This is a genomic window from Amycolatopsis dongchuanensis, assembly GCF_039542405.1.
Lineage (GTDB): Bacteria > Actinomycetota > Actinomycetes > Mycobacteriales > Pseudonocardiaceae > Amycolatopsis_E > Amycolatopsis_E sacchari.
The window spans coordinates 1-55,864 of record NZ_BAABIB010000063.1; the positions used below are offsets into that span (position 1 = coordinate 1).

The following is a 55,864-nucleotide window of genomic DNA, read 5'->3' on the forward strand; positions in this document are numbered from 1 at the left end:
CCACAGCGCAACCAGCGGCAAACCCCCGATCACCCGCCTGACCAACCTCCCTGGACACCACAGCTAGGCGGCATCAGCCGACGGGCGGCGGGCAGCCCGACGGCCCTACAGGCCGGACAACGCCAGTACTCCCGCGGCCAGCAGGAGCGCGACCTTCACCACCTCCGTGCCCACGTAGCCCAGGTGCGCCCGCGACCGCGGCGGGTCTTCCCCTGCGAGCACCCGGTCGGACCGCCGGTTGAGCACGGGCCGGATCGCCACCAGTTGCAGTGCCAGCACGCCGACGGCCGCCACTGCCGTCCCCAGAACCGGCCCCGGCACGTGGCCCGCGATCAGCGTCACCACGACCACCACGGCGAGTACGGTCTCAACCGCGTTGAGGGCACGGAACACGAGCCGTCCGATGCCGAGTCCTATTCGGACGGTCACGTCTGGCGCCCGGAACTTCAGCGGCGCCTCGAGGAACGAGATCGCCACCACCATCCCCAGCCAGAGACCCACCACCCCGGCCAGCGCTGCCGTCGCGGTCACGCCACCTCCTCCTGTGCCGGCTTCCCAACCAGCTCCTCCGAGCTGTCCGGCAGTCACCGTAACGCCGTCAGGCGAGCAAGGTGGCGCTGCCCCGCCCGCGGGGGTTCGTCTGTACCGGTTCTCGAACCACCCATATGAGCTGTCCGCCAGTGGGTAAGGCGGTCGTCCCCCGCGTGATCCGCCGCCCCACTGTGCAAGCCCTGCTGACGGTCTTCGCTTGCGCGCTGAGTGCAGCGGATTCTCGTCCTTGATGTTGTGGGAGTTGACGTTCTTGACCGTCGTGTACCGCGCAATCGCGCCGCCTAGAGGTGAACACCGCTTCACGATCGCCAGGGGAGCAGGGAGCCGAACGTGCTCCCTTGGGGAGCAAGGACGCAATCCGCCATGTCGAGGACGAACCGGCGGACCTCGTCGCTCGCGTCACGCACCAGCCGGGTGACCTGTCATCGCCCCCTCCCTTCCGTTGTGGCAGCCGGTTGTGCGGTATACGCCCATACCGGGCCGTCCGGAAAGCGGTGTGCCGCAAGGGATTCCGGACGCATGCGGGCGCTGTAACCCGGAGCCGTGGGCGCCAGGTAACGAGAACCGCGCATCCGCACCGGATCGACGAAGTGCTCGTGCAGGTGGTCCACGTACTCGATCATCCTGCCCTCCATCGAGCCACTGACCGCGACGAAATCGAACATCGCCAGGTGCTGCACGAGCTCACACAGGCCGACGCCACCCGCGTGCGGGCACACCGGCACGCCGTGCGCCGCCGCGAGCAGTAGGACGGCCACCGCCTCGTTGACGCCGCCGACGCGGCACGCGTCGAGCTGGCACACGCCGAGCGCCTTCGCCTGGAACAACTGCTTGAACACCACGGCGTTCTGCGTGTGCTCGCCGGTCGCGACGAGCGTCGGCGAGATCCGGGCGGCGATCGCCGCGTGCCCGAGCACGTCGTCGGGGCTCGTCGGCTCTTCGAACCAGTACACGTCGAACTCGGCCAGCTCACGGAACCACGCGACCGCCTCCTCGACCCCGAGCACCTGGTTGGCGTCGATCATCAGCCGCCGCTCCGGGCCCAGTACGGAGCGGGCGATGGCACACCGGCGCCGGTCCGCTTCGAGATCGGCGCCCACCTTCAGCTTGATCGCGTCCCAGCCCGCGTCGACCGCCTCCTGGCACAGGCGCCGCAGTTTCGCGTCGTCGTAGCCGAGCCAACCCGCACTGGTGGTGTACGCCGGGTAGCCGTGCCGCAGCAGGTGTTCGATACGGCTCGCGCGCCCGGGCTCCTGCCGGGCGAGCAACTCCAGCGCCGCTTCGGGCGTCAACGCGTCCCGGAGGTACCGCCAGTCGACCACGTCGACCAGCTGCTGCGGCGAGAACCCCGCCAGGTACCGCCACAACGGTTGCCCCGCGAGCTTCGCCGCCAGGTCCCACACCGCGTTCACCACGGCGGCCGTGCCGAGGTGGATCACGCCCTTGTCCGGACCGAGCCAGCGCAGCTGGCTGTCACCTGTGAGGTGCCGCCACAGCCCGCCGAGATCGCCGACGAGTTCCGCCACCGTCATCCCGCGTAGGCGCTCGCCCACGAGCTGGGCGGCCCGCACGGCCAGCTCGGTGCCGCGGCCGATCGTGAACGTGAACCCGTGGCCCTCGGGCAGCGCCGCGTCGTCGGTCCGCAGCACGACGTACGCGGCCGAATAGTCCGGCGCCTCGTTCATCGCGTCCGAACCGTCGAGTTCCCGCGACGTGGGAAACCGGACGTCGGTGACGTCCACCGCCACCACCTTTGCTGTCATCGCGCCCTCCAGTCCGCTCTGACGTTCTAAACCGACCGTACCGTGTTGATCGGTTCCGCGTAACTAGCCAAAAGTCGTAGCTGGATCGGGGTGTTTTCCGGGCGTAGTCCACTTAAAACGGGGTGTTTTCATCCGTTCGAGCGGATACGACGTTTGCGTTCCCGCAAGAACGCTCCCATGCTGGCGAGAAAGAACGGGAAAGCGAGGTCGCCGTGGGCATCCAGTTCCACACAAGTGCGTTCGTTCCGGTGGTGCTGGGCTTCTTCGGCCTGGGCACCGGGTATCTCATCTACGGTCCGCAGGAGCTGTTCCGCGCGCCGCCACGCGGTCCGGCGGTGGACAGGGCCACCGGCGTCTGGGGCATCTGGCTGCCCGGGTTCTGCCAGTTCGTCACCGGGGTCTACCTGTTCGCGGCGCTGACGTGGTTCGGATCGCTGCGGGAACCGGCCTTGTACATGGCCGCGCTGGCGTTTTCCGCCTACGGCATCCACTGGTTCGCATTGGGCTGGAACCGTTATCAGGGCAACGACGTCCGGCCCACCGGGCTGATGGCGATCGCGTTCACGATCATCTCGGTGCTGGGCGTGGTCGTGTTCTTCTCGGCGGGCGCCTGGCCGGTCGGGCTGTTGTTCTCCGGGCTGACCGCGGTCTACGTCAGCGAGCTCTTCGCCAGTTTCCGGATCGGCGGCCGCCGGGGCGACGAAAGCAGCAACCCCGCCGAGCGGATGCTGGGGTTCTTCCACGTGATCACCGGGCTGTGGCTGATGTACCTGACCTTCGCCACGACGCTCGACATCGCGCTCGGGTACACGCTGCCCGGAGGCTGATCCACGGTGGGCCGAGTGGTTTCGCGGGCTCATACGAGAGGGGCGGAGGAGGGTATCGGGTAGAGGGGTGAACGTTGTTCCAGGGGCCGTCAGGTCCGGTGATCCGGAGAGGCTATCCGGGCGCGCGAGGGAGGTGGTGTGACAGCGACGGCCGAGGTGGCGTTGGTGGTGTTTTAGGGAGGGTTTCGCGGAATTACAGGGATGTCATTCGCGTGCTGGATGCGGAGTAGCAAGGGTTTCACGGAGTGTGAAGAAACAGGGCTGAGCAGGGATTTCGTGCCCACAAAGGGAATTGCGCAAACGTGGTAAACGTGTGGCGATCGTCACCGTCGCGTGATATCTCGTTTTTGGTTTCGTAACCTGGCTCAGGTCCAGCGGTGATCTGCGGTTTTCCCGCCGACCGTGGACCAGCCGGCCTGGCCCCCGACGGGTCGGCGCATCATGCCCCGACCCGAGGAGACCCTTTCCCCGTGGGAAACCACTGCGCGAACGTGCGCGCGAAACGCATTGCCCTGCCCTTCTCCGCAGCACCCCGCCACCGGGCATCAGGGCGGCTCGGTGCCCGGACGGCGGTGTCCGCCGGGTTGCTCGCCCTGTCCGTCGCGGGCACGGCCAGTCCGCTGGCGCTCGCCGGACCTGGCGGTTCCCCCGCCCCGGCACCTGCCACCGGCAGCGGCTCCGGCGCCGTGTCGTTGCCGCTCGCGGCGATGGCCGACCTGGCGGAGCCGGTCACCGCGCCCGGTGAGGTCGGCGCCGTGCTTCCGCTGGGCGGTGGGCAGCCCGCGCCGCAGCCCGCCGAGGGCGCCGCGGAACTCGAGGCCGTGGCGACCCCGGTCGTGGTTCCCGCCGAAGCCGCTCCCGCGCCTGCGGGTGACCGTCTGTCCCGCTGGATCGGCGAGGCGATCGGGATCCTGCAGGCGCAGGGCGTCCCGGTGTCCATTGAGGACATTGAGGCCATCCGCACCGTCATCGACAAGGAGTCCGACGGCGATCCGGAGGCGGTGAACCGGTGGGACGCGAACGCGCGCGCCGGACATCCGTCGAAGGGTCTGATGCAGTGCACGGACTTCACGTTCGACGCGTACAAGCTGCCCGGCCACGACGACATCTTCAACCCCGTGGACAACATCATCGCGGGAGTGCGGTACACCGTCGCCCGCTACGGTGGGTTCGACAGCCACCCCGGGCTGAAGTCGCTCAGCTCCGGCGGCGGTTACCGCGGGTACTGACCGCGAGATACGTAAATCTGCTTACGCGGGATACGTAGCGCGACGGACGTCCTCCCTCCGCCCGTGCCACTAGCGTCCGGTACGGGATTCCAGGGCGAAAGGGGAGGAATGAGATGGGCGCGAAGACGGCGATGGTGGCGCTCGCGGTCGCGGGTACCGCGTTGGCCGCGGGTGGCGTAGCGGCGCTCGTGAGCGATGAGGCGCTGCCGCGCGGATCGTACGTGCTCGCTCGCGCTGACGGGCTTGCTGCGCAGGGATCGGTTTCGGTTCTGGGTGGCACCGGATGCGCGGTGAGGCTGGAACATCCGTGGCACGGTTTGGTGCCGCTGGGGCGCATCGACGGTGGCGCGGTGACGATCGGAAATCCGTGGCATGGTGTGGTGCCGTTGGGGCACGTCGATGGTGGTGCGGTGACGATCGGAAATCCGTGGCATGGTGTGGTGCCGCTGGGGCGCATCGACGGTGGTGCGGTGACGGCCGGAAATCCCTGGCATGACTCGATTCCGTTGGGGCATTTCGAAGGTAGCGCTTTGACGGTGGGAAATCCGTGGCACGGTTCGACTCCCTTGGGGCAGTTCGAAGTTGTCCCGTGACTGTCGGGCCAATACCGCTAAGTTTAGGCGAGTTTCCGCAGCTCAGAGGCGTTTGGAGGCGTCGCCCACAGAGCGGTCACACCCCGACAGAACAGTTGCCTCAATTGAAGATTCCCCTCAACCGCAACGGCGACTGTCTTAAGTGGAGAACCGCCTAACCGGCGGGAACGACTGAACAGAGCCTCCGGTAACGCCCTGACCAGGTAAAACGTACTAACTTAGCGGTATTGACTGTCGGGCTTGGCTGATTCGAAGGTGAACCGGTGCCAGCGGGGCCCCGACTTACTGCCCACGGCCGGGTGCGGGCGCGGCGGGATGGCTTGCTGCCGGCGGATGCCCTCGGCGGTGTGATCGCTGCGGGGGATCGCTAGAACGGGCTCGTGCTGGGGCAGACGTGGGTTGGCTGCTGCTCGGGGACGCTGCGGGCGGTGTGATCGCCGGGGGATATCGCGACAAACAGTGTGCCGCTGGGGCGCCACTCGCTGCCCCTCGGACACCCGTGGTCCAACTGAATTGATCCGGGGGGATCAACCGGCCCCCGCGCTCGCCTCCCGCGTCAGCGGTGGGTGGGGCGGGGGCCGGCCTTCGGTGTCGGTGTGTCTCGTGGAGCATCCCGGGACATTGACGAGCAGACCGGCCCGGCCCGGCTCGAAAACCATCCGGTCGCCGACTTCAGTTCGACGAGCGCGCCCACCGTCGCCGCCCAGGACTTGGACCCCGTGGCATCGCCGGGGACCGTCAGCCGCGGGAGGTCGTGGTCTCGTCGGGGAGGGCGAGCAGTTCGTCCAGCACCTCGTGCGCCGTGCCGTGGCAGCTCCACAGCGGCTTTTCCGGCGTCAGGATGTCGTCCTCGTCGGCGGGGACGCGCAGGGCCGTCGCGTCGTCCTCGGCGTCCAGGCGGATCACGTCGATCACCGCGTCGTGCGGCCGCACGCCCACCACGGCGACCAGCGTTCCGCCGTCGTCACGCGGGTGGATGAAGCGGTAGCCGCGGTCGATGAGGTTCAGCAGCCGGTTTTCGACCGGGGTAGCCTCCGGGGAGCACATCGTCGAATTCGCCGTCCTTCGCACCGCGAAACTGGGGAACGATCTGGCGAGGCCCACGGTCCGCGTCATTCCCGAAAGGGCTGGATCTTCAGGTGCATCTTGCAGGAGGCAAGCTACCAGCAGCACCTGCACGGGTAAATGCACGCGCCGCGTGCACGTGCAGCTCTGGTAGACAACCGCCCTCACTCTTTCCTCTTTAGAGCGATCCCGGCCTCCTTCGCTCGTCACGGGGAGTGAAGAAGTCCGTGCCGACCGGAAGAAATCCCTGGTGCGGGGGATGGTGGTGGTCCGAACGAGTGCTCTTGAACGGGGGTCACCCGCGCAGGCGAGGGCTGCCGCGACCACCGCGGGCACCCCTTGAGGGCGACCGATCCCAGGGTGCGCGTAGCGCGCATCACATTTGCGCGAAGTGCGCAATCAAGCTTAGAGTTGCGCACATAACGCAGCCCGGGCGCCGCCGTCCCGGGCTCCGCACGTTCAAGGAGGAGCGTCGTGGCGGTTCCCATCAAGCGCCGTATCGAAGCGATCCCCGGCGGGATGATGATCGTCCCGCTGCTGATCGGTGCGGTGCTCTACACCGTGGCCCCCGGCACGGGAAAGTTCTTCGGCTCGTTCACCGGAGCCCTGTTCTCCGGCTCGCTGACCATCCTCGCCGTCTTCTACGTCTGCATGGGCGCGGGCATCGAGGTCCGGTCGACCCCCTACATCCTGAAGAAGGGCGGCGCGCTGTTCGCGGCCAAGGTGGCCGTGTCCGTCGTCGTCGGCATCATCCTCGGCCGCCTGCTCGGCGAGCTGCCGATCAGCTCCGGCGCGTTCGCCGGGCTGTCCACCCTCGCCGTCGTCGCCGCGATGAACGACACCAACGGCGGCCTGTACATGGCGCTGATGGGCCAGTTCGGCAAGGGCAAGGACGTCGCCGCCTACTCGATCATGACCATCGAGTCCGGCCCGTTCCTCACCATGCTCACGCTGGGCGCGGCCGGCCTGTCCGCCTTCCCGTGGCAGACGCTGGTCGGCGCGGTGCTGCCGCTGCTCGTCGGCATGCTCCTGGGCAACCTCGACCCGCAGATGCGCGAGTGGCTCGGCCGCGCGGTGCCCGTGCTCATCCCGTTCTTCGCGTTCGCGCTCGGGTCGAGCATCGACCTGAAGTCCGTGTGGCGCGCCGGGCTGCTCGGCATCGGGCTGGGCGTGTTCGTGTTCCTCGTGACCGGAGCCGTCCTGCTGCTCGCGGACAAGTTCACCGGCGGCACGGGCGTTGCGGGGATCGCGGCCGCATCTACTGCGGGCAACGCCGCCGCCGTGCCCGCGATCGTCGCCGCGGCCAACCCGGCGTACCAGGCCGCCGCGGCACAGGCGACGATCCTGGTGGCGGCCTCGGTGGTGGTCACGTCCCTGCTGGTCCCGTTCGCCACCGCGTGGTTCGCTTCCAGGGCCAGGAAGAAGGAGGAGCAGCCGGTGCCCGAAGGGACGTCGTCGTGAGCGAGCGGCTGGTCATCGTCGCCGACGACCTCACCGGTGCCGCGGACGCGGCGGCCGCCTACGGGCCGCACGCCGCGGTCGCGCTCGACACCGCGCTGCCGGACACCGAGGTGGTCGCCATCGACACCGACAGCAGGCACCGCAGCCCCGAGTTCGCCGCCCGTGCCGTGGCCGCGGCCGTGCGCAGCGCGGCGGGAGCCCCGCTGTACAAGAAGATCGACTCGACACTGCGGGGCAACATCGCCGTCGAGATCGCCGCCGCGCTGCGGGAGCTGTCGGCTACGGCGCTGCTGGCTCCGGCCTTCCCCGACACCGGTCGCACGGTGACGGGCGGGGTGCTGCGGGCCGGGACCACCGTCCGTGGCGATCTGCGCGAGCTGTTCGCCGGGAGTGGCCTGAGCACGGCGCTGATCCCGCTGGACGTCGTCCGAAGTGGACCGTCGGCGGTGGTCGCGGCCTACCGCTCCGCCGCGGCGGACGTGGTGTGCGCCGACGCGGTGACGGAAGCGGATCTGGAGGTCCTGCACGCGGCGGGGGAGGCGCTCGGGCCGGACGTGCTGCTTGTCGGCTCGGCTGGGCTCACCCGCGTCGCCGCCCGGAAGCGGGGGCTGCACGCACCGTCCTTCCCGCCCGCCGCCCCCGGCTCCGTGCTCACGGTGCTGGGCAGCTACTCCGCGCTCGCCCGCGAGCAGCGGGCCGCGCTGATGGCGTCCGGTGAGGTCACCACAGTCGCGGTCAAGGCGCCCTTCGGGCCCGCCGAGCAGAGCATCGCCGGCGTGGAACTGTCCACTGTGGAGGGCGACGTGCTGCTGGTGCCCGATCCCGGCGCCCCGGTCGAACGCAAGCACGCCGCCGAGGTCGCCTCGGCGCTGGCGAGCGTCGCGGGCCGGTACGTCACCGAGCGGCGGCACGCACTGGCCGGGCTGGTCCTGACGGGCGGGGAGACCGCGCGGGCCGTGCTGCTCGCCGCCGGGGTGCGCGGGTTCGCCGTGCTCGGCGAGCTCGCCCCCGGGGTCGTCCGCTCGGCCGTCCCCGCGCTCGGCGGACTGCCCCTGATCACCAAGGCCGGCGCGTTCGGCGCGCCGGACACCCTGGAGCACGCCCGGCGCGCCCTGCACGCTCCGGCCACGGCTTCGCACTGAGGAGAAGGAGAAGCATTCCCATGGGACGTCCCATCGTCGCCATCACCATGGGCGACGCCGCCGGCGTCGGCCCCGAGGTCGTGGTCAAGGCACTCGCCGCGGCCGACCTCTACCGCACCTGCCGCCCGCTGGTCGTCGGCGACGCCGCGCGGCTGCGCAAGGCGATCGGCATCACCGGTGTGGCACTGGAGGTGCGGACCGTCGAGGCGCCCGAGGACGGCGGCTACACGCCGGGCGTCATCGACTGCCTCGACCTCGGCGTGATCCCCGAGGACCTGCCCTTCGGCGAGCTGTCGCCGGTCGCCGGCGACGGTGCGTACCAGTTCGTCAAGACCGCCACCGAGCTGGCCGTCGCGGGCCGCGTGCACGCCATCTGCACCGCGCCGCTCAACAAGGAGGCGCTGCACGCCGCCGGGCACCGCTATCCCGGGCACACCGAGCTGCTCGCCGCGCTCACCGGCACGCCCGAGGTGTCGATGATGCTGTCCGCGCCGAAGCTGCGCGTGGTGCACGTGACCACGCACATCGGGCTCGTGGACGCCGTCGCGAAGATCGAGCCGGGCCTGGTCGCCCGCACGATCCGCCGCGGGCACGAGACGCTGCGCAAGTCCGGGATCGAGCGCCCGCACATCGCCGTGTGCGGCATCAACCCGCACGCGGGGGAGAACGGGCTGTTCGGGCACGGCGAGGAAGAGGACAAGATCGTGCCCGCCGTCGCCGAGTGCCGCGCCGAGGGCATCGACGTGGACGGGCCGCTGCCCGCCGACACCGTGTTCTTCCGCGCCGTGCGCGGTGACTTCGACCTGGTCGTCGCGATGTACCACGACCAGGGCCACGGCCCGGTCAAGGTGCTGGGGCTCGACGCGGGCGTCAACATTACGATCGGGCTGCCGGTGATCAGGACCAGCGTCGACCACGGCACGGCGTTCGACATCGCGGGCACCGGCGCCGCGGACGAGGCGAGCATGCTCGAAGCGCTGCGGCAGGCGGTCGAGCTGGCACCCGAGGTGGAGGAGGACAAGGCGTCGTGAACGCGCGCACGCGGCGGGAGGCGATCCGCGACCTGCTGCGGACCCGGCCGGTCGGGGTCGACGAGCTCGCCGTGCGCTTCGACGTCACCGCGTCCACCATCCGCCGCGATCTCGCCGTGCTGACCGAGGCCGGCGAGATCGTGCGCACCTACGGCGGTGCGCTCGCGCCCGGCGGCGAGGAACAACCGCTGCACGAGCGCGAAACCCTCGGCGGGGTGGAGAAGGCCGCCATCGCCCGCGAGGCCGAGCGGCACATCAAGCCGGGGCAGCTGCTGTTCTTCGACGCGGGCACCACGGTCGGCGCGCTCGCCGCAAGGCTCACGTCGTGGCAGGGGATCACCGTCGCCTCGACGGGGCTGACGACGCTCAACGCACTCGCCGACGCCGAGGGCGTCGAGCTGATCGCTCTCGGCGGCGTGGTGCGCCACATCAGCCAGAGCACCGTCGGCCCGCTGACCGAGCTGGTGCTCGACGTGCTGACCGCGGACGCGGTGTTCCTCAGCGGCGACGGCGTCACGGCCGACCGCGGTGTGTGCGAGGCGAGCGCCGAGCAGGTCGCGGTGAAGCGGCGGTTGATCGAGCAGGCCGGGGCCGTCTACGTGCTGGCCGACGCGAGCAAGCTCGGCCGCGCCAGCTCGCACTGGTGGACGCCGCTGCCGCCGGAGTGGACGTTGATCACCGACTCGTCGGCCACCGAGGAGCAGCTGGCCCCGTTCCGCGCCCTGCCCGGCGTCACGGTGCTGGTGGCGTGACGTCCGTTTCGCGCGCCAGCGCCGAATGCCGGCGCGAGTAGGCGAAGTACACCACCAGCCCGATCGCGAACCAGATCACGAACCGCAGCCACGTCTCCGGCTTGAGGAACGTGATGAGCCAGAGCGAGAACACCACGCCGATCGCCGGGACGACGGGCATGCCCGGCGTCCGGAACGTGCGCGGCAGGTCCGGCCGCCGGTACCGCAGCACGATCACCGCGACGCACACCACCACGAACGCCAGCAGGATGCCGATGTTGGTCAGCTCGGCGGCCTCGGCGATCGGCAGCAGCCCGGCGATGACCGCGGCGGCGACGCCGAGCACCCACGTCATGCGCGTCGGCACGTGGCGCGTGGGGTGGGTGCCGGAGAACCACTTCGGCAGCAGGCCGTCGCGGCTCATCGAGTAGCCGACGCGGGTGGCGCCGAGCAGGAACGTGAACAACACGGTGAGGATGCCGAGTATCGCGCCGACCGCGATCACCGCGCCCAGCGCGTTGAGCCCGACCGACGCGAACGCGCTGGAGAAAGCGCTTTCAGCGTCGATGTCGCGGTAGTTGACCATGCCGGTGAGCACCAGGCACGCCAGCACGTAGAGCACCATCGAGATGCCCAGCGAGTACAGGATCGCCTTGGGCATGTGCTTCTGCGAGTCGCGTGACTCCTCGGCGGCGGTGGACATCGCGTCGTAGCCGAACACGGCGAAGAACACCGTCGCCGCACCGGTGAAGGCGCCGCCGATGCCGAACGGGAAGAAGTCCGCCCAGTTCCCCGTCTTGACGTGGAACGCGCCGACGACGATGACGAGCAGCACCAGCGCGATCTTCAGGTACACCAGCAGCGTCTCGAACCGCGCCGCCGAGCGCATGCCGAGGTTGAGCACGAACGCGATCAGCAGGCACAGCACCACCGCGAACAGGTCCACCTTGTACGACCCCGACGGCACGCCCTCCGGTTCGGTACCCGGTGCGCCGGACATCCACAGCGGCAGCTCGACGTGCAGGAAACCCAGCAGGTCGTTGAAGTAACCCGAGATGCCGATCGCCACCACGGCGACGATCGCCGTGTACTCCAGCAGCAGGTCCCAGCCGATGAACCAGCCGACCAGCTCGCCCAGCACCGCGTAGCCGTAGGTGTAGGCGGAACCGGCGCGGGGGATGAGCCCGGCGAACTCGGCGTAGGAGAACGCCGCCGCCGCGCTGGCGATCCCGGCGACGAGGAACGAGATCAGCACCGCGGGTCCCGCGGTCTCGTGCGCGACCGCGCCCGCCAGCGAGAAGATCCCGGCGCCGATGATCCCGCCGATCCCGATCGCCGTCAGCTGCCACAGCCCGAGCGTCCGCTGCAGGCCGCCGGTCTCGACGGCCTCGATCTGTTCGATGGGCTTGCGGCGGAACACCCCGCGGTCGGCCACGGCCACCACCCCGATCCTGTTCGTCCTGCTTGTCCGGGGGGAAGTTACCCACCGGAACGCGAACTGGTCCAGTCCTCAGCGGTAGTCGGGCTTGAGCCGCAGGCCCTGGGCCCGGCCCGCCTCCGCGGCGGGACGCCGGGTGGCGGGGTCGAGCGGGTTCGTGCCCACCGCTTCGCGCGACGCTTCGTCCGGCTCGACGACCGCGACCTCCGCGCCGGCCGCGCGCAGCTCCCCGACCGCAGTGGCCAGCGGCTTTTCGCTCGGCAGCAGCTCCGTCTCGCCCATCGGCGCGAGCACCAGCACCCGGGACGCCCCGGCCGCGTAGTCCGCGTTGGCGTTGGACCGCACCCCGCCGTCGACGTACCGGCGCCCGCCGATCGTCACCGGCGGCCACACCCCGGGCACGGCGCAGCTGGCGGCCACGGCGTCGACGAGGCTCACGCCCGAGGTGCCGTCGAACACGGTGGGCTCGCCGGTCTCCGCGTCGATCGCGACGATCTTGAGCGTCCGGGAGGGCCACTCGTGCGAGGGCAGCCGCGACTCGATGACCGCGCGGCGCTCGGCCTCGGACACGGTGTCCGCGGTCAGGGCGAAACCCCCGATGGCGCGCCGGATTTCGGCGGGATCGGTGGCGCCGCCGAGCAGTTCCGCCATCTGCTGCCCGAAGCGCTCGAAGTCCACCTCGGCCATGATCTCGGCCGACTGCAGCTCCGGTTCGGTCTGCCGCGCGTACAGCCGCGGCAGGGGCAGCCCGCTGCCGAGCTGTGCCGCCACGGTGGAACCCGCGGACGTGCCCACGAGCACGTCGGCCCCGGTGACGTCGTGCCCCGCCTCGGCCAGCCCCGTCAGCAGCCCGGTGAGCCAGGCGATCCCGCCGACCCCACCACCACCCAGCACCAGCGCCTCGGTCATCTCCCGTCCTCCCTCGCCGCGTCCCGGTCTCAGAAGTGAGACTCCGGCGGGGGCGCGGCGTCCGTAGCGTAACCGGCAGGCCGATGGAGGGAGCCGGATGACCGGGACGCTGGAGGGCACCGAAAACCACGTCGTCGAGTCGGTCCGGGTACCGATGCGCGACGGGGCGCGTCTGGCGGGACGGCTGCACCGCGCTCCGGGCGGGGCGCGGCCGGTGCTGCTCATCCGGACGCCCTACGCCGAACCGATGTCCCGCACGCTGCCCGTGCTGCCCGCGTTGGACGCCGGGTTTTCCGTGCTGGTCCAGGAATGCCGCGGCACCGGCCGGTCGGACGGGGAGCTGCGCACCTTCGAGAACGAGACGTCAGACGGCCTCGACACGCTCGCGTGGCTGGTGGCGCAGCCGTGGTGTGATGGCCGGATCGCGATGTTCGGCATGTCCTACCTGGGCATGGCGCAGCTCGCGGTGAGCGGGCACCGGCCGCCCGGGCTCGTCGCGCTCGCGCCCACCGTCACACCCGACGACTACCGCGACGGGCTGGTCTACCGGCAGGGCGCCTTCCAGCTCGGGCAGGCAGTCGGCTGGCACCTGCTCACCGCGGCCCAGCTCGCCGGCGGTCCCACGCCCGCGCTCGGCCGGCTGCTGGCCGATCCCGTCGCCGCCTACCGCACGCTCCCGCTCGCCGACCGGCCCGGGATCAGCGAGTTCCTGCCGAGCTGGCGCACGTGGCTCGACCGCGAGGACGACCCGGCGTACTGGCACGGCATCAGCTACGCGTCCCGCCGGGCGACCTGCCGACGCTGCACGTCGGCGGCTGGTTCGACCTGTTCCTGCGCGGCACGCTGGCCAACTTCACCGCGATGGGCGGGCACCTGGTCGTCGGCCCGTGGTCCCACGCCGACCAGTCCGGTGTCGCGGGCGAGGTCCTCCACCCCGGCGGCAGTGCGCAGGCGATCGGGCTCGAACAGCAGCAACTGCGGTTCCTGCGGGAACAGGCCGACGAGGTGCCGTCGTCACTGCCACCGGTGCGGCTCTACGTGATGGGCGCGGGCTGGCGCACCGAACAGGAGTGGCCGCCGGCCCGCACCGACTGGCAGACCTGGTACTTCGGCCCGGGAGGCACGCTTTCCCGGGAGCTGCCCGAGGCGGGCTCGGCTGAGTACGTCCACGACCCGCACGACCCGGTGCCGACGATCGGCGGCGCGATCCTGATGGCGGGCGGCCCGGACGGCGGGTTGTCGTGGCAGCCGGGTCAACGCGACCAGAGGCCGCTCGACGGGCGCACGGACATCCTCCGCTTCACCAGCCCGGCGCTGACCGAGGACGTCGAGGTGACCGGGCCACTCACGGTCGTGCTGCACGCTTCGACCTCCGCCGCGGACACCGACTTCACCGCCAAGCTCGTCGACGTGCACCCTGACGGCCGGGCGCTCAACGTCGCCGATGGCGTCGTGCGCGCCCGCTATCGGTCCGGAATGGACAGTCCGGGGCCCGTCGTGCCGGGCGAGGTCCACGAGTACGTGATCGACGTCGGCGCCACCAGCCTGGTTTTCCGCGCGGGGCACCGGATCCGCGTCGACATCGCCAGTTCGAACTTCCCGTGCTTCGACCGCAACTCCGGCAGCGGCAAGCCCGCCGGTGCGGTCACCGAGGCCGACTTCGTGCGCGCGACCCAGCGTGTCTTCTTCGGCCCACCCCACCCCAGCGCCATCCGGCTGCCTGTGATCCCGTCTCCGGCAGGGAGGAACCAGTAGTGCTCGGCATCGGTATCAACCTCGGTTTCGGCAAGCTCCACCCCGACCTCACCGACCAGCAGATGTACGACGGCGAACTCGACGTCGCCGTGGCGGCCGACCGGCTCGGCTACGACGCGGTGTGGGTCGTCGAACACCACTTCTCCGACTACTCCGCCTGCCCGGACAACTTCGTCGTGCTGGCGAACCTCGCCGGGCGGACGACGCGGATCAAACTCGGCACCGCCGCGGTGATCCTGCCGTGGAACGACCCGCTGCGCGTCGCGGAGAAGGCGCTGATGGTCGACACGATCTCCGGCGGGCGGTTGCTGCTGGGCTTCGGCCGCGGCCTGTCACGCACCGAGTACGTGCCCTTCCGCATCCCGCTCGACGAGACCCGCGAACGCTTCGACGAGGCCGCGCCGATGATCTTCGAGGCGCTGGAGACCGGGTTCATCGAGGGGGACGGGCCGTTCTACCCGCAGCCGAGGGCCGAGCTGCGGCCCCGGCCGCGCGGGTCGTTCCTCGACCGGCGGTACTGCGTCGCGGGTTCGCCGGATTCCGTTGTGATGGCGGCGAAACTGCGGGCGCACCTGATGTCGTTCATCGTGCGGCCGGTGCCCGACCTGATGCCGACGTTCACGCGTTACCGCGAGCTGTACGAGGCCGAGCACGGTGAGACCGCGCCGCCCATCTCCTTGAACGTCAACATGTACTGCCACGCCGACGACGAACTGGCGCGCGAGCGGCACTTCGAGTACGTCAACCGGTTCTTCATGTCCAATGTGGAGCACTACGAGATGGCGGGCGAGCACTTCGCGGGCATCAAGGGCCACGAACGGTATGCGGCCAACGCGGCGTACTTCCGGGAGATCGGGCTGGAGAAGGCGGCGAACGACTACGCCGCGACCGCTTTGTGGGGCAACCCGGAGCGCATCCTCGGCCAGATCGAAGCGATCCGCGACGTGATCGGTGACTTCGAGCTGACGCTGGCCCCGGCGTTCGGCGGCATGCCCTACGACCAGGCGCACGCCAGCCTGGAGCTGTTCGCGCGCGAGGTGCTGCCCAAGGCACGTGGCCTGCGGGGCAAACCGGTCGCGGCCTGAGCCTTTTGCCAGGCGGAAACCGGCGTTCCGGCGTCGCCGCGGCCGGTAACGTCGGGTAGATGGCAGCGCCGTCGGTGCCGCGCACGTCGGCCGAGTGGGCACGGGTCCGCGAGGCGAAGCTGGACGTGCTGTCGCGCGACCCGTTCGCGGTCGATCCCGCGGACTACCCCGAGGTGCGGCCCGAGGTGGTCGCGTCGTGGCGCCGCTCGATGCTTGCCGGGGTGGACCCGGCGGCGCGCGAGTACGTCTTCGACGCCGACTTCCGCCCTCGCACCCGGCTCGCCGCCGTCGCCCAGCCCATCATGGACCGGCTTTCCGACGAGATCGCCGACCTCGGCTCGTGGGGCTTCCTCGCCGACCGGGCGTGCCGGCTGCTCACCGTCGTGGTCGGCGACTTCCCCGAGGCCGGGCGCGTGCACCGGCAGAACCTGCGGCCGGGGCTGAGTTTCGCGGAGGAGCTGATGGGCACCAACGGGCTCGGCTGCGCCCACGAAACCCAGCAGGCGTTCATCATCTCCGGCACCGAGCACTTCCGCACCGACACCGAGATCATCACGACGACGGGTGTGATCCTCCGTGACCCGTTCACGAGGCGGTACGTGGGCACGCTGGGCGCGCACTGCCTGCGTGAGTACTCCACCACCGCACTGCTGCCGCTCGTCGCGGAGATCGGGCGGTCCATCGAGGCGCAGTTGCTGGCCAGCCGGACGGACGGGGAGCGCGAGTTCTTCGACGCGTTCTCCGCCGCACAGCGACGGCACCGCGGGCCGGTGGTCGGCGTGAGCAGCCGGTTGTGCGTGGTGAGCACGCGGGCGCGTGCACTCGTGCACGAGGCGGACGAGGAACTGCTGCGGCGCCTCGCCGAGGAGTCTCGTGGCGGCCGCGTCCGGCTCAGCTCCGGGGTGACGGTGACGATCGACGTCGAACCCGTGCCCCAGCCACGCGGGGAGTTCGCGGCGGTGCTCGCGTTGCGGCCGGACACTTCCGGTGAGCCTGCCTGGGTTTCGGGTGATCCGATGGGCGATTTCCGGCGGCAGCTGTCGCGGGCGCTGGCGGGCGGCCACCCGGTCCTGCTCACCGGTGAGCGGGGCAGCGGCAAGCGGTACCAGGCCAGGATGGCGTTGCGGGAGTACACGGAGTTCGACGGCGCACTCGCGTACCTGGACCCGGTGCGGTGGCTGCGTTCGCTCGACGCGGTGCTGCGCGGGCGGAAACCCGTGCTGTTGGGGCACATCGGCGATGTGCCGTCCGAGTTGCGGGTCGCGGTCGCCGAGCTGATCGGTGGTGCTTCTTGCCGTGTCGTCGGCACGGTCCGGGAGGGCGGCGCTGGGCCGATGAGGGTTTCCCCGTGGTGCTGGCGGTGCCGCCACTGCGGGAGCGGCGGAGCGAGTTTTCCGCGCTGTGTACCAGTTTGCTGGGAAACGGCGTGGCCCTCACGCCCGGTGCCGCTGCCGCACTCGCGGCGAGCGACTGGCCGGGGAACGTGCGCGAGCTGCGGCAGGTCCTGGCCGCCGCCCGTATCCGGGCGGCGGGGCCCCTGATCGACGTCCACGACCTGCCGGTCCGCGAAGCGCTGGACGAGGTACGGGCCGCCGAACGCCGCGTGCTGCTGGCCGCGTTGCGCGAGACCGGTGGCGACCGGGCGGCTACCGCGGCGCGGCTCGGCATCTCGCGAGCCACCCTGTACCGCAGGCTCAAGCGCTACCAGCTGCGCTGACCGCCGAACTTCGCCGGATCGCCTCAGGGTTTCGGTAGCGGGGCGCGGGTTTCGCCGATGTCTGCGAACAGGTCACCAAGTTCCGCGACCCGTTCCAGCACGTCGTCGGCGGTGAAGACGAGGTCCTGGGCGCGGCGGCAGGCGCGGACCTCGTCCCACGAAACCGGCGTGGAGGCCGTGGGGTGTTCCCGGCCGCGCAGCGAATACGGCGCCACCGTGGTCTTCGCCGGGTTGTTCTGGCTCCAGTCGATGAACACCTTGCCCGGGCGCAACGACTTCGCCATCTTCGCGGTCACCAGCTCGGGCGTCTCGCGCGCGAACCGCTCGGCGACCGCCTTCGCGTAGGCGGACGGCGCGTCGGCGGACCGGGTGCGGATCCCGGCGTACACCTGCATCCCCTTCGAGCCGGACGTCTTCGCGTACGGGGTCAGCCCGTCCTCGCGCAGCACCTCGTACAACCGCTCCGCCACCCGGCAGCACTCGACGATCGTCGTGCCCTCACCGGGGTCGAGGTCGAACACGAGCCGGTCCGGCGGACGGCGCTTCGGCCCCGGCCCGACGGTCCACTGTGGAATGTGCAGCTCCAGTGCGGCCATGTTGGCCGCCCACACCAGCGCGGGCAGGTCGTCGATCAGCGGGTAGGAGATCGTGCCACCCGAGCCGCGGGAACCGGTGCTGGGCAGGAGCGCGGTGCGCAGCCAGTCCGGCGCCCCCTGCGGCGCGTTCTTCTCGAAGAACTGCTGGCCGCCCACGCCGTCGGGGTACCGGATGAACGTGACCGGCCGGCCGGCGAGGTGGGGGAGCAGCACGGGGGCGATGTGCGAGTAGTAGTTGACGACCTCACCCTTGGTGAACCCGTCGGGGAACATCGGCTTGTCCAGGTTGGACAGTGTCAGCCTGCGCTTTCCCGCCTGCACGGTGATCTTCTTCGGCGCGGGCTCCGGAGCCGGCCCGGGAGCCGGTGTGTTGCGGGGCGCGATCACCTCGGTGGTCTCCTTGTCCTGTCGCAGGCCTCGCCACGAAGTGTGCCGCAACCGCCCCGCGCCGCGCGTGAACTGGCGGTACCGCACTTCGCCGACGAGCACCGGCTCCACCCAGCGGGCCTTCGCGACGTCCTCGCGGGGCGGGGTGGTCGCGAACGGGTGGGTCCTGCGTGCCAGCCCTTCCAGTCGTTCCTGCAGGTCGGCCCGCTCCTGCTGGCTGAACCCGGTGCCGACGTCGCCGATGTAGACGAGGTCGCCGGTGTCCGGGTCGTGCGCGCCGAGCAGGAGGCTGCCCAGGGTACCGGTGAACCCGCGCTGCCCCGGCCGCCAGCCGCACACGACCACCTCCTGCGTCCGGATGAACGGGTGCTTGAGCCACGAGTCGGGGCGGCGGCCTGGCACGTAGACGGAACTGCGCAGCTTCGCGATGAGGCCCTCGTAGCCTTCGCCGGCGGCCTGGTGCAGGACGTCCTGCGGGGTGTGCCCTCGCGCGGTCAGGTCGTCGAAGGTGATGGCGGGCACGAGCGTCACCAGGTCCGGCTCGGGCATCGGCAGCTCCTCGAGCAGCGCGCGCCGGCGGTCGTAGGGCTCGTCGAGCAGGCTCTTGCCGTCGAGTCGCAGCAGGTCGAAGGCCAGGAAGCGCACGCGCACGTCCTCGAACGGCCCTTCCCGGCGGGCGGTGCGGGACTTCTGGTAGCGCCCGCGCCGTTCCTGCAGCAGCCCGAAGTCGACCTTGCCGTCCTCGCCGCACGCGACGATCTCCCCGTCGAGCACCAGCGCCCGCCCGGGGTCGAGCACGCCGGTGAGGGTGGGGAACTCGCCGGTGAAGTCGATGCCGTTGCGGCTGGTGAGCACGGTCGTGCCGTCGGCCGCGACGCGCATGCAGCAGCGGTAGCCGTCGAGCTTGTACTCGTAGGCCCAGCCGGAGCCCGCGCGCAGCCGCCCGCCGTCCGGCTTGGCCAGCATGGGCTCGACCCAGTCCGGGACGCGAGACCGGTCACCCCGAACCACCGTGCGGCCCTCCCTTCCCCTGACCTGCTCCGACCGTAACTCGATCGGCCTAGCAGTGCGCGGCGGCGGACTCGCCTGGGTGTCCTGGGGGTTCCCGCGGGGTAACTGCGGCCATGGCGAAGAAAGCGCTGCCCGCCACCGCGGGCTCAAGCTCGTGGACCGACGAGGACGGTGTGCGGCAGCCCCGTGGTGACGTGCACGCGTGGCTGCCGGGGACGAACCAGACGCTGTGCGGTGTGCCGTTGCACAAGGCACGGCTGGCCCGGTTCCCGCACGTGCTCTGGGGGGACGCGCTGTGGCTGGCCGACACGCGGGACGAGGGGATCGTGCCGTGCCGCCGCTGCACGGCGGCCGCCGGTGGGCGTGGCGGGACGCGGCGCTGGACGCGTGTGAACCCGAGGCCCTGACAGTTCGTCTGGATCTCGGACGAGTTGTATAGGCTGAGCGGGTGACGACCCCGTTCCTGGCACTGGACCTGCCGAAAGTCGAAGCGAACATCGCCCGGCTGCGCACCCGTCTCGCGGCTCTGGGCGGCACCTTGCGGCCGCACCTGAAGACCGCGAAGTCCGTGGAGGTGGCCCGGCTGCTGTTCGACGGCGGCTCGGGGCCGATCACCGTGTCGACGCTCGCCGAGGCCGAGGCGTTCGCGGACGCCGGGTTCACCGACATCGTGTACGCCGTCGGCATCGCGCCGGGGAAGCTGGAGCGTGTCACCGCGCTGCGGCGGCGTGGCGTGGACCTCGTGGTGCTGCTGGACAGCGTCGAGCAGGCGGCGGCCGTCGCCGAGGCGGGGGTGCCCGCCCTGATCGAAGTCGACTGCGACGGGCACCGCGGCGGCATCCTCCCCGGCGATCCCGCCGCGGCCCGGATCGCCGGGGTGCTCGGCGGAAACCTGCGCGGGGTGCTGACGCACGCGGGGGAGTCGTACTTCTCGTACGGGCCGGCCGCACTGACGGCCGACGCCGAAGCCGAGCGGCAGGCGGCCGTGCGCGTGGCGGAGGACCTGCGCGCGGCGGGGCACGAGGTGCCGGTGGTCAGCATCGGATCGACACCGACTGCGCACTTCGCGGCGGACCTCAGCGGCGTCACCGAGGTCCGCGCGGGCAACTTCGTGTTCTTCGATCTCGTCATGGCGGGAATCGGGGTGTGCGGGCTCGACGACATCGCGCTGTCCGTCGAGGTGACGGTGATCGGCCACCGCCCGGGCAAGGGCTGGATCCTCACGGACGGCGGCTGGATGGCGCTGTCCCGTGACCGCGGCACGGCGGCGCAGCCGGTCGACCAGGGCTACGGCGTCGTGACGGACCTCGACGGCAGGCCGTACCCGGACCTGCTGATGACCGGCGCGAGCCAGGAGCACGGCGTCCTGTCCGTCCGGCCCGGCAGCGGCGCCGCGCTGCCGGACCTGCCCGTCGGCACGCGGGTCCGCATCCTGCCCAACCACGCCTGCGCGACGGCCGCCCAGTTCGACGAGTACCACCTCACCGGCAGTGGGGCGGTTTGGCCACGGATCCGGGGCTGGTGAGCGGGTGGTTCAGTCCATCGACAACACGAAGCGGTAGCGCACGTCGTTGCGGGCCAGGCGGTCCAGTGCGGTGTTGACCTCGGCCGCGGGCAGCACCTCGACGTCCGCGGTGATGCCGTGCGCCGCGCAGAACTCCAGCATTTCCCGCGTCCTCCGGGCGCCGCCACTGCCCGACGCCGCCAGGTTCTTCGCGCCGATGAGCAGCGCCAGCGCGTCCGGCTCGTACCGGTCCGGGATGCCGAGCATGCACAACGTCCCGCCGCCCCGCAGCGCACGCAGGTACGGTGACGGGTCGTGCTTGGCCGAGACCGTGTTCAGGAGGAAGTCGAAGCGCTCCAGGCGATCCGCCATCGCCGCGGGATCCGTGGACACCACCACGTCGTCCGCGCCGAGCGCGCGGGCCGGGGCTTCCTTGCCCGGTGACGTCGTGAACACGGTGACCTCCGCGCCGAGCGCCTTCGCGAACTTCACCGCCAGGTGCCCCAGCCCGCCGAGGCCCACCACGCCGACCTTCATCCCGGGGCCGACCTGCCACCGGCGCAGCGGTTCCCACGTCGTCACCCCGGCGCACATCAACGGCGCGGCGCCGGCGGGATCGAGCCCTTCCGGGAGGGCGTACACGAACTTCTCGGTCACCACGTACTCACTCGAGTAGCCGCCGCGCTGGGGCAGCCCGTCGCGCCGGTCGACGCCTAGGTAGGTCGTGGTCGGGTACTCGGCGCAGTAGTTCTCTTGCGCGTCCAGGCAGTAGTCGCACTTGCCGCAGGAATCCACGATGTTGCCCACCGCCACCGCGTCGCCGACCGCGAAACGCGTCACCTCCGCACCCACGGCACTCACCTCGCCGACGAACTCGTGCCCCGGCACCAGCGGGAACTCGGCGGCGGGCGAGTCCTCGACCGCGTGCAGGTCGGTGTGGCACACGCCGACGTAGCGCACCCGGACCGCGACGTCATCGGGCCGCAGGTCGCGGCGCTCGAACTGCCACGGGGCCAGCGGGGCGCCCGCCGCGGGAGCGGCGTAGCCGGTCACAGAACGCATGGACTCTCCTAAGAAACAAACTGGTTGGTTTCTTCGAAGGTAGGCCTCGGTGTGGCCGCTGTCAAACAAACCGGTTGGTTACTATGGGCGGGTGCGAGACGGAGAAGCGACCCGGCGGCGGCTGCTCGACGCGGCCGTCGCGGAGTTCGCCGCACACGGCGTCGCCGGGGCCAGGGTGGACCGGATCGCCGCGGCGGCGCGGGCCAACAAGGCGCAGCTGTACGCGTATTTCGGCAGCAAGGAGAAGCTGTTCGACACCGTGCTGTGGGACAGGGTGGAGCGCAACGTGGACTCCGTCCCGCTCACCGGCGACGACCTGCCGGGCTACGCGACGCGGCTCTACGACGCCTACCTGGAGGACCCGGAGCTGATCCGGCTGGCAACCTGGGCGCGGCTGGAGCGGGTGCCGGAGGGGGACCTGTTCGCCCACGTCGAGGGGCACTACGCCGACAAGCTCGCGGTGATCGCGCAGGCGCAGCGCGACGGCCGGATCGCGGCGGACCTGACCCCGCTGGACCTGCACTCGATGGTGATCGCGCTGGCGATGACGTGGTCCCCGGCGAGCATCACGATCGCGGCGGGGCGCCAGGAGGACGAGTCCGTCCACACGCGACGGAAGCAGGCACTCGCCGCGACGGTGCGGCGGGCCTTCGCACCCTGAGGCGGCTTGGCGGCCGAGGTGGGGCGGCGGAAGTCGGGTTGCCGAGACGAGGTGGCGGGATGTCGCGCCCTGAGGCGTGCGGCGGCCGAGCGCGGTCGGCCGCGGAAGCCACCGTGCCGCGGCGGACCCGCGCCAGAAAGCCGCCGTCGAGGCGCCACCGTCCACAGGCGACAGAATTCGCGATCCTCAGGACGCCTGGAACAGCTCCGGGCTCGGCGGTACCAGCCGGACGCTGCGGCCCTCGCCGTCGAGCAACCGTCCCATCTGCTTGACCGTGCGCAGGCACACCGCCCGGTCCACCACCGTCAGCTCCCCGATGCGGCCCTGCACCGCCGCCTCCAGCGCCGGCAGTTCGTCGAGCGAGCGCAGCCACGCCATCAGCAGCAGGTTCCGCGACCCGGTGAGCGCGCAACACAACCGCACCTGGGGGAGCGCGGCGAGCGCCCGCCCGGCGGCGTCGAGGCCCGACGGAGGCACGCTCGCCCACAGGAACGCCGTCACGGGCGTGCCCGAGATCGACTGCGCGACCTCGCACCGCAGCCGCAACTGCCGTCCGGCGAGCAGCCGGTTCACCCGGCGCCGCGCGGTCGGCTCGCTGATCTCCGCCCGCTCGGCCAGCTCGGTGTAGGGCATCCGCCCGTCCTCGTGCAGCAGCCGGTACAGCCGCTGGTCGGTCCCGTCGACCTTGCCGCCGCGTGGCGCACGGACCGCGTCCTGCTCCGCTTCGAGCGCCGTCCGCTGTGCCGCGTCGAGGCTGCGCAACCGCCACCGGCTCGCCTCGCTGTAGCCGACCGTGCGCACCTCGCACCGGTACCCCCGCGCGGGCAGCGGCTCGATCGCCTCCCGCACGTAGTCCGCGACCGCGGCGGGAGTGGGCCGGGCCAGCACCGCGAGCAGGTTGTACGCGCCGGTCAGGTGGTGGACGTAGACGATCCGGTCGCGTTCGGCGAGTGCTGCGGTGACCTCGTCGAGGCGCCCCGGTAGGCAGTCGATCTCCACGTAGGCCATGCAGAACTCGCTGTGCCGCGCCGGCCCGAGCACGCACGTCACCCACGCCAGGCCCGCCTCGTGCAACCGTTGCCAGCGCCGGGCCGCCGTCGCCGCGTCGATGCCCAGCGCCCTGCCCAATCTTGACCACGAACCGCGGGGCGTCACCTGGACGGCGTTGATCAGCGCGAGATCGAGCTCGTCGACGGAATCCCGCATAAACCACTCCTCTTCCAACGAAAAATGACGGTATCAAGCAATCACCGCTCGTTCAGGCAAGATTCACCGACTCTTGTCGCCATGGAAAGCGCAGGGAGGTTCGACCGGGTCGTGCGGGCCGCGGTCGAGCAGGACGTCCTCGGGCCGGGACAGCCCGTCGCCGGGTTCCTCGACGTGCCGGGGCTGCTGGGTTCCGTCCGCGACCTGTTCGCGGCCTTCGAGCAGGTGCCCGTGCTGCACACCTTCGCCGCGAAGGCCGCGGCGCTCGTGCCGGTGCTGCGGCTGCTCGCGGACGCCGGGATGGGCTGCGAGGTGGCCAGCCCCGGGGAGTACGCGCAGGCCGCGGCCGCCGGTTTCGACCCCGGGCGCGTCGTGTTCGACTCGCCCGCCAAGACCCGCGCGGAACTCGCCCACGCGCTGTCGCTCGGCTCGGCCGTCAACGCCGACAACTTCGCCGAGCTGGACCGGATCGACGCGCTGCTCGCCACCACACCGAGCGCGTCCGCGCTGGGACTGCGCATCAACCCGCAGGTCGGCGCGGGCTCGATCGGCGCGATGAGCACGGCGTCGCGCGACTCGAAGTTCGGTGTCCCGCTTCGGGATCCCGGCGTCCGCGAGCGGGTGCTGGCCGCGTTCACCGCGCGGCCGTGGCTCACCCGGCTCCACGTGCACGTCGGCTCGCAGGGCTGCCCGCTGGAGCTGATGGCCGAGGGCGTGCGCGTGGTGTACGAGCTCGCCGAGGAGGTCAACCGGGCCGCCGGACGGCAGCAGGTGACCGGGATCGACATCGGCGGCGGGCTGCCGGTCAACTTCTCGAGCGACGAGACCACCCCCACCTTCGCCGAGTACGCCGCGTTGCTGCGTGAGCGCGTGCCCGGGTTGTTCGACGGCCACTACACGCTGGTCACCGAGTTCGGCCGGGCGCTGATCGCCAAGCACGGGTTCACCGCCGCGCTCGTGGAGTACGTCAAGGACGCCGGCGGGCGGCGGATCGCCGTGACGCACGCCGGGGCGCAGGTCGCGACGCGCACGGTGTTCATGCCCGAGTCGTGGCCGCTGCGGATCCAGGCGTTCGGGCCGGACGGGGTGCGCAAGCAGGGGCCAATGGTCGTCCAGGACGTCGCCGGGCCGTGCTGCTTCGCGGGCGACATGCTCGCACGCGGGCGCGAACTGCCCGAGCTCGTGCCCGGCGATTTCGTCGTGCTGCCCGACACCGGCGCGTACTACTTCTCCACACCCTGGTCCTACAACAGCCTGCCGCGCCCGGCGGTCCACGGGTTCACCGCCACGACCGGGACGCCGCGGTTCACCCTCATCCGGAAGGAGCAGTCGATGGCCGAGATCGTCGCCGAAAGCGGCGGGGAGCACCGGGACGCCCTGGTCTCGCTCGCCGCGCCGGACCTCGCACGGCTGGAGCGGGCATGACCGCCACGGCCGAGGCAAGCGCACCACCCGCCCCGCCGCGACGGTTCGCCCCGGCGAACGTCGCGCGCTACGCGATCGCCGTCGCCGGGCTCGCCGCCAGCCTGGTGCTCGGGATCTTCGTGCACGCGCCGACCGTCTGGGGCCTGCTGCCCGTGGTGCTGTATGCGGTGCTGTCGCTGTCGGGGATGCACCTCCTGCTGGCGACGGCGTGCGCGCTGTTGTCCGGGATCCTGCTGGACCACCGCGCGCCCGCCGCGGTCGGCGACCTGCTCGGCAAGTCGCTCGGCGACACCGTGACCCTCATCGGCGTGATCGTCGTGCTGGGCGGCGCGCTCGGCGAGGTGCTGCGCGTGACCGGCGCGGCGGACGTGCTCGTGCGGGGCGTGCTGCGGCTGGTGCGGGGCAACAGCCGGATCGGGCTGCAGCTGGGCGTGATGGCGGCGAGCCTGGTGCTCGTGTTCGCGCTCGGCACGCTCGCCGGTGCGCTCGCGATCGCCGCCCCCATCGTCATCCCCGTCGTGGCACGGGCCGGGTTCACGCGTTCGGCCACCGCGAGCATGCTGTTCCTCGGCGGCTGTTCGGGGCTGGCGCTCGCACCGTTCGCCGGGTCCAACATCGCCATCCTCGACGCCGCGAAGGTCGGCTACGGCACGTACCTGCTCGTGGCCGCGGGCCCGCTCGCGGTGTTGTCGATCCTGTTGTCGCTGTTCGTCGTCCCGCGGGTGCAGCGCAGGTCGGCGGCGCGTGGCGACGACTTCTACCCGCCCGAGCTGGTGGACCAGACCACCGACGCGCCCCACGGCCGCCGCGCGACCGTCGTGTTCGCCGTCGCGCTCGTGGCCGCCGTGGCGTACGCGACGATCAGCGGGTCCGGCACCAGTTTCCCGCTCGTCGCGCTGCCCGTGCTCGCCGTGGTGACCGCCGCCGCGGGTGGCCTGAGCGTCCGCGACACCGTGGCCGCGCTCGTGCGGGGCGGGGGCAGGCTGTTCGAGACGTTCCTGATGTTCTGGCTGCTGGCGGCGTTCTTCGCGATGGTCAACGAGCTCAAGCCCTACGACGTGCTGCTGGAGAAGTTCGGGCCGATGCTGCACGACATGCCCGCGCTGCCGTTCGCCGCGGGTGTGGCGATGCTGGGCTGGCTCGGCGTGCCCGGCGCGACCGCGGCCCACGTCGTGTTGCTGAACAAGGTGTTCGGCCCGCTCGGCGCGAGCATCGGGCTCACGCCGGCCGCCTGGGCCGTGACGTACCTGTGGGGGTCCAAAGCGGACACCTACGGGCCGTTCCCCAACGCCAACATGATGTCGGTGCTCGGGTTCGCCGAAAGCACGCGGCTGAAGACCCTCCTGGGCGTCGGCTGGCTCGTGCTGGTCCCGGCGGCCCTGCTGTACCTGGCCATCCTCACCGTGCTGCTGTAGAAGGGACCGCAATGCTGGACGTACTGCTGCGTGGCGCCACCGTCGCCGACGGGACCGGTGCCCCGCCGCGCCGCGCCGACGTCGGGGTCCTCGGCGACCGGATCGCGCTGGTCGGGGAAACCACCGAGGGCGCAAGGGAAACCGTCGACTGCGCGGGGCTGGTGCTCGCGCCCGGGTTCGTGGACCTGCACTCGCACGCGGACTTCTCGATCCGGCAGGCGCCGGTCGCGGAGGCGTGCCTGCGCCAGGGCGTCACGACGATCGTCACCGGGAACTGCGGCAGTTCCCCGTTCCCCGGAGTGCCGGGCGGGGACGCGAGCCTGACGACGATCTCCGAGCGAGACGCCACGGTGTGGCCGGACTTCGCCCGTTTCGCCGCCGCTGTCGAGGAAAGTGAGCCGGCGATCAACGTCGCCGCGCTCGCCGGGCACGCCGCGTTGCGCAGCGCTGTCGCCGGGAACGAGCTGCGCGAACTGACCGCCGACGAGCTGGCACGCGTGTGCGAGCTGCTCGCCGAACAGGCCCGGCAAGGCGTGTTCGGGTTCTCCAGCGGGCTGATTTACGCGCCCGGCTCGTTCGCCCCGCCGCAGGAGCTCGTCGCACTCGCCGAGACCGCGGCGCAGGCCGGACTGCTGTACAGCACGCACATGCGCGACGAAGGTGACCACCTGCTCGACGCTGTGGAAGAAGCGCTCGACACCGCCCGCCGTACGGGTGTGCGCCTGCAGATCTCCCACCTCAAGGCGATGGGGCCGGCCAACCACGGCAAGGTGCGCGAGGCGCTGAACCGGATCCGGCAGGCCCGCGCCGCAGGCCTCGACGTGGCCTGCGACGTGTACCCGTACGCCGCCTCCTCGACCCGGCTCAGCTCCCGGCTGCCGGACTGGGCGCTCGACGGGGGCCTGCCCGCGCTCGTGTCCCGGCTGCGTGACGACGAAACCCGTGCCCGCATCCGGGAGGAACTGGACGCGCGCATCGGCCGCACCGTGCTGCCCGAGGGGACGGTGCTCGCGGCGCTGCCGCCGGGGCCCTACCGGAAGTGGGTCGGTTCCTCGCTCGCCGAGATCGCCGCCGCCGAGGGCCGTCCGGCCGCCGACACCGCGCTGGACGTCCTGCGGGAGCACGCGGGGGACGTGTGGATCGTCAACCACGCGATGGCGGAGTCCGATGTGGACACCGTGCTCGCCGACGAGCTGAGCGCGATCGCCAGCGACGGCTGGGTGCTCGACACCGGGCAGGGCGGGCACCCGCACCCTCGGCACTTCGGCACGTTCGCCCGCGCGCTCGGCTCGTACTCGCGGGAACGCAGCGTGGTAGGTCTCGGCGAGGCGGTGCGCAAGTGCAGCGCGCTGCCCGCGAGCCGGATCGGCCTGACCGACCGCGGCACGATCGCGGAAGGCATGGTCGCCGACCTCACGGTCTTCGACCCCGCGACCGTGATCGACACGGCCACGTACGAGACGCCGCTGTCGTACGCCACAGGCACCAGCCACGTGCTCGTCGGGGGCCGCTTCGCCTTGCGGGACGGCGAAGTCACCGGAGAGCGCCCCGGCCGCGTGCTACGGCGCTCGTGACGCGCAGCCCCGCTACCGGCTCGCCACGCGCCGGTAGCGGGCGGTGGCCAGCGGGGCGAACACGACGATGATCCCGACGCAGCACAGCACCGTGTACAACGCCGCGTGCTCGGCGGGCCAGCCCGCCGGGGGAGTGCCGAAGCGGTTGCCGAACAACTCGCGCGTCGCGTTGACGACCGCCGTGAACGGGTTCCACTCGGCGAACACGCCCAGCGCCCCCGGCAGCTTGTCGAGCGGCACGAACGCCGAGGAGATGAAGCTCAGCGGGAACATCCAGATCAGCCCCGCGCTCTGCGCCACCTCGACGCTGCGCGCCGCCAGCCCGATCAGCGCGCCGATCCACGACAGCGCCCACGCGAACAACAGCATCAGCAGGTAGGCGAACACCGCGTCGAGCACGCTGCCGCGGATCCGCCAGCCGACGATCAGCCCGCACAACGACATCACCAGCAGCGCCACGACACTCACCACGAGATCCGAGGTGGTGCGGCCGAAAACCACCGCGAGCCGGGACATCGGCAGTGAGCGGAACCGGTCGATGATGCCCTTCTGCAGGTCGTTGGCGAACCCGATCACGGTGAACGCCGAGTTGAACGCCACGGTCTGCGCGAAGATCCCCGCGATGAGGAACTCGCGGTACGCGCCGCCACCCGCGTCGCCGCCGATGGCGTCGCCGAAGACGTAGGCGAACAGCAGCACGAACATGATCGGCTGCAGTGTCGCCGCCATCAGCCAGTCCGGGTTGCGGCGCACGTTCAGCAGGTTCCGCCACGTGATCACGCCACCATCGGAAAGCCCCTTCACCAGCGCGTTCACCGGGCCTCCTCCGCTTCGCCGGACACCGCGTGCCCGGTCAGGGACAGGAACACGTCGTCGAGCGTGGGCCGGTGCAGCGCGACGTCCTGCACCACGACCTGTTCGGCGTCGAGCCGCCGCAGGGCCTCGACGAGCGCCTTCGGCCCGGTGTCGACGAGGATCTCGGCCCGGCGCGCCCGCTCGTCCCCGATCGGCTCGCCCGCGCCGACCTCACGCAGCACCCGCAGCGCGACCGCGAGGTCGGCGGCCGACGAAAGCACCAGCTCCAGCCGCTCCCCGCCGGTCTGCGCCTTGAGCTCGTCCGCGGTGCCACGGGCGATCACCCGGCCCCGCTCGAGCACGACGATGGTGTCCGCGAGCTGGTCGGCCTCCTCCAGGTACTGCGTGGTGAGCAGCACGGTCGTGCCGTCGGCGACCAGTTCCCTGACCAGCTGCCAGGTGTCGAGGCGGCCGCCGGGGTCCAGTCCCGTGGTCGGCTCGTCGAGCACGACCACCGACGGCTCGCCGACGAGCGCGCCCGCGAGGTCGAGCCGCCGCCGCATCCCGCCGGAATAGCCCTTCGCGGGCCGGTCGGCGGCCTCTTCGAGCCCGAACCGCGAGAGCAGCTCACGCGCTCGCGCGCGGGCCGCCGGCCGTCGCCTGCCGTACAGACGCCCCACCATGTACAGGTTTTCGAAGCCGGTGAGGTTCTCGTCCACCGCCGCGTACTGCCCGGACAACCCGATCGCCCGGCGGACCGCGTCGGGGTCGGCGAGCACGTCGTGCCCGGCGACCTCCGCCTCGCCCGAATCCGGGCGCAGCAGGGTCGTCAGTATCCGCACGGCGGTGGTCTTGCCCGCGCCGTTGGGGCCGAGCAGGCCCAGCACCTGCCCGGCGGGGACGTCGAGGTCGATGCCGTCGAGGGCCCGCGTGCTCCCGAAGGTCTTCACCAGTGCTCTCGCCCGCACGGCCGGTTCGGTGTGGGTCACGGTGTCCTCCCCTGTCCGGATCGCCCTACCGTAGGCGCACCGGCGGCCGGGCACGTCAGGGTTTTTCCCTGGGCCGGGATCCGGGAAGGTGGAGTGGTCACCACCTGCCGGAAAGGGGAACCGCATGGTCACCGTCGACCGCGTCACCGGGGTGCGCGTCTCGTCCGTCACGCTCCCGCTGCCCGTGCCGATCAGCGACGCGAAAGTGCTGACCGGGCGGCAACGGCCGATGACCGAGGTCGCGATGTTGTTCGCGGAGATCACCACCGAGGCCGGGCTGGAGGGCGTGGGCTTCAGCTACTCCAAGCGGGCCGGGGGACCGGGGCAGTTCGCGCACGCGCGGGAGCTCGCGCCGGTGCTGGTCGGCGAGGACCCCAACGACATCGCGAAGCTCTGGGACAAGCTGGTGTGGGCGGGCGCCTCGGTCGGCCGCAGCGGCCTGTCGGTGCAGGCGATCGCGGCGTTCGACATCGCGCTGTGGGACCTCAAGGCGAAGCGCGCGCGGCTGCCGCTGGGGAAACTGCTCGGTGCGCACCGGGAATCCGTGCGCTGCTACAACACCTCGGGCGGGTTCCTGCACGCGCCGGTCGAGGAGGTGCTGGAGCGGGCCGCGGAGTCGGTCGCGAACGGCATCGGCGGCATCAAGATCAAGGTGGGGCACCCGGACCCGGCGGTGGACCTGGCGCGGGTGGCGGCGGTGCGCGAGAAGATCGGCGACGACGTGACGCTGATGGTCGACGCGAACCAGCAGTGGGACCGGCCCGCCGCGCGGCGCATGTGCCGGGCGCTGGAGCGCTTCGGGCTCGGCTGGATCGAGGAACCGCTCGACGCCTACGACTTCGAGGGCCATGCCGCGCTCACGGCCGCGTTCGACACGCCCATCGCGACAGGAGAGATGCTCGCGGGAGTGGGCGAACACGCCGAACTGATCAGGGCAGGGGGAGCGGACATCGTGCAGCCCGACGCCCCGCGCGTCGGCGGGATCACGCAGTTCCTCAAGGTGATGGCGCTGGCCGACGCCCGGCACCTGCAGCTGGCGCCGCACTTCGCGATGGAGATCCACGTGCACCTCGCGGCCGCCTACCCGCGGGAGCCGTGGGTGGAGCACTTCGAGTGGCTCGACCCGCTGTTCGACGAGCACCTGGAGATCTCGGGCGGCCGCATGCACCTGTCGGACCGGCCGGGGCTCGGGGTGACGATCAGCGAGCAGGCCCGGGCGTGGACGGTCGCGGAGTTCCGGGTCTGACCCGGCTTCAGCCGAGGGGGGCCTCGCCGGTCTCAGTGACCGAGCGGGCCAGCTCGCGCAGCTTGACGTTGCGGTCCTGGGAGGCCTTCTTCAGCAGCTCGAACGCCTGGTCGCGGGTGATCTTGTACCGCTCCATCAGGATGCCGATCGCCTCGCCGATGTCCTGGCGGGTGGTGATCGCCTCGTGCAGCTGCCCCTGGCGGCGCGCACCGGCGAACGCCACGGCGGCGTGCGAGGCGAGCAGCCAGCCCGTGTGCTCGGAGCGCGGGGTGAACGCGTCCGGCCCGCTGGAGTACAGGTCGAGCGCCCCGAGGTTCTCCCGCGTGTCGTCGGTGTAGAGCAGGAAGCTCATCATCCCGCCGATGCCCAGCTCCAGCGCCCGCGGCACGTAGCGCGGCCAGCGGTCGCGTGCGGCGGCGAGGTCGGGCAGGCGGTAGATCTCGCTCACCCGCCGCGCCGCGTCGAAGCACGGGCCCTCGCGCAGCTCGCCCTGGATCCGGTCCGAGGTGACGACCCCGTCGTCAGTCGCGGCGAGCGACTCGACCTCGCCACCGCGGATCGCGAGGATGCCCGCGAACTCGCACCCGTCGACGACCCGGATCGCGTGGTGCACGATGCGGTCGAGCGTGTCCTGCAGCGTCGGCTGGGCGAGCAGGTCCCTGGCCACACCCGCGATGGTCTTGCCCAGTTCGTCCGGTTCCCAGGGCTGCCCCATGTGTCGGCTCCCGTCGTCGCTTCCGAAGTGCCCAACCTAACGGAGATCACCTCCGTGGTGGGGCCGGACTGACCGCACCAGGTGACGCAGCGCGCGTGCCGAGGGCGTGCCGGGGTCGGCGGTGACGAAGGCGATCTGCTGGTCGTCCTCGGGGACGGCGAGCACGTCGCAGTTCACGCGCACGCGGCCGAGGTCAGGATGCGCGAGCGTCTTGCGGCGGTGCCCCGGCGCGTGCACCGGGTGCGTCCGCCACAGCTCGCGGAACTCCTCGCTGCGTTCCCGCAGGTCGGCCAGCAGGCGCCGGAGCGGCTCGTCACGTGGGTAGCGGTCGGCCGCGGCCCGCAGCCGGGCCACGGCGATCGGACCGAACGGGCCGCCTTCCGGCCGTTCCGCGCGCTGACCCTGCAGGAAGTAGCGGCGCGCGAGGTTGGGGTGCGGCCCGAAGTCGCCGAGCAGGGCGTCGGCGAGCGGGTTGCGGGCGAGCACGGTGTACGTCGCGTCGGTGACCACGACACCCGTTTCGGGTAGCCGCGTCAGCAGACCGGCGACGTGCGGGCGCACGGTCCGCACCGGTCCGATCGGCGGCGCGGGATCGGTACCGGCGAGGCGGAAGACGTGGGCGCGCTCGGCCGGGCTCAGTCGCAGCGCGCCGGCGACGGCGTCGAGGACCCGGGCCGACGGGTGCGGCCCGCGCGCCTGCTCCAGCCGGACGTAGTAGTCGACCGACACGGCGGCGAGGCCGGCGACCTCCTCGCGGCGCAGGCCCGGCGTGCGCCGCCGCGTGCCCGCGGGCAGGCCGAGGTCGGCCGGCCGCAGCTTCTCCCGCCGGTCACGCAGGAAACGGGCGAGTTCCTGACGGGACACGGGCACCTCCTCCGCCTCAGTCCGCGGCGCCTTCCAGTGAGACCAGGAGACGCCGCAGGTCGTCGTTGAGCCGCTGCTGGGTGGCGGGGGACAGGGCCGACAGCAGCCGCGTCTCCGTGCCGGTCTTGGTGCCGAGCACCTCGCGGACGCGCCGCAGGCCGGTGTCGGTCAGGCCGACCAGGATCTGCCTGCGGTCGGCCGGATCGGTCTCCCGCCGCACCCAGCCCCGGCGTTCCAGCCCCGCCACGCGCTTGGTCACCCCGCCCGACGTGACGCGCATGCTGTCGAGCAGCGCACCCGCGGACAGGCGGTACGGCGGGCCCGCCCGCTTCAGTGTGGCCAGCAGTTCCAGCTCCCACAGCTCGATGCCGAACGCGGCCAGTTCGCGGCGCAGTTCGGTCTCCAGCCGGTGCGCGACCCGGCGCAGCCGGAGTGCCAGCGCCTTCGCGGTGGATTCCGCCTCGCTGTGCCCGGGTACCTGGTCCATGAGGATGTCGACCCGGTCACGTGGTCCGCCAGCCGCCGCCATCGCCGGTATCCTTAGCTTGGGAAAATTCTTACTGGTCTCGAATCTACTGTGGATGACGTGGTGACTTCAACGGGCAACGCCGACCCGCGGCGCTGGCGCGCGCTGTGGATCTGTCTGGTCGCGGGGTTCATGACCCTGCTCGACGTGAGCATCGTCAACGTCGCGCTCCCGTCGATGGAGCACGGCATCGGTGCCACCCCCGCCGACGTGTCGTGGGTCGTGTCCGGCTACGCGCTGACGTTCGGGCTGGCCCTCGTCCCCGCCGGGCGGCTCGGGGACGACTACGGCCGCAAGCGCATGTTCCTGCTCGGGCTGCTGCTGTTCGTGGCCACCAGCGTTCTGTGCGGGGCGGCGCCCGGCGCCACCTGGCTCGTGGTCGCGCGTCTGTGCCAGGGCATCGCGGGCGGGCTGCTCAACCCGCAGGTCATCGGCATGATCCAGCAGCTGTTCACCGGGCGCGAGCGGGGCAAGGCGTTCGGCCTGTTCGGCGCGACCGTCGGGCTGTCCACCGCGGTCGGCCCGCTGCTGGGCGGCCTGCTCATCCAGGGCATCGGGATGGAGCAGGGCTGGCGGTACGTCTTCTACGTCAACCTGCCGATCGGGCTGCTCGCGATCGCGTTCGGGATGCGGCTGCTGCCGCACGACGAGCGCCGCGGTCCCCGGCGCTCGCCCGACCTGCTGGGCACGCTGCTGCTCGGCCTCGCCGTGGTCTCGGTGATGCTGCCGCTGGTGGAGGCCGAGGAGTCCACGTCGACGCCTCGTTGGTGGCTGATGGGTGTGGGCGCCGCGCTGCTCGTGCTGTTCGTGCTGTGGGAACGGCGGCTGGGCGCCCGGGGCAGGCACCCGCTGGTGAACCTGAAGCTGCTGACGGTGCGCAGCTACTCCGCGGGCGCGCTGCTCGGCATGGTCTACTTCGCCGGGTTCACCGGGATCTTCCTGGTCATGACGTTGTTCTTCCAGCAGGGCCTCGGCTATTCGCCGCTGGAGGCGGGGTGTTCGCTGCTGGCGTTCGCGATCGGCTCGGCGATCTCGCCCGCGATCGGCGGCCGGATCGTGCACCGGTTCGGCCGTCCGCTGGTCGTGTCGGGCATCGTCCTGGTCGTGCTCGGCCTGGGCGCGACGGCGCTGCTGGTGGGGGAGTACGACGGCGCGAACGCCGCGCTCGTGCTGGCCGGGCCGCTGTTCGTGGCCGGGTTCGGCAGTGGCTTCGTGATCGCGCCCAACCAGACGCTCGCGCTGGAGGAGGTGCCGCCCGCGGAGGGCGGGACCGCGGCGGGCGTGCTGCAGACCGGGCAGCGCGTGGGTGCCGCGATCGGCACCGCTCTCGGCGGCTCGCTGTTCTTCGGGCAGCTGACCCGCTCGCACGGCGACTACCACTCCTCGGCCGCGCACGGGCTGGTCGGTTCGGTCGTGCTGGTGGGGGTGGCGCTGCTGGTCGGGCTGGCCGACGTCGTGATGTCCGCCCGCCGCCGCAAGCCCGCTTCGCCGCGTCCCGTCGTCCGCGGCACGGTGGTCGGCGCACCCGCCGCGGTGACGCTGACCTCCTTGCGCACCAACCGTTCTCAACGCGCGGAGGTGGGGGAGGACGGGCGTTTCGAGCTGCCCGTCGAGCCGGGCGAGTACCTGGTGCTGGCCTCGGTGCCCGGCCGCGAGCCCGCGGTGCGGCAGGTGCGGGTGGCGGACGGCCCGGTGACCGCGGACTTCGCGTTCGAGCGGGAGGTGCGGCTTTCGGGTGTGGTGACCGGTCCGGCGGGGCCCGTCCCGTTCGCCCGCGTCGAGGTGCTGGGACCGGACGGCGCGGCCCGGCACACGGCGGTCGCGGACGAGGCGGGGCGCTACCGCGTCGAGGGCCTGCCGCCGGGCGAGTACACCGTCGTCGCGGCGGGCTACGCGCCGACCGCGAGCCCGGTGCGCATCGAAGGCCGCCGCACCCGCCACGACCCGGTCTTCTCCGGCAGCCGGTAACCCGGAAGCGCATTAATTAATAATTAATCTTGACTCTGGTCCGCCCGGGCTCCAGACTGGTCGTCGTCACGAGGTCGGTGTGGATCAGAGGAGAGATATGGGCGCAACGGGGCGTCTCGGCCGGGCGGGCCTGGCGCTGGCGGCCGTGGTGCTGCTCGGGCTCGTCGCGGCGTGCGGCGGCAAGGTCGGTGAGAACGGCCGGTTCGGTGTCGTCTACATGGACGCGCAGGGGTTCTACGCCGGGGTGCGCGCCGGGATGCAGCAGGAGGCCGAGGCGCTCGGGCACGTGCCGCAGCTGCTGCAGATCAACGCGCAGGGCGACGCGTCGAAGGAGAGCACCTTCGTCGACCAGGTGAGCGCCGCGAAGGTCGACGCGCTCATCCTGTCGCCCGCGTCGGCGACCGCGTCGGTGCCGGCGATCAAGCTCGCGCACTCCAGCGGCATCCCCGTCATCTGCTACAACACCTGCATCGCCGAGGACAGCGCGCGGAAGTACGTGTCCGCGTACGTGCTGGGCGATCCGGTCCGCTTCGGGGCGCTGCTCGGGGACCAGGCCGCCGAGCACTTCCGGTCCGCCGGCAAGGCGGAGCCGAAGATCGCCGTCGTCAACTGCGAGTTCGTCGAGGTGTGCATCCAGCGCCGCCAGGGTTTCGAGCAGGCGCTGAAGGCCAAGCTGCCCGGCGCGTCGATCGTCGCCAACCAGGAGGGCGCGACGATCGACGACGCGGTGGACGTGGCGGAGCGCATCCTCACCGCGCACCCCGACGTCGACGCCTTCTACGGCGAGGCGGGCGGCGCGACGATGGGCGCCGTCCGCGCGGTGCAGGCCCGTGGCAAGACCGGGCAGACCGTCGTGTTCGGCAGCGACATGTCCACCGAGGCCGCGCAGGCGCTCGCCGCGGGCACCGTACTGAAGGCCGTCGTCGACATCTCCGGCATCGCCGTCGGCAAGCTCGCCGCGCGGGCCGCCGACCAGGTCCGCAGGGGGGACCTGAAGACCTACACGGTCGTGCCGGCGCCGATCGAGTTGTACGTGGGCCCGCAGCAGGGCGGCGCCTGGCTCACCGCGCACCCGGACGGGGTGCCGTGAGCCACCCGCCACTGTCCACAGCAGACGATCGAGCGAAGGAGAAGTCCGTGACCGCCAACGTCATCGTCGTCGACGGCGTCACCAAGCACTATCCCGGCGTCCGCGCGCTCACCGACGCCTCGCTGACCATCCGCGCCGGTGAGGTCCGCGCGCTGCTCGGCCGCAACGGCGCGGGCAAGTCCACGTTGATCCGCGTGCTGTCCGGGGTGGAGCGGCCGGACGCGGGCACCGTCACCGTCGCGGGCGAGCGGCTCGGTGACGGCGGGGTGCGCCGGGCGGCGGAGCTGCGCGTCAGCACGGTCCACCAGGAGCTGAGCCTCGTGGCGGAGCTGAGCGTCGCGGAGAACCTGTACCTGGGCCGCTGGCCGCGGCGCGGCGGCAAGGTCGACTACCGCGCCATGCGGGCCGGTGCCCGCGCGGTGTTCGAGCGGCTGGGCCTGGCCATCGACCCGGCAGCGACCGTCGGCTCGCTGCCGCTGGCGCACCGGCAGCTGGTCGAGATCTGCCGCGCCGTCCGTGAACAGCCGCGCCTGCTGATCCTCGACGAGCCCACCAGCGCGCTCGCCGCCGAAGAGGTCGACGTCGTGCTGGAGACGGTCACGCGCATCGCGGACGAGGGCGTCGCCGTGCTCTACGTCAGCCACCGGCTGGAGGAGATCCGGCGCATCGCCCACAGCGCCACGGTGATGCGGGACGGCCGCGTCGTCGAAACCGTGGACGTCGCGGAGGCCGACACGAGCCGCATCGTCGCGCTGATGCTGGGCGACACGGCGGCCGCCGTCGAACGGCCGCCGCTGCGGGAGGTCGACCGGTCCGGGGTGCCGCTGCTGTCCGTGCGCGGGCTGCGCGTGCCGCCGAAGGTGCTCGACGTGTCCTTCGACGTGCACCCCGGCGAAATCCTCGGTCTCGGCGGGCTCATGGGCTCCGGGCGAACCGAGGTGCTGCGTGCGATCGCGGGGTTCGACCCGCCCGCAGCGGGCACGATCAGCGTGGAGGGCCGTGAGATCGGCAGGCCCACGGCGGCCGCGATGAAGCGCCTAGGCGTGGGCATGACCCCGGAGGACCGCAAGGACGAAGGCGTCGTGCCGCTGCTCGGGGTGGACGAGAACCTCGTCCTGTCGGACTTCCGCACCGTCCGGAGTGGACCGGCGATCGCGCCGGGCCGGGTCCGGCGCGCGGCGGAGAAACTCATCGGGCGGCTGTCGATCGCCACCGCCGCGGCGGACACGCCGATCGTCAACCTCTCCGGCGGCAACCAGCAGAAGGCCGTGATCGGCCGGTGGCTGCACGCGGGCAGCCGCATCCTGCTGCTCGACGAGCCGACCCGCGGCGTCGACGTGCAGGCCAAGGCCGAGATCTACCGCCTGGTGCGGGAACTGGCCGACGCCGGGGCCGCGATCGTGTTCGTCTCCGGCGAGCTGGAGGAGCTGCCCCTGGTTTGCGACCGGGTGCTCGCGTTGCGCGGCGGCCGTGTCGCCGGCGAGCTGACCGGCGCCGAACTGACCACCGATTCCGTGCTCTCCGCCGCGATGGCGGCCTGACCAAGGCAAGGAAGACCATGACCGTTATCGACTCCACGCCCCAGCAGCGTCGCGGCAGCGTGGGCAGGCGCCTCGGCGGGCGCTCGCTGAACGAGATCGGCCTGCTCGCCGCGATCGTGGTGCTCTACGTCGTGCTCGGCAGCACGGCCGCCGGGTTCCTCAGCCTCGACAACCAGCTCGGCATGCTCCGGGACGCCGCCACCGTCGGCATCGCCGCCTGGGGCGTCACGCTCGTGATCATCGCGGGCGAGATCGACATCAGCATCGGGCCCGCCGTGGCCTTCTCCTCGGTGCTCGTCGCGAAGGCGGCGACCGAGTGGGGGCTGGGCATCGGCCCGGCGGTGCTCGTCACGCTCGTCGCCGGTATCGCGTGGGGCGCGCTCGCCGGCTGGCTGCGGGCCCGCTTCGACGTGCCCTCGTTCATCGCGACCCTCGGCGTGTGGAGCGCGCTGGGCGGCCTGGGGCTGTACCTCACCGACGCGCTGCCGGTGGTGCTGCCCGACAGCGGCTTCTTCACCGTCCTCGGCGGCACGGTCCTCGGCATCCCCACCCCGGCCGTCGTGATGGTCGTGCTGTTCTTCGTCTTCGCCTACGTCGCCCGCTACACCGCCTACGGCCGCTCGGTCTACGCGGTCGGCGGCAACGCGCCCGCCGCCAGGATGGCGGGCGTCAACCTGGCGAAGATCCGGATCCTGCTGTTCGCCACCACCGGGCTGCTCTCGGCGATCACCGGCGTACTGCTCGCCGCCCGGCTCGGCTCGGGCAACGGCGGTGCCGCGTCGGGGCTGGAGTTCGACGTCATCGCGGCGGTCGTCATCGGCGGCACCGCGCTCGCGGGCGGGCGCGGCTCGATGCTCGGCACGCTGCTGGGCGTCGTGTTCATCACCGTCATCAGCAACGGCCTCGTGCTGCTGGGGGTGAACTCGTTCCTGCAGAACGTGGTGCGCGGCGTGATCATCGTGGTGGCCGTGCTGGTGAACGTGATCATCACCAAACGGGCCCGCGCGACGAGGGAGAGTTGATGAACGAGGAACGGACGATGTCCGGGGTGTACCTGCCGGGCGATTCGACGGCGGTGCTGCGTGACCTGCCGGTGCCCGAGCCGGGGCCGGGCCAGGTGCTCGTGGAGGTGGGCGCGTCGGGCATCTGCGGGTCCGACATCGGCTACATCTACCACGGCCACAAGGGACACCGCGGGGTCGACGGGCCCGCCTACCGCGGGGTCGTCGCCGGGCACGAGCCATCCGGCCGGATCGTCGCGGCGGGGCCGGGTGTGCGGCGGTTCGGGGTGGACGACCGGGTGATCGTCTACCACATCGCGGGCTGCGGGCTGTGTGACAACTGCCGACGCGGGTACTTCATCAGCTGCACCGCGCCCGAGCGGAAGGCCTACGGCTGGCAGCGCGACGGCGGGCACGCGCACTACGTGCTCGCCGAGGAGTCGACGTGCGTCCCGCTGCCCGACGAGCTGTCGTATGTGGACGGAGCGTTGATCGCGTGCGGGTTCGGCACGGCGTACGAGGGACTGCGGCGCATCGGCGTGAACGGCGACGGGGACCTGCTGGTCGTGGGGCTCGGCCCGGTCGGGCTCGCCGCGGGGATGATCGGCAGGGGCATGGGCGCGCGCCGGGTGGTCGGCGTCGAGCCCTCGGAGCAGCGGCGCGAGTGGGCCTCGGGGCTGGGCGTCTTCGACGAGGTGCTGACCCCGGACGACGAGATCGCGCCGGTCTCTGCCACCGCGATCGACTGCTCGGGTTCCCGTGCGGGCCGCGCCACCGCGATCGCCGGTGCGGCGGAGTGGGGCCGGGTCTCGCTGGTGGGCGAGGGCGGCACGCTCGAGACCGAGGTCTCGGACGCGTTGCTGCACAAGCAGTTGACGCTCTACGCCTCGTGGGTCACGTCCCTGACGGCGATGACGGAGCTGGCGGTGAACCTCGCGCGGTGGGGCCTGCGCCCGGAGCGCGTGGTGAGCGACCGGTTCCCGCTGGAGGACGCCGCGAAGGCGTACGAGCTGGCCGCGGGCGCGAGCCAGGGCAAGGTGGTCCTGCTGCCCTCACCGGAGCTGGCGTGATCGAGTACGGGGACGGGGCGCTGTGGCTCGACAACGGGCTGCTGCGCCTCGGCCTGGTGCCCGCGCTCGGCGGGCGGCTGCTCTCACTGTCCACTCCGGACTCCGGGGAGCTGTTGTGGCGCAACGAGGAGTTGCTCACGGATGACCTGGTGCTCCGGCGGGAGCACCGGCCGCACGGCGGCACCCTCGGTGACTGGGTCAACTACGGCGGCGACAAGACGTGGCCCGCGCCGCAGGGCTGGGAGCGGGAGGACCAGTGGGCGGGTCCGCCGGATCCGGTGCTCGACTCGGGCGCGTACACCGCTGAGGTTCACAACGGCGCCGACACGGATGTCGTCACCCTGACCAGCGGTGACGACCCGCGCACCGGGCTGCGGCTGAGCAGGCGGTTCGAGCTGGCCCGAGGGCGATGCGGCTACCGGCTCACGCTCACCGGCACCAACACCAGCGCCCGCACGGTGCGCTGGGCGCTGTGGAACGTCACGCAGCTGGCCGCGGACGGGGCCGGCGGCACGGACGTCGCGGGGCCGCCGGAGGTCACTGAACTGCTGGCGGGCACGGGCTTCCCGCGGTGGCGGCCGACCGCGGGCGGCGTGCACGTGCCGCACCAGGACGTCGTGGGCAAGCTCGGCTTCCCCGCCGCGACCGGGCGCTGGTCGCACACCGGGAACGGGAGCACACTGACCCAGTCGTTCGCGGTGGACCCGGCGGCCGCGTACCCGGACTCCGGCTCGCGCGTGGAGGTGTGGATGGAGCATCCGCTTCCCGCGCCGCTGGCCGGTCTCGGCGACCTCGACCCGCCCGCGCGGATCGTCGAGTGCGAGGTGCTCGGGCCGTTGACGACGCTCGCGCCGGGGGAGCGGATGACGTTGACGATCGACTGCGAGGTGACCGCGGGAGAGGGGGAAGGGTGAAGGGACGCGTCGCGGTGGTGACCGGCGCCGCCCGGGGCATCGGGGCGGCCACCGCCGTCCGGCTGGCCGCCGAGGGGGCGGCGGTCGCGCTGTTCGACATCGAGGACGGCGTCGAAGCGGTCGCCCGACGAATCGACGAAGCCGGCGGGAAAGCGCTTCCCGTGCGCTGCGACGTCAGCTCGGAGGACGCCTGGGCCACGGCGGTGGCCCAGTGCCGGGCCGAGCTGGGGCCGGTCGACGTGCTGGTCAGCAACGCCTACACCGTCGACGTGCTGCCCGCGCACGAGACGAGCCTGGCGTCGTGGGAGCGGCAGCTGTCGGTGAACCTCACCGGCACGTTCCTGGGCTTCCGCACCTGCCTGCCCGACCTGTCGCGGCACGGCCGCGGCGCGGTGGTGCTCACCTCGTCGGTGCACGCCCACTTCGGCCTGCCCGGACGCCCCGCGTACGCGGCGACCAAGGCCGCGCTCACCGGGCTCGCGCGGCAGCTCGCCGTGGAGTACGGCACCGTGCTGCGGGTCAACGCGGTGCTGCCGGGGCCCGTGCTCACCGAGGCCTGGAACGGGATCGGGGAGGCCGACCGGCGGCGCAGTGCGGAGGCGACGGCCGTGAAAAGGTTGGGCACGCCCGAGGAGGTCGCGGCGGCCATCGCGTTCCTCGCCGGGGACGACGCCTCGTTCGTCACGGGAGCCGAGCTGACCGTCGACGGCGGCTGGAGCGTCGTCAAGGATTCGTCGTGACGGCGAACGCGAACGGGAGGAACAGCGAATGGCGGGCTACAGCGGCCGCGGGGTGCACGGGCAGACGGTGGCGGCGCTCGGCGGCCGGATCGTGTCGGGGCACTACGCCGAGGGGCACGTCCTCGACCTCGCCGAGCTCGGCCGCGAGCTGGACGTCAGCATGACCGCGTTGCGTGAGGCGCTGAAGGTGCTCGCCGCGAAGGGGCTCGTCGAGGCCCGCCAGAAGCGGGGCACGTACGTGCGCGGCCGCGAGCACTGGAACCTGCTGGACAGCGACGTGATCCGGTGGCGCAGCGAAGCGGGGGACACCCTGGGCGTCCTGCGTGACCTCGCCGAAGTGCGAGCGGTGGTCGAGCCCGCGGCCGCCGCCATGGCCGCGCGGCGGCGCGACGAGCGCGACCTCGCCGAACTCGACGCCGCACTCGACGAGATGAAGCGGGCGAACAACCCGCTGAACGAGGTGCTGGCCGACATCCGCTGGCACCGCGCGCTGCTGTGGGCCACCCACAACGAAATGCTCGCCAGGATGGACGTGTTCATCGAGCCCGCGCTGCGCCTGCGGGACGGGATCGTGCACGAGTTCAGCGACGACGACCCGGTGCCCAGCCACGCGGTCGTCGTCGAGGCCGTGCGCCGGGGCGATCCGGAGGCCGCCTCGGCGGCGGTGACCGCCCTGCTGGAGAAGGCCGCCCACGACGTCGCCGGGATACTCGGCGACAGGAAAGAGAAAGACGACGCGTGAAGATCATTTCCGTCGAGACGTTCCTGGTGCCGCCGCGGTGGCTGTTCTGCCGGGTGGCCACCGACGACGGGCTCGTCGGCTGGGGTGAACCCGTGGTGGAGGGGCGGGCCGAGACGGTCCGCGCCGCCGTCGACGAGCTGGCGGACCTGCTGCTCGGCCGCGATCCGCGCCGCGTCGAGGACCTGTGGCAGCTGATGACCAAGGCCGCCTTCTACCGCGGCGGGCCGGTGTTGTCGAGCGCCGTGGCCGGGCTGGACCAGGCGCTGTGGGACATCCTCGGCCGCTCGCTCGGCGTGCCGGTGCACCAGCTGCTGGGCGGCGCGGTGCGCGACGAGGTCCGGGTCTACGGCTGGATCGGCGGGGACGAGCCCGCCGAGGTCGCCGAAGCCGCCGCCGCGCAGGTCGCGGCCGGGCTGACCGCGGTGAAGATGAACGCGGCCGGCCGGGTGAACCGGATGCCCGGCCGTGCCGAGGTGGCCGAGATGGTCAGCAGGGTGGCGGCCGTGCGCGAGGTGCTCGGCGACTCCCGTGACGTGGCGGTCGACTTCCACGGCCGGTTCGGGGTGGCCGCCGCGCGGCGGGTGATCCCGGAGCTGGCGCCGCTGCACCCGCTGTTCGTCGAGGAGCCGGTGCTGCCCGAGTACAGCCACCGCCTCGGTGACGTCGTGTCGGCCACCACGGTGCCCGTGGCGTGCGGGGAGCGGCTGTACTCGCGTGCCGAGTTCCTGCCGGTGCTGCAGGCGGGGATCGCGGTGGCGCAACCGGACCTGTCCCACGCGGGCGGCATCTCGGAGGTGCGCCGGATCGCCTCCCTGGCCGAGACGTTCGACGCGCTGCTGGCCCCGCACTGCCCGCTGGGCCCGCTGTCGCTCGCGGCGAGCCTGCAGGTGGCGTTCTCGACGCCCAACTTCCTCATCCAGGAACAGAGCATCGGCATCCACTACAACGTCGGCGCGGAGGTGCTCGACTACGTGCTCGACCGCGAGCCGCTGGCCTTCCCGGACGGGGTGATCCGCCGCTGGGAGTCGCCGGGGCTGGGCGTGGAGATCGACGAGGACGCCGTGCGCGAGGCCGACCGCAAGGGGCACCGGTGGCGGCCACCGGTGTGGCGGCACGACGACGGCTCGTTCGCGGAATGGTGAGGACGGACATGGACTTCAAGGAACTGCTGGCACACCACCGGCTGATGGCGATCATCCGCGGCCGGGACGCCGACGCCTCGGTGCGCACCGCGGAGGTGCTCGTCGACGCCGGGGTCTCGCTGCTGGAGGTGTCGCTGACCTCGGCCGACGCGCTCGGCGTGCTGGGCCGGATCACGGCCTCGCTGGGCGGACGGGCGCACATCGGCGCGGGCACGGTGCTGACGGCGGAGGACGCGAAGAACGCGCGTGACGCCGGGGCGGAGTTCGCCGTGACACCCGCGCTCGGCGAGGGCGTCACAGCCGCGCTGGAGCTGGGCCTGCCCGTGCTCGCGGGCGCGATGACGCCCAGCGAGGTGCTCGCCGCCGCGCGGGCGGGTGCCACGGCGGTGAAGCTGTTCCCCGCGGACGCGCTCGGTCCCCGCTACGTCAAGGCCCTCGGTGACCCGTTCCCCGGTCTCGGGCTCGTGCCCGTGGGCGGCGTCGCGCTCGCCGACGTGCCGCGGTACCTCGCGGCGGGCGCGCTGGCGGTGGGTGTGGGCAGCCCGCTGAGCGGGGACGCGCCGCACGGCGGTGACCTCGGCGCGTTGCGCACGCGGGCCGAGGAGTTCCTGGCGGCCGTGGGGACGCGATGACGGTCGTGACCGTGGGGGAGACGATGGTGGCCCTCCGCGGGGAAGGACTGCTGCGGCTGGGCACGTCGTTCCGCACGTCCATCGCCGGGGCCGAGTCGAACGTCGCGATCGGACTGTCGCGGCTGGGGCACCGGACGCGGTGGGTGAGCCGCGTCGGCGAGGACGAGGCGGGTGAACTCGTCCTGCGCACCCTGCGCGCCGAAGGCGTGGAAGTGTCCACTGTGGAACGTGGTCCCGGTCCGACGGGGCTGATCCTGTTCGAGCAGCGGCTGCCGGACGTCACGCGCGTGCTGTACTACCGCGACGGCTCGGCCGCTTCCACGCTCACCGCCGCCGACGTCCTGCCCGCGCTGACGGGGGCCACGCTGGTCCACCTGACCGGGATCACGCCGGCGCTGGGTGAGGGTCCGCGCGCGGCGGCGGAGGCCGTGCTGGACAGCGAGGTTCCCGTCTCGTTCGACGTCAACTACCGCTCCCGGCTTTGGTCGGCCGAGGCGGCGGCGGAGGTGCTGACGCCGCTGGCCCGCCGGGCCCACGTCGTGATCGGGTCGGCGGACGAGCTGGCCCTCGTCGGCGGTACCGAAGCCCTGCTGGCCGCGGGCGTCCGCGAGGTCGTGACGAAACAGGGCGCGGACGGTGCGTCCGCGTCCACAGTGGACGGCACGTGGCAGGCGCCGGGGCAGCGCGTGCCCGTGGTCGACTCCGTCGGCGCGGGCGACGCCTTCACCAGCGGCTACCTCTCCGGGCTGCTGGACGGGCTGAGCGTGCCCGAGCGCCTGGCGCGGGGCAACGCGTGTGGCGCGTTCGCCGTCGCCACGTCCGGCGACTGGGAAGGCCTGCCGACGCGGGCGGAGCTGGGCTTGCTGGGCGTGGAGGAAGGAGCGGCGCTGCGATGACGCCGGACTGGACGGCGTGGCCGGGTGAGCGGTTCGAGCTGGGCGAAGGGCTGCGGCTGGTGGACGGCCGCCTAGTCATGGTCGACATCCTGCGGGGCAGGCTGCTCGAACTGCCCGAAGGCGCGCCACCCCGCGAACTCCTCAAGCTTGCCGAACCGCTGGGCGCCGTCGCGCCGCTCGCGGGTGGCGGCTGGCTCGCCGCGGCGGGCACGGGCATCGCGGTGCTCGGCGGGTCCGTGCGGTGGCTGGCCCGGCCGGAGAAGGCCCCGGCGATGCGGATGAACGACGCCGTCGCCGATCCCGCGGGGCGGTTCTGGGCCGGTTCGATGGCCTACGACGCCACGCCGGGCGCGGGCTCGGTGTACCGGGTGGACCCCGGCGGTTCGGTGACGGCGGTGATCACCGGCCTCACGGTGCCCAACGGCCCGGCGTTCGACGCCGACGGCACGACGGTGTACCTGGCCGACAGCGCCGAGGGCGTGATCTTCCGGTACACCGTGGACGCGGCCACGGGTGAGCCGGGGGAGCGGGAGAAGTTCGCGACCGTGGCCGGCGGCAGCCCGGACGGCATGACCGTGGACGCCGAGGGCTTCCTGTGGTCGGCGATCTGGGGCGCCGGGGAGGTGCGGCGCTTCGCCCCGGACGGCACGCTCGACCGGGTGCTGCCGGTGCCCGCCCGCCAGCCGGCGAGCGTGTGCCTGACCGGCGAGCACCTCGTCGTCACCACGGCTCGGGTCGGCCTGGACGCGCCGGGCGAGCTCGACGGCGCCGTGCTGTCCACCCCGATGGCGGTGGCCCCGCTGCCGACCAGGGTGGCCCGGGTCGGCAGCGGGGCCTGAAGCCCGTCAGTAGGGGCAGGTGTCGAGGTACTGCGAGATCGCCGCGTCGTCCGGGGCCGGGCACAGGAACTGGTCGTAGCGGGTGTCGTCGTCGAGGAACCGCTTGAACCACGAGATCATGTACTTGGCCATCGTCGTGTTGGGCGTGTTCGGGAAGAAGTGGCTGGCGCCCCGCAGCTCCATGTACGCCTTGTCCGAAGTGGACGGCAGCGAGGAGTAGAACCGCTCGGAGTGCGTGGACACCGGGGCCACGGTGTCGCTCTGCCCGCCGATGATGAACGTCGGCACGGTGACGGACGAGAAGTCCTTGTTCAGGTCCCACGGCGCGAGCGGGACCGCGGCCTGCAGGCTCGGCCGGTCCTTCGCCGCCTCCAGCGTGCCGCCGCCGCCCATCGAGTGCCCGGCCACGCCCAGCCGGGAGGCGTCGATGCGGGTGCGCACGGAGCTGCGGCCGGTCAGGTAGTCCAGTGCCGCGAGCAGCTGGTCACCGCGGCTCGCGGGCTGGTCGTACCGGGTCAGGGTGTCGATGGTGAACACCACGAACCCCTGCGAGGCCAGACGTGGGCCGATCCAGGAGATGCTGCTCTGGTCGGCGGTGTAGCCGGGGGCGATCGCGACTGCGGCGAAGGTGCCTTCGCTGGTCGTCGTGGGGTAGTAGATCGTGCCGCCACCGAAACCGGAGACCGACAGCGAAGACACCGTGGTCCGCGAGACCTGGTACGGGCCGGTGGTGGCTTCGATGCTCGACTCCGTCGGGTCGGGACCGTGCTGGTACGGGCTCGCCTCGGCGGGGTTCGCGGCGAGCGTGCCGACCGCCATCGCGCAGGCGAAGACGAGGCTCGACCAGGCTTTCGCGCTTCGTCGCACTGTTGTTCCTCCTTCAGTACGGGGAAGATCACGGTGACAGCGCCCGCGTCCCCTCGCATCGGTGTATCCGCCGGTGTGCCCAGCCTCTCCTTGCGCAAGGGGTTCACCGTGCGGTGTCATGTGTTCGGGAACGATTTTCACCACCGGGTGGGGGTGCGATGGCTGCTCCGCTGCACGGCCGGGACGCCGCACGCGCCGCGCTGGCCGAGCTGACCGCGGCGGTGCGGTCGGGGCGGGGCGGCGCGCTCGTCCTCAGTGGATCGAGGGGCACGGGCAAGACAGCGTTGCTCGCCACCGTCGCCGAAGAAGCCGCTGACCTGCGGGTTCTCCACGTCGACGAGACGGAGCCGCCCGGCTGCCCGGAGCCTGGCGCACTGGTGCTGGCCGACGACGCGCACCGCCTTCCCGCCGCCTGCCGCGAGAACCTCCTCCGCGCCGTGCGGCGCTGCCCGCGGACCGGGTTCGTGTTCGCGGTGGCACCGGGCAGGCACGAGCCGTTCGAGGGGCTGCCGGAGGTGCCGCTGCCCCCGCTGTCCGCTGAGGACGGTGACCGGCTGCTGTCCGGGGTGGCGGATCCGACGGTGCGTGCCGCCTTGTTCGCCGCCACGGGCGGCGTGCCCGCGGACCTGCTGGAGCTGGCGGGAGCGCTGACCCCCGCCCAGCTCGCGGCGCGGCAGCCGCTGCCCCGCGTGCTGCCGGTGCGGGGACGGCAGCGGGCACGGCTGACCGCGGAACTCGCCGCGCTGTCACCGGAGGCACGCCGGCTCGCGCTGATCGTCTGCTGCGACACCGTGCTCGACCTGGGCGTGCTCGCCCGGTGCGGGGAGGACGGGCTGGCCGGATGCCTGCGCTCGGAGTTCGTCCGGGTCAGCGGGGACGAGGTGCGCCCGGCGAGCCCGGTCGTCGGGGCGACCGTGTACGCCGGAGCGAGCGAGGACGAGCGGCGGGCCGCGCACCGCGCGCTGGCCGCGGCGCTCGATCCGCTGAGCCACCGCACGCAGTGGATCTGGCACCGCGCGTGTGCCGGAGGCGAGCCCGGCCCGGAGGTCGCCGGAGAGCTGGTCGAAGCCGCGGCCGCCGAACCTCCCGAGCGGGCGGCCGAAGCGGTGCGGCGCGCGGCGGAGGTGACCCCACCCGGCGAGGCGAAGGCGGAACGGCTGATCGCCGCCGCCGGCCGCTACTGGGCGGCGGGTGCCCCGTTCCCCGCGAGGGAGCTGCTGCGCCAGGCACACGAGCACGCGACCGGGCCGCGGCTGGGCCGGATCATGGCGTTGCGCGGGGAGATCGAGCTGCGGGACGGGGTGCCTGCGCTCGCCCGGCACGACCTGTCGCTGGCCGCCGAGCACCTGCCCCCGGCCGAAGCCGCGGTGGCGTTGCTGCTCGCGGAGGAGGCCCGCCGGGCGGCCGGGCACCTGCCGGAAGCCACGCCCGACGAATGGCAGACCGTGGCCGCGGCGGCTCCGGACACGCCACCCGTCCGGCTGATGAGCGCCTACTGCTCGGGCATGCACGCCGCGCTGGCCGGGGACCGCGAAACCGGGGGTGCCGCGCTGCGCCGGGTCGTCGAGGAGGGCACCGCCGCCAGGGACGCGCTGTCGGCCGTCCGCGCGAGCGAGGCCGCCATGGTGCTGGGCTCGCCGCGCCTGGCCCACGACCGGGCGGCCGCCGCGGTGAGCAGGGCCCGGCTCGCCTCCGACGACGCGGTGCTGCCCGCGGCACTGGCCCAGCTCGCGCTCACCGCCGTGCTGCTCGACCGGCCGCGGATGGCGCTCGCCGCCGCGGAGGACGGCCTGTCCTCGGCCCGGGCCGCGGGGCAGCGCAACAGCGAGGCCGAGCACCTCGTGCTGTCCGCGCTCGCCGCCGCCTCGCTGGGAGACCGGAACGTCGCCGTGGCGCGGCTCGACCAGGCCGCGTCCCGGGTGGAGGCGGCGGGGCTGGCGCGCACGGCCGCGCTCGCGCAGTGGGTGCACGCGTGTGTCGACCTGCTCGACGACCAGCCGGAGGACGCGTTGCGGCGGCTGGTCCCGTTGCTCGCCGGGGAGACCGCGCGGCCGATGTTGCGCGTTGCGGCGGCGCCGCAGCTCGTCGAGGAGGTGCTCAACCGGTACGAGGCGTGGGCGCGGGCCACCGGCACCCCGGCGTGGCAGGCGTTCGCGGCGCGGTGCCGGGCGCTGTACGCCGAGGATTTCGCCGTGGCGGAGCGGCATTTCCAGGAGGCGCTGGAGCTGCACCGGGCCGGGGAGGCGACGCTCGAACTGGCCAGGACCGAACTGCTGTACGCGCGACGGCTCCGGCGGGCGCGTCGTTCGCGCGAGGCCCGCGCCCAGCTGCGGGACGCGCTGCGGCTCGTGCAGGCCTGCCAGGCGGGTTACTGGGAGGAGCGGGTGCGCGCGGAACTGCGGGCGGCGGGTGACAGCGTGGCCCGGCGGAGCGCGCCGTCGCTGGGATCCCTGACGCCGCAACAGGAGCAGATCGCGCGGCTGGTCGCGGCGGGGGAGACCAACCGGGAGATCGCCGCGCGGCTGATGCTCTCGCAGCGCACGGTCGAACACCACCTGCGCAACATCTTCGTGCGGCTCAACCTGCGGTCCCGCGTGGAGCTGGCCGGCGCGCTCAGCCGCGCGGGCTCGGGCTCCTAGCCGGCCGCGCGGGAGTCCTTGCGGCACAACGCCTGGATCGTGGTGCCGTCGGGTGTCGTGTGGACGCGCACGAGGTCGGCCAGGTGGTTGACGAGCAGCAGGCCACGGCCGCCCTGCTGGTGCGGGGCCGCGGGGCGGCGGCCGACGAGGGGATCGGCGAGGTGGCCACCGTCGCGCACCTCGCAGACCACGTGCTCGTCGTCGTCCCACAGGTGCAACACGGCCTTCGCCGCCTCGGTGTGCACGAGGCTGTTCGTGACCAGCTCGGTGGCGATGAGTTCGAGGTCCTGCGCCCGCTCCGGCGCGAGCCCCCGGCGGGTGGCCTCGGCGACGGTGAACCGGCGGACGGCCGACAGCTGCCCGACCTCGTGCACGGCCAGCTCGGCCGCGCCGGACGGCGACTCCAGCGGCTGGTTGTACTGCTGGACCACCGCGTCGGGCGCGTAGCCGTCGCTCGGCAGGACCCTGCCGTCCTCCCACAGCACCGGGTGGGTGGCCCGCGCGTCGGACAGCGCGACCTCGTCGAGCCCGTCGGTGTCGTAGGGGCAGACGATGGTCACGTCGCGGCCGGTGAAGGCGGCGTTGATCAACGCTTCGTGCTGGGCGCACGCCGGGTACTCGCGGCTGCTGCGGCCCGCCCAGATCGGTTCGCCGATGATGCGCACCGGGCGGCCGGCGTGCCGGTCGGCGAAGGCGCGGAGCACGCCGGGGATGATGCGGCCGGGGTTGCGGCCCGCGACGGTCATGTCGGTGAGCTGGACGTGCACCGCGTCCGCGCCCAGCGCGTCGCGGAGGAGACCGAGCTGCCTGCCCGGCACGGCGACGGCCACGGGCTCGTCGCGTTCGAGGCCCTGCCGCACGAAGGGCACGAGCCCGGCGAGGTACTGCTCGTCGCCGCTGTAGAACAGGGCGGGGTGCTCGAACCGCTCGCGGGATCTCGTCCCGCTGTCCCCACCGCTTGTCACTGTTACCCCGTTACCAATCGCGCTCGTGCCCTGTGGTCCCGGCCCAGCGCGCGCCACCGGCGCATCCAGACTCACCGCCACCATAGCGCCGTCGCGCCTTGATCGCCCGGGCGAGTCCGGGAGCCGGGCCCCCGCGAACGGGGCCCGGCTCCCCGCGGGTCAGTGCCCCAGCGGCAGGTCGGTGTGCAGGGCGTCGCCCAGGTCGGGCAGGGCGGCGGTGTGGTCGAGCACGCCGAGGTCGGAGATGCCGGTGTGCGCGACGACGCCGGAGGTCGCCGCCTGCGCGGTCGAGACCACGTCGTGCGCGACGTCGGGCACCTGCGCCACGTGCGGCAGCTGGGCCACGTCCGGCAGCGACTGCGGCAGCTGGGTCGCCACGTGCACCGGCACGTCCGCGGGCAGGTCCACCGGCAGGTTCGGCGCGGGCAGGGCGGGCACGTGGCTCAGCGCCTCGGGTACCACCGAAGCGGCGCTGTCGACGTGCTGCGCGACCTCGGAACCGGCCTGGGCGACCGCGTTCGCGACCTGGTCGCCGGCGACCGGGGCGGCGTAACCGGCGAGGGCCGCGCTGTCGTTGTAGACCGCGCCCGCGGCACCCGCGACCACGGTGTGCGCGTAGGTCCCGGTCGTGTCGACGGCGGGGGTGCTGTCGCCGAGCAGGTCGGAGTCGAGCGACGAACCGAGGTCGCCGACCGAGCCGAGGCTGGGCAGCGCGATGGCGTCGACGCCCACCGCGTAGGCACCGGCCGGGCTGACCGACTGCACCGCCCCGGCGACCGAGCCGTCGGCCGCGGCCAGCGCGCCGCTGAGCGCCGCGTCGGCGGTGGTGACACCGGTGGTGGCGGACAGGGCGTCACCACCGGCGGCGACGCTGCCCGCGAGCTGGCCGACCTCGGTGACGGTCGTGCCGGCGACCGAGGCGCCACCGCCGCTGACGGCCGCGGCGAGGGTGCTGTCGACGTGCTCACCGGCGTAGGCGACCGAGCCGGCGAGGCCCGAGTCGGAGGCCGAGGTCGCGGTGGCCAGCGAGCCGAGGCCGCCGGGCAGGGTCCCGGCGACGCAGCGGAGGTGCTCGATGGCGCAGTCCAGGTTGTCCGGCAGGTCGGCGGGCAGCGCGGCGAGCGCGGACTCGACGGCCTCGGCGACGGGCGCCGGGACGTGGTCGGTCACCAGGGCGGTGACCTCCTGCACGTCACCCGCGGTGATGTCGGACAGGCCCGCGCCCGCGAGCACGCCGGCCGGGTCGGCGAGGAAGGCCGACTGGCTGGTGCCGTCGGTCACGAGGGACAGCACGAGGTCGTGCAGGGACTGGATCGGCTGGGACAACGGAGTCTCCATGAGGTTTCCGGACAGTGACGATGTGCGCGGCAGCTACCGCACGACCCGGTCGAACCTAGAGATGATCTTCGTCGGTGGCATCGGGGATGAGGCCCGTACTGCCACCCGAAGTAGCCCCATCACCCGATAGGGGGTTAGGGGATTACGCCCTATCGGGTGGGCAAGTGAACTGGTCACCGTCCTGCGAACCAGCTGCCCTCCGGCGCGGGCAGCTCGGGCGGCGGGGCCGGAGCCTCCGGCGGCGCCTCGGGCCAGAGCCGCCGGACGCGCTCCGCCGCGGCCCGGATCTCCTCGCCGGACAGCGTGACGACGAGGTCGGGCAGGTCGCTCCCGGCGATGGTGGCCCGCACGGTCAGCGGTCCCGGCGGGGGCAGCCGGGTCAGGTAGAAGGTCTGCTGGGTGTGCCTGCCCCCGGAGCTGCCAGTGACGCGGAGGAGGCCGCTGTCAGCGCCGTGCCGGCCGAACCGGGGCGCGATGGCGACGGTGCCGTCCGCGAATTCCAGGCCCAGCAGCAGATCGTGGCCCGGGTGGCGGCCGAGCTGGTGCCGCTCGGTCCGGTTGAGCGCGGTCAGGGCGAACTCGACCCCGGAGGAGAAAACGCGGCAGGTGCTCAGGTGCAGCGCTCGCTCGCCATCGGTGACGACGTCCTCGCCCGTCGGCACGGAGACAGGCAGTTCGTTGGAGGGTCGCGTTCCTCGTGAGCCTGAGAACTGCATCTCCTCACGGTAGGCCGGGAGGCAAATCTCCATTCAACACTGGAGATTGAGTCGATCATCGGCCGTAGATAAACTGGACACGTGGGTGTAGACAGGCTGGACGACGAGGACTACCCGGCGTGGACGATGGGGCAGGCGGCGGAGGCGCTGGACGTGCGCCCGGCGTTCCTCCGCAGTCTCGACGCCGCCGACGTGGTCCAGCCACACCGCTCCAGCGGCGGTCACCGCCGCTACTCGCGCCGGCAGCTCCGCCTGGCCGCGCGCGTCCGCGAGCTGTTCGACAGCGGCATGACCCTCGCCGCGGCCGACCGCATCGTGCGGCTGGAGGACCAGCTCGCGCGCACGCGCGCGGAGAACAAGGAGCTGCGGCGCAGGCTCGGCATGGACGACACCGGCACGCACCGCGAACAGGAGGAGTGACATGGGGCTGGAGAACGTGTGGATCCGGACGCTCAGCGACGGGCTGGTGCGGGCGGACCAGGTCATCGGGATCAGCCACCACCGCACCCCCGCGCTGTCCGGCAAGGCGGGCCGCTGGCTGGTCTCCGTCGCGGTCGCGGCGCCGGCCGGGCACGGCGGCACCGACGGCTGGCAGCTGACGAGCCTGCACCGGACGCTGGTGCAGACGGACGCCGAGCCGCGGTACGCGCCCGACGCGCTGGCGCGCCTGCTCGCGCAGCTGGCGACCGTCGAGACCGCCGGGGTGATCAACCCCGTGGTGTCCGGGCGCGGCGAGGTCCGGTTCGAGTTCGCCCGCTTCGACAGCGAGCGGCCGCGGCAGTCCGGCGAGGGTGAGGTGCCCGAGGCGGGCGAGCGGGTGCCCGAGGTCGTCGGCGTCGGCTGAGCGAGCGGTCGCAGCGGCCTGGTGTGGGCGAGGTGCCCGGGGCGGGGCCGGAGTTCGGCGGCGTGCGTTGAGCGAGCGGTCGCGGCAGTCCGGCGAGGGTGAGGTGCCCGGGGCGGGCGAGCGGGTGCCCGAGGTCGTCGGCGTCGGCTGAGCGGTCAGGCCACCAGCAGCGTCTTGCCCACCGTGCGGCGGGCGGCCAGCGCCGCGTGCGCTTCCGCCGCCCGCGTCAGCGGGTAGGTCTGGCCGATGAGCGGGACGACGCGCCCGTCGGCGGCGGCCCGCAGGATGCGCTGCACGTCCACTGTGGACGGTTCGACGGGCTCGTGCACGGTGACGCCCCGCGGCTCCGGCAGCACCGCGGGGGAGCCGGAAGCCGTGCCGTAGGCGGAAAAACGGCTCTTGGCGTGGTCGAACGCGATGCGCCCCAGCTCACCGCCGACGCCGTCGAACACCACGTCGGCGTACCCGGCCCGCTCCGCCCAGCCGGGCTCGCCGTAGTCGACCACGACGTCCGCGCCGAGGTCCCGCACCAGCCGAAGCTTGCCCGGTCCGCGTGCGGCGCCGATCACGTGGGCGCCGGCCGCCGCGGCCAGCTGCACGAGCACGCTGCCGATCCCGCCGGCCGCGGGCAGGACGAGCACGGACTCCCCGGGCGAGACGTCGGCGGCCTCGAACAACGCGAGCGCCGTGCTGCCTTCGCGCAGCAGCGCCGCCGCCTCCTGCTCGTGCACCGCGTCGGGCACTTCGAGCACCGCGGACAGCGGCACCGTGACGCGTTCGGCGTACCCGTCACCGTCCACAGTGGCCACCACGCGCCGCCCGAGCCAGTGGCGGGGGACGCCCGCGCCCAGCGCGCCGACCAGGCCGGCGACCCCGCTGTCCGGCCCGGCGCCACCCGGCAGGGCCCGCACTCCGGCGGCGGCCACCTCCACGAGCACTTCGCCGGGTCCCGGCACGGGTGGCGGGGCGTGCCGCACCCGTAGACCGCCACGTCCGTCGGCTTCGACCAGGTGCATGTCCCCTCCGTTCGCCTCCCGGCAGTCTGCTCCCTCGAGCGCGCTCCAGGTCAAGCGAGTAGTTTCCGCACCAGTCCGCGCACCCACTCCGGTTCGGAGGGCAGGTCCGTGAACACGGCGCGGTAGTACAGCGGGCCGAGCAGCCCGTCCGCGGCCTCCTCGACCGTCGGGACCGTGCCGCCCCGTGCCTGCTCCTGGTCGAGGATCGCCTTGAGCTGGGCGTGCCGGTCGCCGGTGCAGGCGCAGCCGCCCTCGGGGCCGGAGCCCAGCGTGGCGCGCATGAGCGCGAGCACGTCCGGATCGGCGAGGTCGGTCGCCACCGCGAGCGCCCACCGTTCCAGGTCCTCCCGCAGGCTGCCGGTCTCCGGCACCACGATGTCACCGCTGAACCGGCTCGAGGCGACGTCGCTGAGCAGCTCGGCCAGTGAGCCCCAGCGCCGGTACACGGTGGTCGGGTGCACCCCCGCGCGCGTCGCGATGAGCGGGAGGGTCACCTCCTCGGCCGGGAGTTCGGCGAGCAGTTCCGCCACGGCGCGGTGCACGGACGCGCGGACGCGCGCGGACCGCCCGCCGGGCCGGGTGGCAGTGGGAGAAGCGGGCATGAAAACAGTATCGCACTGATCGTTGCGTTTGCGCTATGGTGGCTAACGCATTCATCGTTGCTTTTGAGGAGTGACCGTGTCCGACTCGTCCGTCGCCGTCGCGCTGCCCGGGGCGCAGGCCCCGTCCAGACGCCTGCCGCGCGGAGTCACCTTCGCCGCCGTCGCGGCGATCTTCGTGCTGTTCATGGCGGCGTCCAGCGCGCCGTCCCCGCTCTACGTCGTCTACCAGCAGAACTGGCACTTCTCCGCGACCACGCTCACCGCCGTCTTCGCGGTGTACGTCGTGGGCCTGATCGGTTCGCTGCTCGTGCTCGGTGCCCTGTCCGACCACGTGGGGCGCCGTCCCGTGCTCGGCGCGGCGGTGCTGCTGGAGGCCGTCTCGCTGGTGCTCTTCCTCGTCGCCGGCGGGGTGCCGGTGCTGTTCCTCGCCCGCCTGGTGCAGGGCATCGCGACGGGCGCGGCGATGACGACGATGGCCGCGACGCTGGTCGACCTCGACCCGCCGCACGCCCCCGGCCGCGCCGGGATGATCAACGGCGTCGCGCCCACCGCCGGGCTGGCGCTGGGCGCGCTGGGCTGCGGCGCGCTCGTCCAGTTCGGCCCCGCGCCCACCCACCTCGTGTACGCCCTGCTGCTGGCGGGGATGGTGCTCGCCGCGCTGATCGTCGCGGCCATGCCGGAGACCTCGGGCCTGCGGCCGGGCGGGCTGCGGTCGCTGCTGCCGCGGCTCGGCGTGCCGCAGCGGCTGCGCGCCGAGTTCTTCGCGCTGATCCCGATCCTGCTCGCGAGCTGGTCCCTGGGCGGCCTGTACCTCTCGCTCGGCCCGTCGATCGCGTCCGGGTTGTTCGGGCTGACCAACCACCTCGTGGGCGGCCTGGTCGTGACGCTGCTGTGCGGAACCGGTGCGCTGGCGACCTTCCTGCTGCGCACGCGGCCGGTGACGCTCGTGCTGACCACCGGGGCCGCGCTGCTCACCGCCGGGGTGGGCATCACCCTCGCCGGGATCGCGGCGCACCTGATCGCGCTCG

The 55,864-nt window shown here is 72.5% G+C and carries 53 protein-coding genes and 1 pseudogene (1 of these 54 cut by a window edge); 35 read left to right on the forward strand and 19 right to left on the reverse strand.

All coding sequences use genetic code 11. The annotated features are described in order from the left end of the window. Positions 1 to 105 precede the first annotated feature (105 nt). Entirely contained in the window at positions 106 to 483 is a 378-nt protein-coding gene (locus ABFX51_RS14785; protein ID WP_346054092.1) for a hypothetical protein, read from the reverse strand. A 491-nt stretch (positions 484 to 974) separates the two neighbouring features. Next, a complete protein-coding gene (locus ABFX51_RS14790; RefSeq protein ID WP_346054012.1) occupies positions 975 to 2,315 on the reverse strand; it encodes an enolase C-terminal domain-like protein in 1,341 nt (446 codons plus the stop codon). A 212-nt stretch (positions 2,316 to 2,527) separates the two neighbouring features. Here ABFX51_RS14790 and ABFX51_RS14795 point away from each other — a divergent pair, with 212 nt between their 5' ends. From ABFX51_RS14795 to ABFX51_RS14805, 3 genes are all read left to right on the forward strand, one after another. Beyond that, positions 2,528 to 3,142, forward strand: coding sequence for a hypothetical protein (locus ABFX51_RS14795; RefSeq protein ID WP_346054013.1), 615 nt, complete (start codon positions 2,528 to 2,530; stop codon positions 3,140 to 3,142). Between the two features lie 470 nt (positions 3,143 to 3,612). Continuing rightward, on the forward strand, positions 3,613 to 4,371 hold the full coding sequence (locus ABFX51_RS14800; protein ID WP_346054014.1) for a transglycosylase SLT domain-containing protein: 759 nt from the start codon (positions 3,613 to 3,615) through the stop codon (positions 4,369 to 4,371). Positions 4,372 to 4,484: 113 nt separating this feature from the next. After that, a complete protein-coding gene (locus ABFX51_RS14805) occupies positions 4,485 to 4,964 on the forward strand; it encodes a hypothetical protein (RefSeq protein WP_346054015.1) in 480 nt (159 codons plus the stop codon). Between the two features lie 738 nt (positions 4,965 to 5,702). On the opposite strand, the gene ABFX51_RS14810 is transcribed toward ABFX51_RS14805, so the two are convergent. Further along, positions 5,703 to 6,080, reverse strand: coding sequence for a hypothetical protein (locus ABFX51_RS14810; RefSeq protein ID WP_346054016.1), 378 nt, complete (start codon positions 6,078 to 6,080; stop codon positions 5,703 to 5,705). 423 nt (positions 6,081 to 6,503) lie between these two features. Here ABFX51_RS14810 and ABFX51_RS14815 point away from each other — a divergent pair, with 423 nt between their 5' ends. The 4 genes from ABFX51_RS14815 to ABFX51_RS14830 are packed head-to-tail and all read left to right on the forward strand — an operon-like array spanning position 6,504 to position 10,415. Continuing rightward, the gene (locus ABFX51_RS14815; protein WP_091505366.1) at positions 6,504 to 7,490 is read left to right on the forward strand and encodes a 2-keto-3-deoxygluconate permease; all 987 of its coding nucleotides are present in this window, start codon (positions 6,504 to 6,506) and stop codon (positions 7,488 to 7,490) included. Next, entirely contained in the window at positions 7,487 to 8,632 is a 1,146-nt protein-coding gene (locus ABFX51_RS14820; RefSeq protein WP_177228615.1) for a four-carbon acid sugar kinase family protein, read from the forward strand. The genes ABFX51_RS14815 and ABFX51_RS14820 overlap by 4 nt, the downstream gene beginning before the upstream one ends. 20 nt (positions 8,633 to 8,652) lie before the next feature. Beyond that, entirely contained in the window at positions 8,653 to 9,663 is a 1,011-nt protein-coding gene (gene pdxA, locus ABFX51_RS14825; protein ID WP_091505364.1) for a 4-hydroxythreonine-4-phosphate dehydrogenase PdxA, read from the forward strand. Continuing rightward, on the forward strand, positions 9,660 to 10,415 hold the full coding sequence (locus tag ABFX51_RS14830) for a DeoR/GlpR family DNA-binding transcription regulator (protein WP_091505363.1): 756 nt from the start codon (positions 9,660 to 9,662) through the stop codon (positions 10,413 to 10,415). The genes pdxA and ABFX51_RS14830 overlap by 4 nt, the downstream gene beginning before the upstream one ends. On the opposite strand, the gene ABFX51_RS14835 is transcribed toward ABFX51_RS14830, so the two are convergent. Continuing rightward, complete coding sequence (locus ABFX51_RS14835) at positions 10,396 to 11,829, reverse strand: amino acid permease (RefSeq protein ID WP_091505625.1); 1,434 nt, start codon at positions 11,827 to 11,829, stop codon at positions 10,396 to 10,398. The genes ABFX51_RS14830 and ABFX51_RS14835 overlap by 20 nt on opposite strands. A 75-nt stretch (positions 11,830 to 11,904) precedes the next feature. Continuing rightward, the gene (locus tag ABFX51_RS14840; protein ID WP_091505362.1) at positions 11,905 to 12,741 is read right to left on the reverse strand and encodes a patatin-like phospholipase family protein; all 837 of its coding nucleotides are present in this window, start codon (positions 12,739 to 12,741) and stop codon (positions 11,905 to 11,907) included. A 154-nt stretch (positions 12,742 to 12,895) separates the two neighbouring features. Here ABFX51_RS14840 and ABFX51_RS14845 point away from each other — a divergent pair. The 5 genes and pseudogenes from ABFX51_RS14845 to ABFX51_RS14865 form a co-directional block, all read left to right on the forward strand. After that, positions 12,896 to 13,465, forward strand: a pseudogene (locus ABFX51_RS14845) (CocE/NonD family hydrolase); the annotation flags it as partial. 2 nt (positions 13,466 to 13,467) lie between these two features. Continuing rightward, on the forward strand, positions 13,468 to 14,496 hold the full coding sequence (locus tag ABFX51_RS14850; protein ID WP_346054017.1) for a CocE/NonD family hydrolase: 1,029 nt from the start codon (positions 13,468 to 13,470) through the stop codon (positions 14,494 to 14,496). Then, entirely contained in the window at positions 14,496 to 15,581 is a 1,086-nt protein-coding gene (locus tag ABFX51_RS14855) for an LLM class flavin-dependent oxidoreductase (RefSeq protein WP_346054018.1), read from the forward strand. The genes ABFX51_RS14850 and ABFX51_RS14855 overlap by 1 nt, the downstream gene beginning before the upstream one ends. Before the next feature lie 59 nt (positions 15,582 to 15,640). Next, complete coding sequence (locus ABFX51_RS14860; RefSeq protein ID WP_346054019.1) at positions 15,641 to 17,122, forward strand: hypothetical protein; 1,482 nt, start codon at positions 15,641 to 15,643, stop codon at positions 17,120 to 17,122. After that, positions 17,008 to 17,298: a helix-turn-helix domain-containing protein gene (locus ABFX51_RS14865; protein ID WP_487046920.1), complete on the forward strand. Its 291-nt coding sequence runs from the start codon at positions 17,008 to 17,010 to the stop codon at positions 17,296 to 17,298. Before ABFX51_RS14860 ends, ABFX51_RS14865 begins: the two co-directional genes overlap by 115 nt. Before the next feature lie 23 nt (positions 17,299 to 17,321). On the opposite strand, the gene ligD is transcribed toward ABFX51_RS14865, so the two are convergent. Then, positions 17,322 to 19,247 (reverse strand): DNA ligase D, encoded by a 1,926-nt coding sequence (gene ligD / locus ABFX51_RS14870; RefSeq protein WP_428832473.1) that lies wholly within the window; start codon positions 19,245 to 19,247, stop codon positions 17,322 to 17,324. Between the two features lie 158 nt (positions 19,248 to 19,405). On the opposite strand from ligD, the gene ABFX51_RS14875 reads away from it, so the two are divergent. Together ABFX51_RS14875 and ABFX51_RS14880 are read left to right on the forward strand one after the other, a co-directional pair. Then, positions 19,406 to 19,699: a hypothetical protein gene (locus ABFX51_RS14875; protein WP_346054022.1), complete on the forward strand. Its 294-nt coding sequence runs from the start codon at positions 19,406 to 19,408 to the stop codon at positions 19,697 to 19,699. Positions 19,700 to 19,740: 41 nt separating this feature from the next. Beyond that, positions 19,741 to 20,817, forward strand: coding sequence for an alanine racemase (locus ABFX51_RS14880; RefSeq protein ID WP_346054023.1), 1,077 nt, complete (start codon positions 19,741 to 19,743; stop codon positions 20,815 to 20,817). A 9-nt stretch (positions 20,818 to 20,826) separates the two neighbouring features. Here ABFX51_RS14880 and ABFX51_RS14885 read toward each other — a convergent pair whose 3' ends face one another. Beyond that, positions 20,827 to 21,858, reverse strand: a complete 1,032-nt coding sequence (locus ABFX51_RS14885; RefSeq protein WP_346054024.1) for an NAD(P)-dependent alcohol dehydrogenase — start codon at positions 21,856 to 21,858, stop codon at positions 20,827 to 20,829. Between the two features lie 91 nt (positions 21,859 to 21,949). On the opposite strand from ABFX51_RS14885, the gene ABFX51_RS14890 reads away from it, so the two are divergent. Beyond that, positions 21,950 to 22,519 carry a TetR family transcriptional regulator gene (locus ABFX51_RS14890; protein ID WP_091505353.1) on the forward strand — a complete coding sequence of 190 codons (570 nt, stop codon included), beginning with the start codon at positions 21,950 to 21,952 and terminating at the stop codon, positions 22,517 to 22,519. Positions 22,520 to 22,705: 186 nt separating this feature from the next. On the opposite strand, the gene ABFX51_RS14895 is transcribed toward ABFX51_RS14890, so the two are convergent. Further along, a complete protein-coding gene (locus tag ABFX51_RS14895) occupies positions 22,706 to 23,725 on the reverse strand; it encodes an Lrp/AsnC family transcriptional regulator (protein WP_091505352.1) in 1,020 nt (339 codons plus the stop codon). Positions 23,726 to 23,806: 81 nt separating this feature from the next. Here ABFX51_RS14895 and ABFX51_RS14900 point away from each other — a divergent pair, with 81 nt between their 5' ends. From ABFX51_RS14900 to ABFX51_RS14910, 3 genes are read left to right on the forward strand one after another with little or no spacing between them, the layout of a single operon-like run. Beyond that, on the forward strand, positions 23,807 to 25,150 hold the full coding sequence (locus tag ABFX51_RS14900; protein ID WP_346054025.1) for a type III PLP-dependent enzyme domain-containing protein: 1,344 nt from the start codon (positions 23,807 to 23,809) through the stop codon (positions 25,148 to 25,150). Continuing rightward, positions 25,147 to 26,565: a Na+/H+ antiporter NhaC family protein gene (locus ABFX51_RS14905; protein ID WP_346054026.1), complete on the forward strand. Its 1,419-nt coding sequence runs from the start codon at positions 25,147 to 25,149 to the stop codon at positions 26,563 to 26,565. The genes ABFX51_RS14900 and ABFX51_RS14905 overlap by 4 nt, the downstream gene beginning before the upstream one ends. Positions 26,566 to 26,576: 11 nt before the next feature. After that, positions 26,577 to 28,139, forward strand: coding sequence for an N-acyl-D-amino-acid deacylase family protein (locus tag ABFX51_RS14910; RefSeq protein WP_346054027.1), 1,563 nt, complete (start codon positions 26,577 to 26,579; stop codon positions 28,137 to 28,139). A gap of 12 nt (positions 28,140 to 28,151) precedes the next feature. Here the strand turns inward: ABFX51_RS14910 and ABFX51_RS14915 are convergent, their stop codons facing one another. Further along, the gene (locus ABFX51_RS14915; protein WP_346054028.1) at positions 28,152 to 28,955 is read right to left on the reverse strand and encodes an ABC transporter permease; all 804 of its coding nucleotides are present in this window, start codon (positions 28,953 to 28,955) and stop codon (positions 28,152 to 28,154) included. Continuing rightward, a complete protein-coding gene (locus tag ABFX51_RS14920; RefSeq protein ID WP_346054029.1) occupies positions 28,952 to 29,923 on the reverse strand; it encodes an ATP-binding cassette domain-containing protein in 972 nt (323 codons plus the stop codon). The genes ABFX51_RS14915 and ABFX51_RS14920 overlap by 4 nt, the downstream gene beginning before the upstream one ends. A gap of 124 nt (positions 29,924 to 30,047) precedes the next feature. Between ABFX51_RS14920 and ABFX51_RS14925 the strand changes: the two genes are divergently transcribed. Continuing rightward, positions 30,048 to 31,169: an L-talarate/galactarate dehydratase gene (locus tag ABFX51_RS14925; RefSeq protein ID WP_346054030.1), complete on the forward strand. Its 1,122-nt coding sequence runs from the start codon at positions 30,048 to 30,050 to the stop codon at positions 31,167 to 31,169. Positions 31,170 to 31,176: 7 nt separating this feature from the next. Here the strand turns inward: ABFX51_RS14925 and ABFX51_RS14930 are convergent, their stop codons facing one another. Genes ABFX51_RS14930 through ABFX51_RS14940 form a run of 3 tightly spaced genes read right to left on the reverse strand, consistent with a single transcriptional unit; the run spans position 31,177 to position 33,277 of the window. Further along, the gene (locus ABFX51_RS14930) at positions 31,177 to 31,884 is read right to left on the reverse strand and encodes an ANTAR domain-containing protein (protein WP_346054031.1); all 708 of its coding nucleotides are present in this window, start codon (positions 31,882 to 31,884) and stop codon (positions 31,177 to 31,179) included. Positions 31,885 to 31,920: 36 nt separating this feature from the next. Then, on the reverse strand, positions 31,921 to 32,748 hold the full coding sequence (locus ABFX51_RS14935) for a helix-turn-helix transcriptional regulator (RefSeq protein ID WP_346054032.1): 828 nt from the start codon (positions 32,746 to 32,748) through the stop codon (positions 31,921 to 31,923). A gap of 16 nt (positions 32,749 to 32,764) precedes the next feature. After that, positions 32,765 to 33,277: a MarR family winged helix-turn-helix transcriptional regulator gene (locus ABFX51_RS14940; RefSeq protein ID WP_091505346.1), complete on the reverse strand. Its 513-nt coding sequence runs from the start codon at positions 33,275 to 33,277 to the stop codon at positions 32,765 to 32,767. 57 nt (positions 33,278 to 33,334) lie between these two features. Between ABFX51_RS14940 and ABFX51_RS14945 the strand changes: the two genes are divergently transcribed. The 12 genes from ABFX51_RS14945 (at position 33,335) to ABFX51_RS15000 (ending at position 45,849) form a co-directional block, all read left to right on the forward strand. Further along, complete coding sequence (locus ABFX51_RS14945) at positions 33,335 to 35,242, forward strand: MFS transporter (RefSeq protein ID WP_346054033.1); 1,908 nt, start codon at positions 33,335 to 33,337, stop codon at positions 35,240 to 35,242. A 97-nt stretch (positions 35,243 to 35,339) separates the two neighbouring features. Beyond that, positions 35,340 to 36,332: a substrate-binding domain-containing protein gene (locus ABFX51_RS14950; RefSeq protein ID WP_346054034.1), complete on the forward strand. Its 993-nt coding sequence runs from the start codon at positions 35,340 to 35,342 to the stop codon at positions 36,330 to 36,332. Positions 36,333 to 36,379: 47 nt separating this feature from the next. Next, entirely contained in the window at positions 36,380 to 37,873 is a 1,494-nt protein-coding gene (locus ABFX51_RS14955; RefSeq protein ID WP_346054035.1) for a sugar ABC transporter ATP-binding protein, read from the forward strand. A gap of 17 nt (positions 37,874 to 37,890) precedes the next feature. Further along, on the forward strand, positions 37,891 to 38,895 hold the full coding sequence (locus ABFX51_RS14960; protein WP_346054036.1) for an ABC transporter permease: 1,005 nt from the start codon (positions 37,891 to 37,893) through the stop codon (positions 38,893 to 38,895). Further along, positions 38,895 to 39,944, forward strand: coding sequence for a zinc-dependent alcohol dehydrogenase family protein (locus ABFX51_RS14965; protein ID WP_346054037.1), 1,050 nt, complete (start codon positions 38,895 to 38,897; stop codon positions 39,942 to 39,944). The genes ABFX51_RS14960 and ABFX51_RS14965 overlap by 1 nt, the downstream gene beginning before the upstream one ends. Then, on the forward strand, positions 39,941 to 40,858 hold the full coding sequence (locus tag ABFX51_RS14970) for a DUF4380 domain-containing protein (protein ID WP_346054038.1): 918 nt from the start codon (positions 39,941 to 39,943) through the stop codon (positions 40,856 to 40,858). The genes ABFX51_RS14965 and ABFX51_RS14970 overlap by 4 nt, the downstream gene beginning before the upstream one ends. Next, positions 40,855 to 41,598 (forward strand): SDR family NAD(P)-dependent oxidoreductase, encoded by a 744-nt coding sequence (locus ABFX51_RS14975; RefSeq protein WP_346054039.1) that lies wholly within the window; start codon positions 40,855 to 40,857, stop codon positions 41,596 to 41,598. The genes ABFX51_RS14970 and ABFX51_RS14975 overlap by 4 nt, the downstream gene beginning before the upstream one ends. A gap of 28 nt (positions 41,599 to 41,626) precedes the next feature. After that, positions 41,627 to 42,340, forward strand: a complete 714-nt coding sequence (locus ABFX51_RS14980) for a FadR/GntR family transcriptional regulator (protein WP_091505339.1) — start codon at positions 41,627 to 41,629, stop codon at positions 42,338 to 42,340. After that, positions 42,337 to 43,482 carry a galactonate dehydratase gene (gene dgoD / locus ABFX51_RS14985; protein WP_091505338.1) on the forward strand — a complete coding sequence of 382 codons (1,146 nt, stop codon included), beginning with the start codon at positions 42,337 to 42,339 and terminating at the stop codon, positions 43,480 to 43,482. Before ABFX51_RS14980 ends, dgoD begins: the two co-directional genes overlap by 4 nt. An 8-nt stretch (positions 43,483 to 43,490) precedes the next feature. Further along, entirely contained in the window at positions 43,491 to 44,114 is a 624-nt protein-coding gene (locus tag ABFX51_RS14990; RefSeq protein WP_346054040.1) for a bifunctional 4-hydroxy-2-oxoglutarate aldolase/2-dehydro-3-deoxy-phosphogluconate aldolase, read from the forward strand. Next, positions 44,111 to 45,010 carry a sugar kinase gene (locus ABFX51_RS14995; RefSeq protein ID WP_346054041.1) on the forward strand — a complete coding sequence of 300 codons (900 nt, stop codon included), beginning with the start codon at positions 44,111 to 44,113 and terminating at the stop codon, positions 45,008 to 45,010. Before ABFX51_RS14990 ends, ABFX51_RS14995 begins: the two co-directional genes overlap by 4 nt. Next, positions 45,007 to 45,849: an SMP-30/gluconolactonase/LRE family protein gene (locus tag ABFX51_RS15000; protein ID WP_346054042.1), complete on the forward strand. Its 843-nt coding sequence runs from the start codon at positions 45,007 to 45,009 to the stop codon at positions 45,847 to 45,849. The genes ABFX51_RS14995 and ABFX51_RS15000 overlap by 4 nt, the downstream gene beginning before the upstream one ends. Before the next feature lie 6 nt (positions 45,850 to 45,855). Here ABFX51_RS15000 and ABFX51_RS15005 read toward each other — a convergent pair whose 3' ends face one another. Continuing rightward, positions 45,856 to 46,668 (reverse strand): alpha/beta hydrolase family protein, encoded by an 813-nt coding sequence (locus ABFX51_RS15005; protein WP_346054093.1) that lies wholly within the window; start codon positions 46,666 to 46,668, stop codon positions 45,856 to 45,858. A 206-nt stretch (positions 46,669 to 46,874) separates the two neighbouring features. Here ABFX51_RS15005 and ABFX51_RS15010 point away from each other — a divergent pair, with 206 nt between their 5' ends. Beyond that, positions 46,875 to 49,355, forward strand: a complete 2,481-nt coding sequence (locus ABFX51_RS15010) for a helix-turn-helix transcriptional regulator (RefSeq protein WP_346054043.1) — start codon at positions 46,875 to 46,877, stop codon at positions 49,353 to 49,355. On the opposite strand, the gene ABFX51_RS15015 is transcribed toward ABFX51_RS15010, so the two are convergent. The 3 genes from ABFX51_RS15015 to ABFX51_RS15025 all read right to left on the reverse strand — a co-directional run bounded on the left by ABFX51_RS15015 (position 49,352) and on the right by ABFX51_RS15025 (position 52,320). Then, positions 49,352 to 50,320: an anti-sigma factor RsbA family regulatory protein gene (locus ABFX51_RS15015; protein WP_346054044.1), complete on the reverse strand. Its 969-nt coding sequence runs from the start codon at positions 50,318 to 50,320 to the stop codon at positions 49,352 to 49,354. The two genes, ABFX51_RS15010 and ABFX51_RS15015, sit on opposite strands and share 4 nt — an antisense overlap. 159 nt (positions 50,321 to 50,479) lie before the next feature. Continuing rightward, on the reverse strand, positions 50,480 to 51,646 hold the full coding sequence (locus tag ABFX51_RS15020; protein WP_346054045.1) for an IniB N-terminal domain-containing protein: 1,167 nt from the start codon (positions 51,644 to 51,646) through the stop codon (positions 50,480 to 50,482). A gap of 185 nt (positions 51,647 to 51,831) precedes the next feature. Then, positions 51,832 to 52,320: a hypothetical protein gene (locus ABFX51_RS15025; RefSeq protein ID WP_346054046.1), complete on the reverse strand. Its 489-nt coding sequence runs from the start codon at positions 52,318 to 52,320 to the stop codon at positions 51,832 to 51,834. 135 nt (positions 52,321 to 52,455) lie between these two features. Here ABFX51_RS15025 and ABFX51_RS15030 point away from each other — a divergent pair, with 135 nt between their 5' ends. Then, a complete protein-coding gene (locus ABFX51_RS15030) occupies positions 52,456 to 52,794 on the forward strand; it encodes a MerR family transcriptional regulator (protein WP_245782968.1) in 339 nt (112 codons plus the stop codon). 1 nt (position 52,795) lies between these two features. Then, entirely contained in the window at positions 52,796 to 53,218 is a 423-nt protein-coding gene (locus tag ABFX51_RS15035; RefSeq protein ID WP_346054047.1) for a hypothetical protein, read from the forward strand. 155 nt (positions 53,219 to 53,373) lie between these two features. Here ABFX51_RS15035 and ABFX51_RS15040 read toward each other — a convergent pair whose 3' ends face one another. Both ABFX51_RS15040 and ABFX51_RS15045 read right to left on the reverse strand, forming a co-directional pair. Continuing rightward, complete coding sequence (locus ABFX51_RS15040; protein ID WP_091505327.1) at positions 53,374 to 54,234, reverse strand: zinc-binding dehydrogenase; 861 nt, start codon at positions 54,232 to 54,234, stop codon at positions 53,374 to 53,376. Positions 54,235 to 54,284: 50 nt separating this feature from the next. Continuing rightward, positions 54,285 to 54,836, reverse strand: a complete 552-nt coding sequence (locus ABFX51_RS15045) for a TetR/AcrR family transcriptional regulator (protein WP_346054048.1) — start codon at positions 54,834 to 54,836, stop codon at positions 54,285 to 54,287. A gap of 76 nt (positions 54,837 to 54,912) precedes the next feature. Between ABFX51_RS15045 and ABFX51_RS15050 the strand changes: the two genes are divergently transcribed. Then, on the forward strand, positions 54,913 to 55,864 hold the 5' portion of the coding sequence (locus ABFX51_RS15050) for an MFS transporter (protein ID WP_346054049.1). 284 nt of this gene lie beyond the right edge of the window; only the first 952 of its 1,236 coding nucleotides appear in the window; its start codon is at positions 54,913 to 54,915; the stop codon falls past the right edge of the window.

Bases quoted from the DNA above. Each gene is read 5' to 3' on its own strand.
- ABFX51_RS14925 (WP_346054030.1), top strand. From the start codon at position 30,048: ATGGTCACCGTCGACCGCGTCACCGGGGTGCGCGTCTCGTCCGTCACG.
- ABFX51_RS14950 (WP_346054034.1), top strand. From the start codon at position 35,340: ATGGGCGCAACGGGGCGTCTCGGCCGGGCGGGCCTGGCGCTGGCGGCC.
- ABFX51_RS14810 (WP_346054016.1), bottom strand. From the start codon at position 6,080: ATGACGCGGACCGTGGGCCTCGCCAGATCGTTCCCCAGTTTCGCGGTG.
- ABFX51_RS14875 (WP_346054022.1), top strand. From the start codon at position 19,406: ATGGCGAAGAAAGCGCTGCCCGCCACCGCGGGCTCAAGCTCGTGGACC.
- ABFX51_RS15005 (WP_346054093.1), bottom strand. From the start codon at position 46,668: ATGGCGGTCGGCACGCTCGCCGCGAACCCCGCCGAGGCGAGCCCGTAC.
- ABFX51_RS14900 (WP_346054025.1), top strand. From the start codon at position 23,807: ATGGAAAGCGCAGGGAGGTTCGACCGGGTCGTGCGGGCCGCGGTCGAG.
- ABFX51_RS15010 (WP_346054043.1), top strand. From the start codon at position 46,875: ATGGCTGCTCCGCTGCACGGCCGGGACGCCGCACGCGCCGCGCTGGCC.
- ABFX51_RS14790 (WP_346054012.1), bottom strand. From the start codon at position 2,315: ATGACAGCAAAGGTGGTGGCGGTGGACGTCACCGACGTCCGGTTTCCC.
- ABFX51_RS14960 (WP_346054036.1), top strand. From the start codon at position 37,891: ATGACCGTTATCGACTCCACGCCCCAGCAGCGTCGCGGCAGCGTGGGC.
- ABFX51_RS14860 (WP_346054019.1), top strand. From the start codon at position 15,641: ATGGCAGCGCCGTCGGTGCCGCGCACGTCGGCCGAGTGGGCACGGGTC.
- ABFX51_RS14785 (WP_346054092.1), bottom strand. From the start codon at position 483: ATGGTGGTGGCGATCTCGTTCCTCGAGGCGCCGCTGAAGTTCCGGGCG.
- ABFX51_RS14930 (WP_346054031.1), bottom strand. From the start codon at position 31,884: ATGGGGCAGCCCTGGGAACCGGACGAACTGGGCAAGACCATCGCGGGT.
- ABFX51_RS14980 (WP_091505339.1), top strand. From the start codon at position 41,627: ATGGCGGGCTACAGCGGCCGCGGGGTGCACGGGCAGACGGTGGCGGCG.
- ABFX51_RS15000 (WP_346054042.1), top strand. From the start codon at position 45,007: ATGACGCCGGACTGGACGGCGTGGCCGGGTGAGCGGTTCGAGCTGGGC.
- ABFX51_RS14805 (WP_346054015.1), top strand. From the start codon at position 4,485: ATGGGCGCGAAGACGGCGATGGTGGCGCTCGCGGTCGCGGGTACCGCG.
- pdxA (WP_091505364.1), top strand. From the start codon at position 8,653: ATGGGACGTCCCATCGTCGCCATCACCATGGGCGACGCCGCCGGCGTC.
- ABFX51_RS14885 (WP_346054024.1), bottom strand. From the start codon at position 21,858: ATGCGTTCTGTGACCGGCTACGCCGCTCCCGCGGCGGGCGCCCCGCTG.
- ABFX51_RS14840 (WP_091505362.1), bottom strand. From the start codon at position 12,741: ATGACCGAGGCGCTGGTGCTGGGTGGTGGTGGGGTCGGCGGGATCGCC.
- ABFX51_RS14990 (WP_346054040.1), top strand. From the start codon at position 43,491: ATGGACTTCAAGGAACTGCTGGCACACCACCGGCTGATGGCGATCATC.
- ABFX51_RS14940 (WP_091505346.1), bottom strand. From the start codon at position 33,277: ATGGCGGCGGCTGGCGGACCACGTGACCGGGTCGACATCCTCATGGAC.
- ABFX51_RS15035 (WP_346054047.1), top strand. From the start codon at position 52,796: ATGGGGCTGGAGAACGTGTGGATCCGGACGCTCAGCGACGGGCTGGTG.
- ABFX51_RS15045 (WP_346054048.1), bottom strand. From the start codon at position 54,836: ATGCCCGCTTCTCCCACTGCCACCCGGCCCGGCGGGCGGTCCGCGCGC.
- ABFX51_RS14905 (WP_346054026.1), top strand. From the start codon at position 25,147: ATGACCGCCACGGCCGAGGCAAGCGCACCACCCGCCCCGCCGCGACGG.
- ABFX51_RS14910 (WP_346054027.1), top strand. From the start codon at position 26,577: ATGCTGGACGTACTGCTGCGTGGCGCCACCGTCGCCGACGGGACCGGT.
- ABFX51_RS15040 (WP_091505327.1), bottom strand. From the start codon at position 54,234: ATGCACCTGGTCGAAGCCGACGGACGTGGCGGTCTACGGGTGCGGCAC.
- ligD (WP_428832473.1), bottom strand. From the start codon at position 19,247: ATGCTGGCCAAGCCGGACGGCGGGCGGCTGCGCGCGGGCTCCGGCTGG.
- ABFX51_RS14965 (WP_346054037.1), top strand. From the start codon at position 38,895: ATGAACGAGGAACGGACGATGTCCGGGGTGTACCTGCCGGGCGATTCG.
- ABFX51_RS14895 (WP_091505352.1), bottom strand. From the start codon at position 23,725: ATGCGGGATTCCGTCGACGAGCTCGATCTCGCGCTGATCAACGCCGTC.
- ABFX51_RS14995 (WP_346054041.1), top strand. From the start codon at position 44,111: ATGACGGTCGTGACCGTGGGGGAGACGATGGTGGCCCTCCGCGGGGAA.